This window comes from Paenibacillus sp. sgz302164 (assembly GCF_056120505.1).
In genome coordinates this window covers 173015-230685 of sequence record NZ_JBVYOL010000003.1, presented here as the reverse complement: position 1 = coordinate 230685, position 57671 = coordinate 173015, and the positions used below count along the sequence as shown (strand labels likewise).

The following is a 57671-nucleotide window of genomic DNA, read 5'->3' as shown; positions in this document are numbered from 1 at the left end:
TGCGGGAAGTTCCCGTCTCGCTGAACGGCAGCCACCAGCTGACGAACGCCGCTGTCGCGCTGATGACGCTGGAAGTATTAAGGCAGTATTATGCAGTTATCGTAGAGGATGAGGATCTGTACAAAGGCCTTCAGGAAACCCGTTGGCCCGGCAGGCTGGAGATGGTTTCGAGCCATCCGCGCGTTTTGCTGGACGGGGCGCACAATCCGGAGGGAGCCGAGACGCTGGCGGCGGCGCTGCGCGGCGTATATCGCTATAAGAAGCTTCATTTTATGATCGGAATGCTTTCGACGAAGAATCATACAGGCTATCTGAGGCATATACTACCATTGGTGGATACTCTCATCCTTACCGAACCAGATTTTCATAAAAAAGGGGACGCCTCCATGCTCGCGGAACTGGCTCAAGAGCTGCTGCGCGAGATGAACCGCAAAGTGGATATCGTTGTGGAACGCGAATGGAAGCGGGCTTTGAAAACCCTGACTAGCAGAACCGAGCAGGATGATCTGGCGGTCGTATCCGGCACGCTGTATTTAATCTCCGATGTTCGTTCTTGGATTACCAATCAAACCGATTCTGAAAAAGGATGGTGAGAACGGCGTGAGTCAAGCTGAACACGTACATTTTATCGGCATCGGCGGATACGGAATGAGTGCCATTGCCAAGGTCATGCTTGAAATGGGATACCGCATATCGGGTTCTGATTTGGCCGAGCAGGATCTTACGGAAAAGCTGAAAGCCAAAGGGGCTCAAGTATTCATCGGTCATGAGGCGCAAAATGTGTCGGGTGCCGATTTGGTCGTTTATTCTACGGCGCTCGGCAAAGACAACGTAGAAATGCAGGCGGCAGAAGAGCTGAAAATTCCGATCATACATCGTTCGCAAATGCTCGCAAGGCTGATGAACGAGCGCAAAGGGATCGCCGTTGCGGGCGCGCACGGCAAGACGACAACGTCATCCATGATTGCGCTTGTCATGGAAACTACTGGACTTGACCCGACCTATATTATAGGCGGAGAGATTATGAATGTGGGCAGCAACGCGAAGGCGGGGAAAGGCGAGTTCGTCGTGGCGGAAGCCGATGAAAGCGATGGCACTTTCCTGCAGTATCACCCGACTTTGGCGCTTGTCAATAATATTGAAGCGGACCATTTGGAAAATTACAACGGCGACTTTGAAAATTTGAAAAATGCCTATGCGCAATTTCTCAGTCAAGTGAGACCGGGCGGCAAAGCCGTCGTCTGCAAGGACGACAAATTTGTGAGGGAAATGATCCCGCAAATTCAAAGCGAGGTTATTACCTACGGCATCCACTCCGACGCCGACTATACCGCTTCGGACATCACTTTGGGAGACCGCAAGGTGACTTTTACAGTCAATCACCACGGCCAGGAATTGGGCCAGCTTGCTTTGTCCGTTCCCGGTAAGCATAACGTGTACAACGCGCTGGCGACGCTGATTACTTGTCTGGAAGCAGGGCTCTCCTTTCCGCAGATCGCCGAGGCGATTCAGGAATTCCGCGGCGCCAAACGGAGATTTCAGGTGCTGGGAGAAGTGCAGGACATTCTGGTCATCGACGATTACGCGCATCATCCTACGGAAATTCAAGCGACGATCAGCGCGGCCAAAGCGACCGGCAAACGGATTGTCGCCGTTTTTCAGCCGCAGCGGTATACGCGAACCTATTATTTATTCGAGCAGTTCAGCCGCTCATTTGAAGATGCTGATGAGGTGATTATCACCGATATCTACTCACCAGCCGGCGAAAAGCGGATTGAAGGCGTCGATTCCGCAAAGCTGGTGGAACTCATTCGAAGCAACAGCAACCCTAACGTTCAGCATATTCCGACGAGGGATGAAGTGCTCGAATATTTGATCGGCCACGTTCGCCAGGGTGACCTCGTATTGACAATGGGCGCAGGAGACATTTGGAAAGCTGCCGACGGCTTGGCCAAAGTACTGCGCAGCAAGTACGAACCCAAATCATAACCATCCGAAATCGCCGCAGGCTCCAGCGCTTGCGGCGATTTTTCGTTTTGCCGCCACACAAGACGGCGCAGCCTGACAGCCCGCGAAGCAGCGAGAAAGCGGCGCGAGAGGCTGCGAGAGCGGCTTGGCAGAGCGGCGAGAGAGCGGCGAGAGAAGCGACGTGCGGAGCAGCGGGAGAGCGGTGCGCGGAGCGGCGAGAGAAGCGGCGTGAGAGGCTGCGAGAGAAGCGGTGTGCGGAGCGGCGAGAGAGCGGTGCGCGGAGCGGCGAGAGAAGCGGCGTGCGAGGCCGCGAGAGAAGCGGTGTGCGGAGCGGCGAGAGAGCGGTGCGCGGAGCGGCGAGAGAAGCGACGTGCGAGGCTGCGAGAGAAGCGGTGTGCGGAGCGGCGAGAGAGTGGCGCGCGGCGCGGCGAGAGAAGCGACGTGCGGAGCGGCGAGAGAGTGGCGCGCGGCGCGGCGAGAGAAGCGACGTGCGAGGCTGCGAGAGAAGCGGTGTGCGGAGCGGCGAGAGAGTGGCGTGCGGAGTAGCGAGAGAAGCGGCGTGCGAGGCTGCAGGATGTGCGGCACGTCAAAACCTGCAAAAGTGCAGTTTTTTTCGGTGGAAACGGTTCGTTTTAGGAAAAAGCCTGCGATTATGCAGGAATTTTCGGTCAAGATGGGCTAGAGCGGGAGTTTGGGCGGAAAAACCTGCAGAATTGCAGGAATTTGTCGAGACAAGCGCATCAGGGAGCAAAAAGATGTATTTTTGCAGGCTTTCCGTGCGTTAGCGCAAGCGTGCGGTTTATCAGCAGCCAGGCTTTTTGCAGGCTTTCCGCGCGTTGCCAAGTAGGTGCGTTAGCGCAAGCGTGCGGTTTATCAGCAGCCGGGCTTTTTGCAGACTTTCCGCGCGTTGCCAAGTAGATGCGTCAGCGCAAGTGTGCGAGTTCATCGACACCCCCTACACATCAACTTGCGCTGTAATGCCGGTGTGTGTTGGATGGCGCGTTTTTTTGGCGTGCTCCTTTTTCTGCTGCTTGTGGAATCGGGAGGCTTTTGATTAAGATTCTTCGCTTTTTGTGGCGTTTTTTTATCATATTTCTATTCTCTCAAACATAATCTAGTAGCAGAAGATTGGGACAAGGAGAGAATGGGATATGAATAAAGCAAGAATAACATATCGCTTCGGTCAAAATGAACAGCAGGCTCAAAACGGAACGCCGCAGCCGCTTAAGGAAAACAGGGACAAAAAAGTAATCCCCCTCTATGAAGAGGAGTTTGAAGTTATAGATTCATCCATGCCCGAAACCGCGGAACCCGTCTCGCACACGGATAAAGCGGAACGGCAGCAGGCGGAAAGTTTTTTTGAAACGCATGCTCTGAACGCATTAACGACGGATCTCGGCAACTGGGGCAGCCCGCTTGAAACGGAGAGCGACCGGGTGGAGCGGCTGATCCGCGAATCCCAAAAGGACCGGCTGAACGAGGAGGGCGAAGCTTCACAGCGTCCTGCGGGAAATGCGGACGATTGGTCCTCTTGGACAAGAAGAGAGCCGTGGATCGAGCAGGAGATGGGCACCAGGTACGCCAAGTCGTCAGGGGCGCCGTGGATCAGGATTGCCACGTCCGTTGCAGGGGCTGTCGTTACGGGTGTGGCTTTCGGATTTTTTGTGCTTTCGATGTTTTCGAACTCGGGGAATACGGGGAACACGGGGGCGGAAAATCCGGTCAAGCAGGCCTCCATCGCTTCCCCAAGCGCTCCGGCCGCGTCGCAGAGCAAACCCGCCGCAACCGCTTCAAACACGGATGCGGCCAAGACAAACGCTGCCGGAGGAGCGGCGGCCGTTCCGGCATCGGCGGGAATTGCCGTCACGCCCGTGCAAATTCCGGCCAAATCCTACGCCTTTTTGCAAAACGGCGTATTCAGCACCAAACAAAGCGCCGGAGCGGCGCAGGACAGCTTGAAAAAGAAAGGCCTCGCTTCCGCTTTGGACGAAAGCGACAAGATTACCGTCTTCGCCGGATTTGCGCTGAACCGCGACGATGCCCTTGCCTTAAGCCAGCAGCTGCAGGCGCAGGACAAACAGGTGGAAGTGTACGTTAAAAATATGGATCTCCCGGCCGTGACCGGCATTCGCTGGAGCGGCTCCAAGCCGGAAGCGGCGGTTTCATTCCTTACCGAGGGCGACAAGCTGATCCGGATGATCAGCGGCCTGACTGTCGTGCATCTGGAAGAAGCGAAGCCGACCGCTTTAAGCGATACGTCCGTGCAGGCGGTCCGCACAAGCCATCAAGCATTGACCGCATTGTCGGCCTCGATGAACGAAGGTCTTGACGACCAAGTCAAAGCCATCGTACAAAAGATGACGACTGCGCTGAACAGCTCGGTCCAATCGATGGAGGAATACAAAAAAACGCCTTCAACGGCAATGCTTTGGCAGGCGCAGTCGTCGATGATGCAGTACATTATCGCGCAAAAAGCGCTGCTGAGGGAAGTCTCGGTTTCCTGAAGCAAAAAAAGGCACCCCGAACCGGTCATTTCCGGCTGCGGGGCGCCTTTTTGCGTTTAAAGTTCTTTACAGTGCTTAAAGCGCGTTGGTCGACCGACCGCCGTCATGCAGCGCAACACCGCGCGCAGTCGCTCTTCTTCGAAAGACCTCGATAGAGGTTTATCTCATTTGGCTGCTTTGTTGCTGACGTAACGGTCCATCATCGCGGCCATTTCGGCCCGGGAAATGGACTGGTCGGGTCTGAATTCCGTATCGGTTACGCCGTCGATAATACCTTGCTTTTTCAACGAGTAGATCGCACCGGCGCTCCATAGATCAGCGGGAACATCGGCGAAGGCGGAAACTCTTGTGTCCGCTTTGCCGCCTGCTGCGGGTTTACCGGCTTGAAGCAGCCTTTGGAAAAGGACGGCGACTTCTCCCCGCGTAATGGGCTTGTCCGGCCGGATCGTACCGTCCGCATAGCCTTGCAGCAGGTTCAGATTTTGCGCTTTTGCAAACACGGGGCTAGCCCAATGTTTGGCAGGCAGATCTTTATAAACGGCGCTGCTTATCCCGCCACCACTACCGGCACCGCCGGAAGCCGGCTTGCAGCCGTATACGGCGCTTGTAACGGTACTGCTTCCGGCGCAAGCCGTCTGCATGCCGCCGAAATTGAACGCCCGGTCCATCACGGTCAAAAATTCCGCTCTCGTCAACGCGCGCTGCGGTTCGAAGCGGTTGCCGATGCCCTCGATCAGCCCTTTATTTTTCATTCGCAAAATCGCTTCTCTTGCCCAATGGTTCAGCGTGTCGGTAAATAAAGGCGGCGCATACGCTTCAATGCCTTTTTCGATTCCTTTGGCCATTGCAGTGCGCACGGAATCGGTGGACAACAGCGCTGCATCAGAGGCGTTGCTCAAAAAAGCGGTCTCTACCAAAATGCTGGGAATCGCCCCCATGCGAGTCACGTACACCGCGCTCGGTACGAGACCGAGATTGGCGGTGCCCGCCGCGTTAACCAGGGAATCGAGCACATGCTGCGCCAGATCCTTGCTGTAGGGCGTCAGAGCTGTCATGCTCTCGCTGGCCGGATAGTCATCTTGCGGGAAATCTTTGTCATAGTAAAGCACCATGGACCCGTTTACTTTCGAACTGTTGGTCGAGTTGGCATGAACCGAGACGAACAAGTCCGCTTGTTGCTTGCCTGTAAACTCTACTCTTTCGGCCAGCGACAAGTACCGGTCGTCCGTGCGGGTCATGGCCACTTCATACCCGCTGCGCAGCAGTTCATCACGCAGCTTCAGGGCGATATCCAGAGTCACGGCTTTTTCCTGCAGCCCATTGCCGGTGGCTCCGGAATCGTATCCGCCGTGTCCGGGATCGACGACAACTTTGTAAGCGAAGGCTTGATAAGGAAACGAAATCGATAATAAGCCAGACAAGACCAGGAGTTTTTTACGTAAATTCATTGTGCGGCAGTCCCTCCACTCCTTATCTTACTAGGATCAGCTCTCTGTGTAAAAAGGTAAGATACGGCACCGGGTTCATCGTTTTCGTTGATCATTTGAAGAACTTGCAAGTATAATAGGCATGTACATACCGGAGAGGATGCTGGCGATGAAAAAAAACATCTTGACGCTCATCATATTTTTAATCATCGGACTGGTCACTGGAGTTATTGTCGGCCAACTGCTCACGCCGGTATCGGCGTTGTCGTTCCTGACCAATACGGTGCCAATCAGCTGGGAGCCTAAAGCCGATTTGCAAGTTGTGAAATATGAGCTGCACCTTCTGGTGAAACTAAATTTATGCAGCATACTCGGGTTGGCGGGCGGGTTTTACCTGTTCCGCAAACTGTAGCAAGAGCATGGAGTCTGTCCGATGAACTCATGTAGATGCGAAACGACGAATTTCATGCGGCGTGAGCGGTATATATGCGCAGTCATTCATTTACCGGGCAAGCACAAAAGCAGCTCCGCTCTCCGGACTCCAGGGCCATTTTACTGAATACATTGTGATAGGAGATGTTTTATTTTGAAAGCAACGAGTCATCCCACTCTCATTCTTGCGTCTTCTTCGCCGCGCAGGCAGGAGCTGATCCAAACGCTCGGACTCCCTTATATTATTCGGGTCAGCGATGCGGATGAGTCCGTAGACCCCGGAACAACGCCCGCGAAGATGGTGGAAGTACTCTCTTTGCGCAAGGCGTCGACTGTGCGGGAAATGCTGCAAGCGGAGGAGCGGCAAGGCGTAATCGTCGGTTCGGATACGGTTGTGGCGTTCGGGGGCGAGGTTCTGGGCAAGCCCGTTGACGAGCAGGACGCGTTTCGCATGCTCAAAGCTTTGCAAGGCGCGACTCACGAAGTGTACAGCGGAGTGGCCTGTCTGGACGCGCAGTCGGGCGAGCACGCCGTGGCCCATCGGGTTACGCATGTGCGAATGAAGCCGCTCACGGACGAGCAAATCCGGAGATACATCGCGACAGGCGAGCCGAAAGACAAAGCGGGTTCTTACGGGATCCAAGGCTTGGGAGCGACGATTGTCGATTCGATTGACGGGGACTATTTTAACGTTGTCGGATTGCCGCTATCGCTGCTCAGCGATCTGCTCGCTCATTTTGACATTCGGGTGCTGTGATGCATCTCGGATTGACTGGATAATCTGTAACGGTTACAATGACAGTATACGACATCACTTCATTTTGTATCGGGAGGGAAGCTGTCATGAACAGCGAATTTACGATAGCCGTGCACAGCCTCGTTTTGCTGGCTCATTTGCCTGACCGTATGGCAACCAGCGAAGAGATTGCAGCGAATGTTTCCACGCACTCCGCTCGAATTCGCAAAGTAATGGGCTGCCTCCGCAAAGCGGGATATGTCGGGACGAAGGAAGGGATCGGCGGCGGGTTTATTTTGAAACGCGACCCGAACGAAGTCACGCTGGGTGAGATTTACCGGCTGACGAGCCACGGTTCGCTCAAGCCGAGCTGGTGCTCGGGGGATGAGAGTAAGTCCTGCATGATTTCCTCCAAGATGGATAAGCTGATGGGATATGTGTTTGCGGATGCGGAGAAGCAGATGGAAGCTTGTTTCGAAAAACACACGATCGGCAGCATGCTCGAACGTTTGCACGAATTTGATTGCTCAAAACCGAATCAATCGCAACAATTATCCTAGAAGCCCTCGGATTATTACAATCCGGGGGTTTTATTTTTTGCGTACGCCCTTTTATTCCCTTTACATGTCGAATAAGTCTATGCTGGCATCAAAAGGTGTCGAGCGGTTGAGAGGGTGGTATAATGAATGGGATGCAGCGCAGTGACATAATCTAGAAGATGGAAGAGGGGAATTCATGGGAGCAATCAACTTGACTTTGCGGGAAGTGCCGCTGGGGGAAAGGCCCAGAGAGCGAATGCTGCAGCATGGGGCGGAGGCGCTCAGCAATGCGGAGCTGCTGGCGATTTTGCTGAGAACGGGCACATACTCGGAGTCGGCCGTCGGGCTCGCGCAGCGGATTTTGAGCGAGTGCGGCGGGCTGCGCAGCCTGGTGGATATGAGCAGGGAGCAGCTGACGCAGATCAAAGGAATCGGCGACGCGAAGGCGCTGCAAATTCAGGCAGGTATTGAGCTTGGCCGCAGGCTGGCCCGAAGCAAGCTGTCCGATACCGTGACGATCCGCTCACCGAAGGATGTCGCCGATTTGCTCAGCGAAGAGCTGCGCTACTTGCAAAAAGAGCATTTTGTTTGCTTGTTTCTCAACACGAAGAACCATGTGATCGCCCAGGAGACGTTGTCTATGGGCAGCCTCAACGCTTCCATCGTGCATCCGCGCGAAGTGTTTCGCGCCGCGATCAAGCGCGGCTGCGCATCGATTGTTTGCGTACATAACCATCCGAGCGGGGATCCGACGCCGAGCCCGGAAGATATCGGGATTACGCAGCGGCTTATGGAGGCCGGCTCGATTATCGGCATCGAAGTGCTCGATCATATCATTATCGGAGACCAAAGATTCGTAAGTTTGAAGGAAGAAGGCTATATGTAATATAATAATAATTATGCTCATTGTCAGACACAACAGGAAAGGAGTAACAACCATGTTCGGTGGTTTTACAAAAGATTTGGGGATTGATTTAGGCACGGCGAATACTTTGGTTTATGTAAAAGGCAGAGGAATTATCGTGAGGGAGCCTTCCGTGGTGGCCTTGCGTACGGATACAAAAACGATAGAAGCTGTCGGAGACGCAGCGAAAAAAATGATCGGCCGCACGCCGGGGAACATCCGTGCGATCCGTCCGATGAAAGACGGCGTCATCGCCGATTTCGATACGACTTCGACGATGATCCGCTACTTTCTGAGGCAGGCGCAGAAGCAGCGCTGGCTTTTCCAGCGCCATCCGAACGTGATGGTGTGCGTGCCTTCGGGCATTACGGCCGTTGAGAAGCGGGCCGTTGAGGATGCGACCAAGCAGGCCGGGGCGCGGGACGCTTACACGATCGAGGAGCCTTTCGCTGCGGCGATCGGGGCGGACCTGCCGGTATGGGAACCGACGGGCAGCATGGTTGTCGACATCGGCGGAGGAACGACGGAGGTGGCGGTAATCTCGCTCGGCGGCATCGTGACGAGCCGTTCGATCCGCATTGCCGGCGATGAAATGGACGATGCCATCATCCAATATATTAAGCGGACTTATAATTTGATGATCGGGGAGCGCACGTCGGAGCTGCTGAAGATGGAAATCGGCTCGGCGCTGCAGATGGAACAGCCGGAATCGATCGAAATCCGCGGCCGCGATCTTGTATCGGGACTGCCGAAGACGCTCAGCGTTTCCTCCGACGAGATTACGGATGCGCTTCAGGACACGGTGGGGGCGATCGTCGACGCCGTCAAGGTAACGCTTGAAAAATGCCCGCCGGAGCTGTCGGCCGATATTATGGACCGCGGCATTGTGCTCACGGGCGGCGGCGGCTTGCTGCGCAATCTTGACCGTCTGCTCGCCAGAGAGACAGGCATGCCGGTGCTCGTCGCGGAAAATCCGCTTGATTGCGTAGCTATCGGTACAGGCCGGGCACTCGAAAATATTCATTTGTTTAAAACAAGGTCAGGGCCGACCTCCAAGTACAGAAAATAAAACAAGCGGAAAGCATCCGTTAAAAAGCCTAGAAGGTGTTCGAATTGTTTAAATTTATGGGGAACAAGAGGCTGATCTTCCTGATGTTCGGCCTGATCTGCTTTTTTATTTTGATGGGACTTACGCTCGGCAACCGGGCGCCCATGACGTGGCCGGAAAAGTTCGTCAAAGATTCGGTTTCATGGACGCAAGGTCTCTTCTACAAGCCCGCTGCCGCTATAGCGGGTTTCTTTGAGGACATTCGCCAGCTGCGAATCATTTACGAGGAAAACAAGACGCTCAAGCTGACGTTGACCCAATATGCGCGGGATACGCAGCGTCTTAACGAGTTGGAAACGAAAAATAAGGAGCTGATGGAAGCTCTCGGCTTTACGGAGCGTCAGCGCCAATCCAACAATTACACTTACCGCATTGCCGAGGTCGTCACGGCCTCTACGGATCCCTACAACAGCGCGACTACGATTAATCTGGGAGATTCGGACGGCATCAAGGAGAATATGGCCGTTATGACGGTAGACGGTCTCGTCGGCAGAGTCAGCAAAGTGTTCGGCTTTCATTCCAATGTGCAGCTATTGAAAGAGATTAGCGATACGGACAATAACTCCAAGGCGATCGCCGTTACGATTAAGGGTAACGATGAAGTTTTCGGCATGATCGAGTCTTACGACAACAAAACGGACGAACTGGTTATGAACAAGGTCGATCAGGGCGATCAGATCAAAGTCGGCGATACGGTCATGACTTCAGGGCTCGGGCAAGTATTTCCCAAAGGGATTGAAGTAGGTACGATCGCTTCTATCGGGCCCGGGGAATTCGGGATTACACAGAAAGTTATGGTGAAGCCGAAAGCTTCATTCAGCCATATCCGCGAAGTGTTTGTCGTCGAAGTTCCCGAAGTGAAGTAAGGGGGAGGCAGCATGTTTACGCGGCACTTGCTTTGGATCGTACTATTCGGCTTGTTCATTCTCCAGGGCTCCATCGTACCGCTGCTGATCCCTTCATCGTGGCAGGGACAAGTATTTGTGGCGCCTCATCTTACTCTAGTGTTCGTTATGTTTATCGGACTTTTCCATCATCGCCACTCCGCGCTGGTTTACGGATTAGTGTTCGGTCTTTTGCAGGACTTCAATTATTACGTTTCGATGCTGGGCATTTATTCCTTCGGGATGGGCCTGACCGCTTACCTGGTAGGTCTCGTCCAGAGAAGGCAGCCCAATCTGATTTTTTACAATTTGCTTATTACGGGAGTAGGTCTGCTTCTCTTCGAATTGATCAACTACGGAATCAACCGGTTGTTCAAATTGGCCGACATCGATTTCGAGTTCGCCCTTACCCACTATATGCTCCCCAGCGTCCTGTTTAATTTGCTGTTAGCCCTGATTTTCTATGTCCCTATGCGCAAGCTGCTGGAATCCATGATTGCTCCGCCGAGCGGGACAGATGATTAATAATGTCACGGTGAGGCAGGAAATTCCAGAACGCGAACCGAAATGTATAGGTTGGGGGGTCGGAACGCGCTTATGACTGCAATCAAACATCATGTGACGATAAAAGGGGTCAAAGACGGCCTTGTTTTTCTGCTAAGCGATGCTTGCGAATGGGAGGTCCTGCTCAAGGAGCTCCAGCACAAGCTGGAAAAGACTCACCAGCAAATATTGACGGGTCCGATCATTCACGTACATGTCAAATTGGGAAATCGCGAAACGACGGAAGAACAAAAAGATGAAATTCGTTCGATTATACGGCAAAAAGGAAATTTGCTTATCCAATCGATAGATAGCGATCTGCCGATCCAGCAGGAAACGGAACCGCCGGCAGCTTCGATCAAAATGTTAAACGGCATGGTCCGTTCCGGTCAAATCCTCGAGCACGACGGCAATTTGCTCTTTCTCGGGGATGTCAATCCTGGCGGAACGATTGTGTGCACAGGAAATATTTACATTATGGGTTCCCTCCGCGGAATGGCGCATGCCGGCGTGGATGGAAACGAAAAAGCGATCATCGCCGCTTCCCACATGCGCCCGACACAGCTCAGAATCGCCGGCATTATTAGCCGTCCGCCCGACGAATGGGGAATCGAGGAAGCTTTTATGGAATTTGCCTACATCAAGGACGGCAAGATGGAAATCGATAAGCTGCACCAAATTCATCGGGTATGGCCGGATCTGATTTCAGGGTAACAACTTTTACGCGGAAAATTGATTGTGGGAGTGAGAATATATGGGAGAGGCAATCGTAGTCACTTCGGGGAAAGGCGGCGTCGGCAAAACGACGACTTCGGCTAATTTGGGCACGGCGCTGGCGCTTCAAGGCAAAAAAGTTTGCATGGTCGACACCGATATCGGGCTTCGCAATCTGGACGTAGTGATGGGGCTGGAGAACCGGATTATTTACGATCTGGTCGACGTTGTGGAAGGCCGATGCCGGCTGCCGCAGGCGCTGATCAAGGACAAGCGGTTCGATGAGCTGTATTTGCTGCCCGCCGCTCAGACCAAAGACAAGCATGCCGTATCGCCGGAGGACGTCAAGGCCATCGTTCTGGACCTGAAGAAAGATTTCGATTTTGTCATTATCGATTGTCCCGCAGGCATTGAGCAAGGCTTCAAAAACGCGGTAGCCGGAGCGGATAAAGCTATCGTCGTAACGACGCCTGAAAATGCCGCCGTCCGCGACGCAGACCGCATTATCGGGCTGCTGGAGAACGAAAAGATTTCGTCGCCCAAGCTGGTCATTAACCGCATCCGCCCGAACATGGTGAAAAAAGGCGAAATGCTGGATATCGACGAAATATGCTCGGTGCTGGCGATCGATCTGCTCGGCATCGTGCCCGACGACGAGCATGTGATCAAAGCCGCCAACTCCGGTGAACCTACTGTCATGAATCCGACATCGCGCGCAGCGATCGCTTACCGCAATATTGCCAGACGCATTCTGGGAGATACCGTTCCGCTGATGCCGCTTGACGACAAGACAGGGTTCCTGAAGCGAATGAAAAAGTTTATCGGGATAGGATGATCCTCCTTGCTTGCCAAACTGAAAAAATTTGATATTTGGATTGTTTTAATATTGCTCGTGTTCATGGTTATGAGCACGATGTTAATATACAGCGCCTCGAACGATAAAATTTCAATCGGCATTCCCAAAATTCTTGGCTTGTATGCCGTAGGCTTGCTTTCGTTTTTGGCCATCAGCCTGTTCGATTACCGCGTGCTCGTTAGAATAGCGCCGTATTTGTACGGCATCGGCGTGTTTTCGCTCATTCTCGTATACTTTTTCGGCATCGAAATCAATGGCGCCAAGGGCTGGTTCAAGCTGCCTGGCAATATGACTTTTCAGCCTGCCGAGCTCGTCAAGCTGATTCTGATTATTGCCGTTACTGCGCTGTTGGCCAGACGCGGCGGGGACGCTCTTGAAATAAAAAGAGATGTGATCCCGGTCGGATTTCTCGTTTTTTTGCCTTTCGTCCTCGTTTTGATTCAACCCGATCTGGGGAATGCAATTATTTTCGTCATTATTTTGACCGGCATGCTGTGGATCGGTAATATTAAATATACGCATGTGCTGATCGGTCTCGCCATTATCGTTGGCATGGGATTTCTGCTGTTTACTTTGTACACCCATTATCACGATAAGCTTTACACGCTCTTGGAACAATTTCATTTCAGCCACTGGATGAACCGGATCGACACGTACTTGTATCCGACCGAAGTAACCCAAGACAACAGCTACCAGGTGCGCAATGCGATCAGAGCGATCGGTTCCGGCGGCATGACGGGGGAGGGCTATATGCTGGGAAGCTCGGTGCACAGCAACTTTATTCCTTTCGCCTATTCGGATTCGATCTTTGTTGTCGTCGGCGAGGAGTTCGGCTTCCGGGGCGCGGCCATGCTGCTGCTGCTGTACTTTTTGCTGATTTACCGGATGATTCTCATTTCCATTCAAAGCACGAACCGGAGCGGAGCCTACATCGTTGTCGGCGTAGTATCCATGTTCGTTTTCCAAATATTCGAAAATGTCGGGATGATGATTGGCATCATGCCGTTAACCGGTATCACGCTTCCTTTTATAAGCTATGGCGGGACATCGCTGGTGATCAACATGCTTTCACTCGGCATGGTGATGAGCGTCAAGCTGCATCAGGACCGGGAACCGGAATTGTTTTAACATAAAGCCCTCGATAAAGCCTGAACGCTCCCCTACTAGGGAACTGAAGGGCTTTTTCTTTTGCGCGGCCTCATAATCCCGTTCCTCTGTTCATAGGTTGTACTAAGGAGTCTGACGGGACAATTCCGTAGCGGGTATGCACAAAAGCAGCTCCGCCCGCCAGACTCCTATGGCAAGCTTTCGAATAGGAAAGGGGTACTTCCATGGAAGTCAAAAATAAAGTGAAGCAGCGCCGCCAGCAGCGGCTTCGCAGCTTGCAGGAAACGACGGAGGCGAACTACGGCCGGGAACACAGGATGCAGCCATCGCGCACCGGCGGGCCGCAGCGCCCTAACCCGGAGCCTCCGCCTTATCCGGACCCGGAATGGAAGCGGCGGATGGAGGATCCGGAGTACGCATGGAGGCACAAATTCAAAATGGACCCCGCCTTGAGCGGCAGGGATTACGCAGAGGAAGACAGCGGCCTGTTTGCTCCGCCTTCCAGCCGCTCCATTGCGGTGAAGCTGATCGTAAGCGGGATCATTTTTGCCGCGATATGGGGCATGTTTCAACTGCAGCAGCCATGGGCGGCGCAAGGGAGGCAGTTCGTCACTGCATCGCTGACGGAGTCGTATGATTTTGCCGCGCTGTCGGCCTGGTATGAAGAGCGTTTGGGCGGCTATCCTTCGTTCATTCCAAGCTTCCGCGGCAGCGCCCAGGAAGAGGCGGTCAAAGTCAACGCGTCGAAGCGGACGCTGTTTGCGCCGGCCCGCGGGAGCATAGTTGCTCCGTACGACGGCACTACCCGTCTGGGGGTAACGCTCCGTACGCAGGATGCCGCTCCCGTATATGCGCTCGACACCGGACAAATCATATTTGCCGGGGTCAAAGAAGATACGGGCCTCACGATCATCATCCGCCATCCCGGGGGGCTGCAATCGCTCTACGGCTCCATCGGCGAGGCTCACGTCGAGGTCAATGACTGGGTCAAGGGCGGTGAGGCGGTTGGCAAAACATCGAAGGCGGATCCGTCCAAGGGAACGTTATATTTCGCCCTTACGAAGGACGGGCATCCTGTCAATCCGGCGGATGTGATTTCGTTTGATTAAATTTGCCGGTATCACATACCGCTTTCATCCGTTGTTTACGCTCGTATTGCTCTCCTCGGCAGTTACCGGATTTTTGCTGGAGGCCCTTACTTTGTTCGGCATCGTTCTGATCCACGAACTCGGTCATTTGGCGGCTGCGAGCGGCTTTGGCTGGCGCGTTAAGGAGGTGCAGCTGCTGCCCTTTGGCGGAGTGGTTATCGTGGACGAGCTCGGCACGCCTCCTGCCCGAGAGGAGCTTATTGTCGCATTGGCAGGCCCCTTGCAGCATGTGTGGATGATTTTGCTGGCGCTGCTGTTCAAAAGTTTCGGAATCGGTTCCGCCGTCTGGTGGAATTATTTTATAGAGGCGAATCTGATGATCGGCTTGTTTAATCTGCTGCCTGTGCTGCCCCTGGACGGCGGGAAGGTGATGCAGTGCATGCTCGGTTACATCATGTCCTACCACAATACGATCCTTTATTCCACATGGATCAGCATCGTGCTCAGCCTGGGGATTATCGGCGTATCCGCGGCTCAGCTTGTACACGGGCAATTGCATCTGAATTTGCTCGTCATCGGCATTTTTTTGCTGGTCTCGAACTGGATGTCGTACCGCCGGCTTCCGTACCATTTTATCCGGTTTCTGGTGGGGCGGGGCAGCCGCATCGGGTTGCTGCTGAACAAGGGGACGTTGGCACAGCCGATCGTCGTGACGCGGCAAAGAACGATGGCGGATACGCTGAAATTGTTTATGCGGGAAAAATACCATTTGATCTATGTCATCAATGAAAAAGGGCGCATCCAGGCGGTGCTGCCTGAACAGCAGCTTGTGAACAGTTATTTGGACGGCAAAAAACCGGGGAGTGCAGTTTCCGAGCTTTTCATGTAAAATAACTGTTGAGGTGAAAGCATGAAGCAGCTCATTATCCATTGCGCACCCGAACTCACCCAAGCGGCATTGCTGGAAGAAGGCCGTCTGGCAGAGTACGACACGCAGTATCCGCTTGACTCCCAAAGGGCGGGCAGCATTTATATGGGCCGCATCGTCAATGTGCTTCCAGGCATGCAGGCTGCATTTGTAGATATCGGTCTGTCGAAGAACGCATTCTTGTATATAGATGATCTGCTCCCCGTCCACTTGGACAAACAGCCCAAAACGAAGCCTTCCATTACCGAACTCGCAACCGCCGGACAAACCTTCATGGTGCAAGTGACGAAAGATCCACAGGGGACCAAAGGGGCCAGAGTGACGACCCATATCTCGATTCCCGGACGATGGATCGTGTATATGCCCGATGCCGATTATATTGCCATTTCCCGCAAAATCGACACGGACGCGGAACGCCAGCGCCTGAAACAGCTTGCCGAAGGGATGCTGATCCCCGGCGAGGGCGTCATAGTCCGCACCGGAGCCGTCGGCCAAAGCGAAGAGGACATCCGCGGCGATCTGCAAAATCTCCGGGATCTATGGAACGCCGTCTCCGCCAAGGCCGGAGAGGTCCACGCTCCCGCGCAGCTTTACCAGGATCTGGACCTGCTGCCTCGGCTTGCCCGGGACGTGATAGGCGACGATGTCAAGGAAGTGTGGATTAACGAGCACAAAACGTATGAAGAAATGAAGCAGCTGCTTCGCAGGCAAAATTCCGCATGGCGGGGGCGCGTAGCCTTTTATGACAGAAAGGTCCCCTTGTTCGACCAGTTTGGCGTGACCGAGGAGCTGAACCGCGGGTTCCGGCGCAAAATCTGGCTGCCGAGCGGCGGATACCTCGTCATCGATCAGACGGAGGCTTTGACGGTCGTCGACGTCAACACGGGACGCTACACCGGATCGGTCAATTTGGAGCAGACGGTATTCGATATCAACCGGGAAGCTGCGAGCGAAATTCCCCGATTGCTCCGGCTGCGCAACATTCGCGGCATTATTATCGTAGATTTTATCGATATGAATTCGGAAGTCAACCGCATGGCGGTGATGGACATTATGACGCAGGAAGTGCGCAAGGACCGTTCCAAAACCGTTATCGTCGGATGGACGAAGCTGGGTTTGCTGGAAATGACCCGGAAGCGCAAATAATTCGTTGCACGATGAGCTGCACATGTGCTATAATGTTCAAAGTGTGTTGTTTTAGGGCATGCTGTAACCGCTCGAGTCGGGTCGAAGCACGATGAAAGGCAGCTGCTTTTCCGTCACCTGGACAAGGCGAGTCTGAGACATGAGGAGGTAAAGTGAAATGTACGCAATTATTGAAACAGGCGGCAAACAGTACAAAGTTCAAGAAGGCGATGTGCTTTACATCGAGAAATTGAACGCGGCTGAAGGTGAAGTGGTTTCTTTTGACCGTGTCCTTGCGGTATCCAAAGAAGACGGTCTGGTTGTAGGTGCACCATTGGTTTCCGGAGCTGCAGTATCCGCGAAAGTGGAAAAACACGGCAAAGGCGCAAAAATCATCGTGTATAAATACAAACCGAAAAAGAACTACCATAAAAAACAAGGCCATCGTCAACCGTACACGAAAGTGGTTGTTGAGAAAATTCAAGCTTAAGAGGCTGTCCTATGATCTATGTGACCATAGAACGGACATCGCAAGCTTCCCCTCAGATCGCATCTTTCGTGGTGGAAGGCCATGCTGAGTATGACGTGCCCGGCAAAGACCTGGTCTGTGCCGCAGTATCGGCGGTAACGTTCGGTACTTACAATTCCATAGAAGCGCTGACCGGAGTTATTCCGATTCACGAGATGGAGCACGGACTGCTGGATGTAACCATTCCGGACATTCCCGAATCCGATCTGGCGAAGCGGGACCAGATTCAGCTGATCTTGGAATCGATGGTCGTCATGTTAAGAACGATTGAGCAAAATTACGGTGACTATATAACGATTGAAACAACCTATCGCAAAGGAGGATGACACCATGTTGCAATTAAATCTTCAGTTTTTCGCTTCCAAAAAGGGAGTGGGCTCGACCAAGAACGGTCGTGACAGCATCGCAAAACGCCTTGGCGTGAAGCGTGCGGACGGCCAGACGGTAACTGCGGGCAGCATTCTTGTTCGTCAACGCGGAACGAAAATTCACCCGGGCAACAACGTGGGAATCGGTTCGGACGATACGCTGTTTGCTTTAGTGCAAGGCGTTGTGAAGTTCGAGCGCTGGGGGCGCGATCGCAAAAAAGTGAGCGTATACCCGGTTGATGCGGCTCCTGTAGCTGCTGCTGTAGAAGTGTAATAACGATCCCCGGCGAGCGATAAGTTCGCTGGGGATTTTTATTTGCATGAAGAACGGCAGGACGGGAATGGTGAACTTTTCCAGCTGACATGATATACTGGAGGAACGGTTACAAAGCGGTTGAGAACGGAGCGAAGCGGCATGAATCGAGCAAGCAGCGCGCAGATCTACTTGATGGCACTAACGTTCATCGGATTAACGGGTTTATTGCTGCTGGAGCCATGGATAATCCGGGGAGCCCTATTGTTGATAACGGTTATTTGCGGGTACGCGGCCTTCAGGCTGGAATCCAGCAGATTGCAGGAAAGAGCGTTCGGCGAGCGCTTGGCTCAGGAACGGCAGTATCAAGCCAACGTGCTGCAAATCGTCAACCGGCTGCGGCATGATTGGATGAATGATATTCAAATATTGTTCGGCTACATTCAATTGAAGAAATTTGATAATTTAGGGCCGTACATGGAAAAAATAAAGACGAGCATGCAGCAGGAAAGCAATTTGTCGAAGCTGGGCATACCCGCTCTTATTACATATTTAATGATGTTTCGCGTTCAGTCCAAATCGCTGCAGCTTGAAGTCGGTCTCGATCAGGAAGTAAATTTGCAGCAGCTTCCCCTTCGCGGCAGTCTGATCGAGGAATTGGTCCCGAGAACGGTGGAGCTGTTAAGGCAATACGCTGCCACAGGTGCGGACGAGACCGGCGTCATCAGTTTGGAATTTGACGTTCAGGAAGATCATTTACTGCTTGATTTCGTGTATCAAGGGCCGTACGACGCTGAAGGGTTGAAGCAGGCTATCGATGCGCAGCTGCAGCGCACGTCGGCCGAATATTCAATCGTGCAGCAGGAATTGCAAGAGGAAGAAGCGGTCATCGCTTTGCGGCTGCCGTTTCGTAAATGAGGTGTAGCGATGTTTGTTGATAAGGCAAAAGTATTCGTAAAAGGTGGCGACGGCGGCGACGGTCTCGTCGCGTTCAGGCGTGAAAAATATGTGCCGGAAGGCGGGCCGGCCGGCGGCGACGGGGGCAATGGCGGCGACGTCATTTTTCGCGTCGACGAGGGGCTTCGCACGCTGATGGATTTCCGCTATCAGAAGCATTTTAAGGCGGCCCGCGGAGAGAAGGGACGCAACAAAGCGCAGCATGGCGCGAACGCCGACGACATGATTGTGCGCGTCCCGCCCGGCACGGTCGTCGTTGACGACGATACGCAGGAGATCATTGCCGACCTGACCCGTCACGGGCAGGAAGTGGTTGTAGCGCGCGGAGGCCGGGGGGGCCGGGGCAACATGCGCTTCGCGACGGCGCACAACACGGCGCCCGAGATCGCCGAGAACGGCGAGGATGGCGTCGAGCGCTGGGTTGTGCTGGAGCTGAAGGTGATGGCCGACGTAGGCCTCGTAGGCTTTCCCAGCGTCGGCAAATCCACGCTGCTCTCGGTCGTATCGGCCGCGAAGCCGAAGATCGCGGCCTATCATTTTACGACCCTCACCCCGAACCTCGGGGTCGTGGATGTGGGCGATGGCCGCAGCTTCGTGATGGCGGACCTGCCGGGGTTGATCGAAGGAGCCCACGAGGGCGTGGGGCTCGGTCACGAGTTCCTGCGTCACGTAGAGCGGACGCGGGTGATCGTGCACGTCGTCGACATGGCGGCGAGCGACGGCCGGGATCCTTATGAAGATTTCCTCAAAATCAATGAGGAAATCAAGCTGTACAATGCGAAGCTGGAGCACCGCCCGCAAATCGTCGTGGCTAACAAGATGGACATGCCGGAGGCGGAGGACAATCTTGTGTTGTTCAAGGAGCAGCTTGCCGAAGACGGCCGGGAAGCGAAGATTTATCCGATCTCGGCGATAGCGCGCGGCGGCGTGCAGGAGCTGCTGTACAAAATCGCCGATGTCCTGGAGAGCATTCCGGACGTGCCGGAAGTGGAAGAAATCGCCGAGGTCGAGGAGCGCAAGGTGTACCGCTTCGAGAAACGGGACGAGCAGGATTTTACGATTCGCCGGGACAACGACGTGTTCGTGGTGGAAAGCCCGTCGATCGAGCGCTTGATCAAGCGAACGAACTTCAGCACGCATGACGGTGTCATGCGGTTTGCCCGGATTTTGCGCAATATGGGGATCGATAAGGAATTGCGCAGCCGCGGGGCGGTAGACGGTCAGACGATCCGAATCGCCGATTTTGAATTTGAATTTGTGGAGAAAGAATAACATAGGATGCTCACTCTTTCGAGGGTGAGTGTTTTTTTGTTTAAAAATGATAAATATATGTAAATAAACTTGACATTATGGTTGAAAAATAATAACATTTTATTAAATGTGTTATTTTTATGTAAAAATAATTGACATTATTTTTGTTCATAAATCGTAGTAAGGAAGCAGGGGAGGAGGAGGGTTTTGGTTGAAGGAATGGATACAAGCGATCGGCGGGGGACGAACGGATGTGCGTGATCTTACCTATGACGAAGCGATGCAGGCTGCGCATCAGATGGCCAGAGGAGATTCCACCGATGCGCAATGTGCCGCTTTCCTGATGGCGCTCCGCATGAAGGGCGAAGCCAGCGATGAACTGACCGCTTTTATCGATGTATTTCGCAGCTATTCGCTGGCCCATCATACGTTCGCCGACTCGCTCATTTGTGCGGGGCCATCCGAAGGCAGACAGTTATTCCCAGTCACATTGCCCGTCAGCCTGCTGCTTGCCTCGGTCGGTTTTCCCCAGGTGCTGCAAGGCGGCGATGCGCTTCCTCCCAAGCAGGGGACTTCGCTGAAAGAAATGCTGGAAGACTTTGGCGTTGCGCTTGAGCTTCCGATTGAGGCGTGGGAGACGATTTTTTTTCGGCTGCATATGGGATTTATGTGGACTGATCGGCTCTGCCCTCCTATCGGCAGGCTGAAGCCTGTACGCGAACAGTTGGGGCTGCGGACGATTTTGAACACGGTGGAGAAAGTTATGAATCCGATGCGCGCGGCCAACATGGTGATTGGCGTTCAGCCGGGCACCGCCATGGAACCCTTAATTCCGATCTCAATTCGTTCGGGATTTCAAAACGTATACATCATTCGAGGGATAGAAGGCTCGGAGGATTTGCCGATTTATCAAAAGAGCACGATCCGTATCGTGACTCCGTGGGGCGACGAATCCCGCCTGGTGGAGCCGCAGAAGTTCGGTTTTCACAGCGACCCGCTCGTTCCGATCGGAAAGGAAGAGCAGATGTCGCTGGTGCAGCGCATCATTGCCGGCGACGATGCGCCGGAGCTGAAGCGGGAGCGGGACCATACGATTTTTAACGCCGGCTTGCGGCTGATGTGGTTTGATAAAGTAGGAAGCTATGAGGAAGGATTCCAACTGGCGGAAAATTTGCTGCAAAGGAAAGAGGCGCAAAAGGTGATGCGCCGCTGGATCGAGCACAGCAACCGTTACCGGGAGCAGCAGAAGCAGATGCAGATGCGCGACGGCGGCGATCCCGATCCTTCCGAGCGAACCGGATAAAAGGCCGCCGCTTAAGCTGCCGGAAGCGCGCGGACCTGCCGCTCAGGCGACTATTTGCCGAAGGCGGCGGAGCCGTTCGTTGGGTGGCTGTGATGTGCTGTGCACCCGAAGCACCTCAAATTTTAGTGAGCGGTTTTACCCCAACGACCTATTGGTACGCTCCATTACGTTTTGAACGAAAGATTGCAATTTGCCTATGAATAACTTTGCTGCCTGCCCCATAAACTTGTCCTTCCGATGTATGATGCAGATATCCTGACTTGGTGTAGGATTGAGCAGTGTTACCGCTGCAATGTTATCGCGGTTCAGATAATCGAGCAGCATTCGTGGAAGAATGGAGGCTCCTATCCCTTGTTCGACTAAGGACAGAAGCGTCGATAACGTAGAGGTTACAATCGGATTTTCTATTGAAATTCCTTTTTCTTGGCAGCAAGTATGGATGACCCTCGTAATCTGGTGCTCAGGACCGAACATCACCATCTTAAGCTGCTGCAACTGCTCAAAGGGAATCGACTTTGCCTTCGCAACGGGGTGATCCGATTGGATGGCTAAAGCAAACTCCTCGTGGAACAAAGGGATGATAGAAATTCGATCATCCGGATTCGGAGGCACTATGGTAACTCCAAGATCTCTTGTACCGTCGACAATCTGTTCATACACATCCACAGTCTCCGTAACACTTATGGAGAGCTTGGGGTATGCAAGGTGGAAATCGATCAACAGTGCATCAAAAAGCAAGTCCCCATCGCCTGGTAGAATCCCGATATCCAGCCTGCCGCTTTCCATTCGCTTAAGATCCGTTATCGCCCCTTTTATGTAGTCGATGCGCCCGAAAATGATATGACATTGCTCCAAAAAAATCTTACCCGCATCCGTTAGAGCGATCCGTTTGCCCATGCGATCGAATAGAGGAAGCCCGAGCTCGTTCTCCAGAAACTTAATCTGCTGGCTCAGATTCGATTGCGTGGTGCAGAGGTTCTCGGCCGCCCTTGAGAAAAGCATCTCCTTACATACGGCAGCAAAATATTCAAGCTGTCTAAGTTCCATCCCCAGTACCCCTTCCTATGGCAATCTCCCCCTTACTATTATAGCTAACAATCCGATATATCCCAATATTTTCTATCCAATCATTACTAAAACCGATCAATTGCATCGGAATCTCGTGATTGTTGCTTCGAGTGAGAAAGGCTACACTTTAGATGTGAAAGCGAAACACATACAACAATTTAATTTATCGGGAGGCGTTTCAATAATGGCACAATCGATCATTAATACGGGAAAAGTTCTGCGTCAGATCGTTATCGGACAGCTTCAAGGCGTTTCGGAGGCTCAGATCGGCATTCAACCAGAAGGCTTCAATAATACAATTCGCTGGAATATCGGTCACATGATTTATTGGATGGATAAATACTCCGCGCTTTCCCTTGGATATCCGTCCGCGATTCCGTCACAGTATGAAACACTATTTGGCTCCGGGACGAAACCTTCGAATTGGACGGCAGCCCCTCCGTCGAAAGAAGAGCTGACACAATTGTTAGCGGCACAACTTTCCCGTCTCTCCGAGCTGAAGCCCGAATTGCTGGACCAGAAATTGCAATCCCCCTTTGAAATGGGCCCATTCCAATTCATTACCGCCGGCGAATTATTCAACTTCGCTCTGATGCATGAAGCCATTCACCTCGGGGTTATTACCAGCCAGCTCAAATTGATACAATAGAGGGTATGCATAACGATTCAGCGTCTGCGCCGCGCTGATTGATCTCGTCACTATATCGTGGTTCACGACACAAAATAGGTTTGTACGAACAAAGAAAAGACCTTGATCGGCAAGTTGGCCGATCAAGGTTATTTTATTATTTCGCGATCGTATAAACTAATGGAATCCGGGGGGGTGAACCCCGATAGTTCTTAAAGTTCTAGAAGTTCTAGAACTCTACGATCTGCACGACTCGAGAAAGGGGTTCCTGCCGGATGCGTATGATAAATCAGCAATGCATTTTTATTAATTGGTTCAGGCACGCTGTTTGAAGTACAGCTAATTTTTATCTTGATCATCTAGCCTGGCGATGTTTACGATCTCTCTTATGAAAGGTGTTACAGCATGACAATTTTCCAAATCATCCTCATCCAACAAAGCCCAATAATAAACAGTATTTTTATGAATACTAATATCTTGAAGGATATGATACCTGATGGAACTAGCCCAACTCTCCTCATCCTTTCCTTCTGTTATAGCATCATTATATGATGAAATAATAATAATCATTAAAGCAAACTTTTCGTCTATATCTAATTCAACTTTTTCATAAGCCAATAAGAATTCGGCTACTCTCGAGGAATCTGAAACTTCGTACTCCCAATCTTGTGAGAATTCACTGGGAGCAGGTAGATTGATTTTCTTTATAAGACCTTCAATAGCACTTTTAGTAACATACTTAGGAGATATATATCCCATTTTTGATTTCTCCTTCTTAAATTATTTTCTTACACCTAAAGGATTGGCGCTACTATATGGGAAAGCAGTTCTAACCCCACCATTTTACTATTTCTCGCCCTCCAAAAAAAGAAACCTTTAAGTGATCTGTTACACGAAACGAAATTGCATTACATAGGGGATAATTGACAATCTCACTTGTATGTACCGTCTTTTGAGGAAAATATTAATTGGGGCGGATGAGGTTAAGTTCTTTCGGGAAATTCCACTCGATTCATTCGGCACTAGTGAGGGGTAAAAGAAAGACCTCAGGTACAAGATAACTGATGTTCCTCAAACTTAAAAGGACCATCAGGGCAAATTTCCTTGACGGTTTTTCTTACTATCTCACGATCGTAAAGAAGAATGTAGTTCCTATTTACTGCAAATATTTTTAATTTGAGTTTCTACTGGATACTTTCCCGATCCTTGGTAACACCCTTTCCACAAAGTTCTCTTCCCAAAATTGTTTTTGTTCTAAACCACCTATATTAATTCCCGTAAATTGGGGATCTATAAATAAATCCTGCCCGTTTATTAATTTGATATGTAAAACATCACATATCAGCGCATTTTCCAAATCCTCTAAGTTAAAAAAAACTATACTGTCCACGCGATTTTCTGCTAAAGGATTGGTAAAAATAAATTCACCAATCTTAGCTCTGCAAGGAATCACATCTTCAATATCATTCTCATATCTAAGAGAATCCAGAATTGTAATACGGAGCTTCCCGTAACCGTCTATTGTCTCAAACTGGATGAATTGACCACCAAACTCCAAATATAAAAAATTTGTATTAGAAATGAATTCAGCAATTCCATTTTCCTCTATGTGTACAACACCAGTTAAATGAATCTCATCTATATTATTACTTATGAGTTCTTTAATCTCCTTCAACACCTCCTAGACCTCCATTTTTATGGAATAAACATTATATTCAAATCCATCGCCTTACCTTGTTCAAGTAGTGTAACCCATTCACCATCTGGTTTTGTTACTACTGTCAAACCTTTTCCTCTTACCAAAAATCTTTGTTACAATTAGGACAACAAACATATCCCTCTCCAATTGCGCTTCCATTAGTTTTGAGTATTGGTTAATTGATTCAAATTCAATATACTTCTCGCCTACGTCCTTACTAATCGACAAATGCATCATCCCTACATAAAATAATATCTACTTTCCTATCGCCCATCAGGCAGTGTAAAAATAACATCCAGCGGATCTCTCCCGCTAAAAAGTGTTTGATACAGGTTTAGGACTCTTAATGATTGCAGATCTATGGCTTCATCATGGATGAGCTTACCCAGTTCTTCAAATATAGCTCCTTCTCTCTTATCGATGATATTTTGTTTAACTAGCCTTAGAGAACTGCCTTCTCGACTAAACGGCCAATCGACAAGCGCTCCTTCATAATCATATACAAAATCAATGGAGCTTACCCTTTGGTATTTACTTACGAGAGGATGCAGAATAACCAAAAGTTGCGCAAAAATATAAGTACGCTCCCTGACCTTTTGCGCATCCTTCACTTCGGCTTGAAGCGTGGATGATTCAGGAGGCAAATCTCCCAATGAATGAATGTTTATATATGTCAACAATGAAATAGCTTGTTGTTTGTCTTTAAACATAGCGATCCTGACGAATATTTCATTACTGCTGATCCCCGATTCAATAAACCCTCTCAAACATCTGGCCGCATTTTCCAGCGTAGTAGCATACTGTGCCAATAGAGGAATGTACTCACTAAAAAGCTTTTCTATCATGCTCTTCTCAGCATTACCGTAAGTCGCTTCCACAATGGTCTCAATCACTAACGTCTTATTATACTTTTCATTTATTTTCGGCAACACTTCTTCTAAAAGGTGACTGGTAAATTCTACATCATAAAAATCTAATAAGGTTGAATAATCCTTCAAGCCGCGTAAGAAGGCCATAAATGTTTCAAATTCCGGAGAACCTTCATTACTATGAGTTAAATATTTAAATAAAGAGTTTATTTTTTGTACTTTATCCTCCATAAAAATCTCCTTTTAGTTGATATATTTTAATATTGAGAAATCGCCATCTTATCGGGTGTTAGTCTATTTGGTACAGTAATGCCCTGCTTTCCAAGTAAACTAGTTACATTAGAAACTAAAATGTCCATCTGAATACGGGCTGATGAGGGTTAAAGCCGCCTAATTAAATAGGTAATGAGTGAGGTAAAAAAGAGACCTTTAGGATTATTACCCCCAAGGTCTAATAATGACTTTTAATATTAACTATACTTTATAATTCGATAAACTGAAACTGACGTCTCCAAATAAATTATTTAATCTAGGCAAAACCTCGTCTTCAAAAAAACCTTGCACTTCCTCAACAATTTCAAGGTGAAAATCAGATTCTGCCTCGTAATAAATAATCGCACAGGAGTAGTCTTCAAAATTACTATTTTTCGTATGCAAAAGGCATTTAAAAAAACCTCTGTTAGATTAATTGCTTCAACAATTTCATCCACGTCCTGAACAGCATACCACTTTACCTTAGCAAGCGGATTCGATTTAAGTTTATCCGTGTCCATGTCATACCAAGAATTATTCGTAAAAATCACTTTTTCTCTAATAAAATTGAGGATTTTGGGATTCTCCTCCGTTAAAACGGCTTCATAAATATTAGTCTTAATATTCTCGATAATGTGCTCGGGAATAACAAGTTCTCCTGAGACAAATTTATTAAAGATATCTCCTTCTGTTTCATTACCAATAAAGTAATTTTGTAATATGTTTGAAATCCGCGATATCAGATTAGCTTTAGTACTTTCATGATGAAATAATAAATTATCATTTAAAAATAAATCATAAAAATGTTCTTTATCATTTTCTATCATATTTTCATCCCAAAAATAGGGATCAGCACTAAAGAACTCAAAGAGTAATTGTTTGGAATCTTTGGTAACGAACTGGGTGATTATTTTAGCTATTTCCCTTTTACTTAAGTCACCAATTTTGCTTAAAGTATATCTTCCAGTTTGTTTCCTTATCTCTATTGCTTTCATGACTCACCTCGATTATTTGTCATTAAACCACCAGTGGATATTACCTTCAGCATTTTCTATATGAATATGGTCTGGATGGATATTTTTGCTTCTATAGCTATCCCTTTGACCTTTTTCAAATCTTCCGATATATTCAACTGAAGTATAAGCATTACCCGCACCCCCGGAGCGAAGCAACTCCCCATATTATCCCCCACAACGGGGCCGTCGAGTTTTCCTGCTCTTCCGACCAGATTCGTGCTGGTTAACGCCTTCTGGAAGCCTTTAAACGTGCTGACCCATGGGATGATGTCGAGTAGGAAGCTGCCGCCTTGCGTCAGGTACGACGTGTCGCCGTCGCGGCTAAGGCCGAAAGGATCGACGTACGAAACGGGGTTTCCGTTTACGTATGCATAACGGTTCAGCGTCTGCGCCGCGCTGATTGTTCCCGTTATTACATCGCGGTTCACGAAACGGCGGATTTCCGTATTGTAGTAGCGCGCCCTCAAATAATAAAGGCCGTTCGGGTCGGTCATTACGCCATTGCGCCCGTTGTAACGGAACGGATTCGGCGTAGTGCCCTCCTCGGAAAGCGGTTCGCCGTACGGCGCGTACGTGTACTTGTCAGTAACTTGACCGTTGATGTCGGTCAACGCAATCGTGCTGCCCCGCCGGTCGTAGTGGTAGGTCCGATAATCGCCCGAGCTATTTTCCTGGCCGATCAAGCCGAGACCGTAGACGTAGTAGGCTTGGGTATTACCGTTTGCGTCTTTTCCATCAAAATCTGCGAAAGCATGGCGTTCGGATTGACGACATATTTGGTTGTAACACCGTTCACTGTCATGCCGACGCGCACGCTCTCTCGCTGTTATAAGCGTAGCTGACTCTGCCTGCAGAGATCAAGCGGTTTCTTGTATCGTAATGATGTCCCTGCATTGCTGACTTCCGTTCTTATCATACGTGCAGGTGGGGTATCGTCGGATTATAGAAACCCGCCTTTATGCCATCATAGAGATAGGAGGTAAAGTGGTTCGGCTCGGGATAGCTCTCAAAAAAGAAGCCTTGGATGGCATTAAACCCTCCAAGGCGATACGCATTAGATTCCCCAAATTGTTTTTAGGTAATTATGCTCTTCTGCTTCAAAACAAATACCGAATTTACCTTCATTTTGAATAATAATTATGTCTTGTTCTTCAAAAAAGTCAATAATTTCCAAAAACAACTTTGAAAACTCTTCATAAGTGATAATAATTGCCCCCGACTCAGCATCTCGATAATGTAATAGTATTACCTTTTCTTCTTTTAGATGCCAAGTTAATTCGAGGATTTTCTTTAATTCATCAATTACTTCATTGAGGTTATTTAGCTGCTTTGGTTTGCCATTACTAACTATTTTGTACGCCATTGCTCTGAAAATTGCTGTGTCATCATGGTTCAGAAATTGATCATCCGATAAGGCTATGCCTGTTTTCTCAATAAATTTATGAACTACCACTGCTCTAGACTGTTTCATTTTGTTCAGAGACATAAGCCTTTCTCGTTTTTCTTTCCTATCTTCCATTTCCTCTGAATCCTCCAAAATCTTCTGGATAATGACCTTGTGTTCCTGGTATCCGTCTATATCTCTCATCTGGCTTAAATAAATCTTGGCCGGAATATTTCTGTTCTGCACCATGAAAATGCGGCCCTCTACCAAATGGATCATTCCGATGCTCAATGATGTATCTTTTCTTGCCATCAACATCGTATTCCTATACTCTTCGATCATTAGCCGGGTTTTTGTAGTCTTTTACCTGCCCCTGCTTCGTAGGAGTTGCTGAAGAAGGTTTACCAGAGTCGCGTTTAGCTTGATTAAACGCTTGTTTTCTAGTAACTTCACCCGCACCCCCGGAACGAAGCATACTCCCCAAGTTATCCATGGCAACGTGGCCGTCGAGTTTTCCTGCTCTTCTGACCAAAACCTTCCAGCTTCTGCTCAGCGGTTATAACGCCCTTGGTGAGATACTTGCCGCCGACTTTCAGGTCGGGGATAGGGATGATGCCGAGCGTGGCTCCGATGCCTTCGCTCCAGCGGTCCGCAGCAGACAGCTGTTGACCGGTGATCAGATTCGTGTCGGTGAACGCCTGCTGGAACCCTTTAACCGTGCCGACCCATGGAATGATGTCGAGCAGGAAGCTTCCGCTTTCGCCAGGTACGACGTATCGCCGTCGCGGCTGAGGCCGAATGGATCGACGTACGAAGTAGGGTTTCCGTTTACGTATGCATAACGGTTCAGCGACTGCGCGCCCTCATGTAGTAAAGGCCGTTCGGGTCGGTCATCACGCCATCGCGTCCGTTGTAACGGAACGGATTCGGCGTAGTGCTTTCCTCAGAAAGCGGTTCGCCGTACGGCGCGTACGTGTACTTGTCAGTGAACTTGACCGTTGATGTCGGTCAGTGCTATCGTGCTGCCCCTGCGGTCGTAGTGGTAGGCTCGATAGTCGCCCGAGCTATTTTCCCGGCCGATCAAGCCGAGACCGTAGACGTAGTAGGCTTAGGTATTGCCGTTTGCGTCTTTTTCCATCAAAATCTACGAAAGCATGGCGTTCGGATTGACGACATATTTGGTCGTAACGCCGTTCACTGTCTGCCGACGCGGATGTTCTCGCAGTTATAAGCGTAGCTGACTCCGCCTGCAGAGATCAAGCGGTTTCTTGCGTCGTATTGGTATCCCTCTATTTTTGGTGACTGCTACGTGTAGGCGCGTGAAGTAACTGGGGTTTTGAAGCGGTAGGGAAGGAGAACGGCAATACAAATAGGGTACACAATTCAAGCATAAAGCTGTACGTACATTGATATTCATAGAAATTTGGTGCAGTTATAACAAATGTTAACTTTATTTGTATTCGATAAATGGATTCATTCGGTACTGGTGGAATAAAAAATAGACCTTGAGGATTGCCGCTCTCAAGGTCAACGTTACTATGGTTTGATGAATTTTCTCTTTTCTTTAGACCAGACTTTGATAATAACCCCATCGTTTCTAACTAACTGATAGTTCTCCCATTCTTTTATAATATACTTCCAAAGATTATGTTGAAGAATTTCTTCTTCAGATAAATCTATTGCATGCCAATCTACTTCAATTTTTAAGACTTTTTCGGTATTAATATCCTCGTACTTTTCATACTCATTGAGGCATTCCGAACATCTAAAATGAATATTACTGCTAACACTATTTCTTTTAACCTCAATCCATCCTTGATTACATGTATCGCACCAGTCAACTTTATGTTTATATTTATCCACTAGCTAACATGCAACTCCTTTAAATAATTTAATGTTATAATACTTCATTTTGGGAACACAGTAATTATTTCGTTATCGTAAGCGTTATTTACAACAATTCTGACTTTGTTCAGAGTACTTCCATCGCCTAATTGTCCGCCCGCAATTCCTGCATTATTTTTAATCAACCAGAAATCAGGTGCTCTTGTCCCCATTTGATGCACCCTTCCTTTTCGATTGTAGTATCGCTGCACGGCGGCTAGCCTAAGCGTTTCTTTACCTGTTCTATATCAACTGGTCGTCACCAGACTGTCTTTCTGCTATAACCATCGTTTCAAATGGCCAAATAGTTGCAGAGGATTTTTAAAGCATCTTTGCTGTACGCACACGATTTTGGCAGAAAGTTGATACGGGGCTGATGAGGATTAAGTTCTTTCGAGACTTGCCGCCCGATTCATTCGGCACTGGGTGGGGAAAAGAAAGACCTTGAGGAATTCCGCCCCCAAGGTCTTAGATTTTATAGACTCTTTTCTTTTTCAAAATCATATATCATTCGGGATTCGGTTGCCCCGTCAAAAATCAAGACTACATAGTAGACATTTTGTGTAGTCTATTGTCCGTCTTTCATTTTTATTTTTTCCCAACCCCCCCCACTCGTTTTTTCGTATGTTATAAAACCATTATTCGAATAATTATCTATAATTATCTTAGTAACATCTGACTTATTACATCCCTTTTTTACATCAATCTGATCATGTAGAAATAAAATAAATAGGGAAGTTGAATCATCGGCATTCGATAAATATAAACCTAATAGTTCATTGTATTTAGCACTAAAAAACAAACATAATTGCTCTACTTTGAATAGTATATTTTCTTTGCGTTCAATCAATCCATCATAACTAGCAAATAAATTGAAATCATCCAAATCAAAAATTCTATTCGGTGAAATTAACGGATTCATGCCTCTTATAAATATACCTATTACCTCACCATTATTCTTTTCAAGGAAAATAACATGGTCTAATCTTTCATTATCTTCCTCATCGTGTAAATAAATAATATTCGAAATTTCTTTATGTTGAAAAAAATAATCAAACTTTTTTGTAAACGATAAAATATAATTATTCATGGTCACCCTCACTTTTTAATCAAATCTAAATCTGATTGCAACTTACTTGATAAACGACCGCCTTTTTTATTTAAGAAGGTCAATATTTCGTTTGTATCTCGATTAACAAGAACAACTGCATCTCCCTTAACATAAGCATCTACAGATTCGATTGTATTCCATGAAAAAGGCTTTGAATTAGCGAGATTTTGTGGTTCTACAATTGATGAAACGAAATTTTTCATTCCTTCTTTATCGCCTTTTTTAACTGGAGTGCCTAAATCTCTTGAAGTTTCATAGATATCTTGAGCATGTTTTTTCAGTTTTGTATCGAAATTCGCACTAAAAGTACAATTCGTATTATGAACCCAAATACCAAGGTCACTTACAAAGTACGTATGGAACTCATCGACCGTCATATTGTAGACCGTTACCTGCTTGTGTTCCAGTTCAATGCTGTCTATCTTGAGTGTATTCCCGTCACTCTGAACAAGCAAGTCACTGGGCTTGAGGTCTTTAACGAACGTCCATCCTTTGTCCTTCACATAGAACGGATGGTTGAAGGTCGCTTCAATAGTCTGACCGCCCACATGAATTTGGTAAATCTCATCCGTTTCGTGGTTAAAAGTAGCCGTAACCTCTTTATAAGCTACCTCACCAGTCTCTTCATTCTTGGAAAGAACCTTATCTCCGACTTCAATGTCTTCAATGTTTTTCTCCCCTTCGTCTGTTTGAACCTTGGTTCCGGCTGTAAAGCAGTTACATTCTATGAGTCGCTTGACAGGATTACCGGCAACAGGACCGTCGAGTTTCCCTGCTCTTCTGACCAAAAGCCCTTCCAGCTTCTGCTCAGCGGCTATAACACCCTTGGTGAGATACTTGCCGCCGACTTTCAGGCCGGGGATAGGGAGGATGCCGAGCGTGGCTCCGATGCCTTCGCTCCAGCGGTCCGCAGCAGATAGCTGCTGGCCGGTGATCAGATTCGTGCCGGTGAATGCCTGCTGGAAGCCTTTCACCGTGCCGACCCATGGAATGATGTCGAGCAGGAAGCTGCCGCCTTGCGCCAGGTACGACGTATCGCCGTCGCGGCTGAGGCCGAAAGGATCGACGTACGAAACAGGGTTTCCGTTTACGTATGCATAACGGTTCAGCGATTGCGCCGCGCTGATCGTTCCCGTTACTACATCGCGGTTCACGAAACGGCGGATTTCCGGGTTGTAGTAGCGCGCCCTCATGTAGTAAAGGCCGTTCGGGTCGGTCATCACGCCGTCGCGCCCGTTGTAGCGGAACGGATTCGGCGTAGTGCCCTCCTCGGAAAGCAGTTCGCCGTACGGTGCGTACGTGTACTTGTCAGTGACTTGACCGCTAATGTCGGTCAGTGCTATTGTGCTGCCCCTGCGGTCGTAGTGGTAGGCCCGATAATCGCCCGAGCTATTTTCCCGGCCGATCAAGCCGAGACCGTAGACATAGTAGGCTTGGGTATTGCCGTTTGCGTCTTTTTCCATCAAGATCTGCGAAAGCATGGCGTTCGGGTTGACGACATATTTGGTCGTAACGCCGTTCACTGTCATGCCGACGCGGATGTTCTCGCTGTTATAAGCGTAGCTGACTCCGCCTGCAGAGATCAAGCGATTTCTAGCGTCGTACTGGTACCCCTGAAGCTGGCCGCCAAGCGGGCCTGTAATCATGTTCCCATCCTGATCGTAGGCGGCATTCATGCCGTTAAAGGTAGCCAGCCTATTGTCGGCCGAATAAGTCATAGTGCCGTAAGCGATAGGCATTTTTGTTGCACCGTAGGTGCTGGAAGTCACGGTCGGCGCATTGTTCTTCTCAGTCAGAACGTTGCCTGTCTCATCATACGTGTACGCATACCGGCTGATCCATTCTCCGCTTGCCGCTTGGTCCGTCAAACCGGTCAATTGGCCGTTCGCGTCATAGGTTCTCGTCTCGACCGATCCGTCAGGACGGGTTGTGGTCGTAAGCCGCCCAACGGCATCGTAGCCGTACGCGGTTTTGCGGCCCGCCCAATCTGTCACTTCTTTGAGCCTGTTCACGGCGTCATACGCGTAGGTTACTTTTTTGCCGTCCGGATAGGTCAGTACCGTTAAGTTGCCGTTCGCGTCATATTCATAGCGAAGCGTGTTGCCGTCGGCATCGGTATAGGTCGATACTCTGCCCAGCGCATCGTAGGTGCGCAAGAGCGCGGCTCCTTTTTCGTCGGTGACTGCCGTTATGCTGCCGTTCTTATCATACGTATAGGTGACAGAGCCTGCCGGGTCGGTGAAACCCGCGAGTCTTCCTGCGTCGTCGTATTGATAGGAGGTGTTCTGGCCGCGTCCGTTCGTTTCCTGCTGCAAGCGTCCATTCGCATCGTACAAATAGCGGATCGCCGCGCCTGCTGCGTTAGTCTCGCTCAAGAGGCGTCCGGCCCGATCATACGTGTAAGCCGTTTCGTTACGGTTCGGGTCATAGTAGGAGGCGAGTTGGCCGGCAGCATCGTAAGTCTGACCGCTGATACCGTTCTTGGCATCGGTCGCCTGTGTGATTCGGTTCATTTTGTCATACGCGTATTTTGTTTGGCGTCCTTTGGCGTCCGTTATTTGCGTTAGACGATTCAACGAATCGTATTGTTGGGTGAGCTTGTGATTGAGCGTATCCGTGATCGAAGCCGGGTTGCCCATGGCATCATAATCAACGGCGTACACCCGATTCCCGAGCGCATCGAAGGCAGCAACAGTTCTGTCAACGGCATCGTATTCGTAACGGATCGTTTGGCCGAGTGCGTTGGTGATCTGGGTCAGCCGTCCTTTGGGATCGTAGCCGTACGTCGTCGAGTTGCCGCGCGCATCGGTTTCCTTAACGAGCCTGTCTTCCGCATCGTAGAAAAAGCGTGTTGTATACCCAAGCGCATTGGTAATGCTGGCCAGATTGTCATTCGCATCGTAATCGTACGTCGTCGAGTTGCCCAATGCGTCGGTTTCGGCAAGCAGATTGCCTCTCGGGTCATAGGAATACGAAACCTGATTGCCCAGCGGGTCTGTGGATGTCAGGATCTGATCCTTGTTGTTGTAGGTCAAGGACAGCTTTTTGCCGTCGTTGCCCGCCAAGCTTATGACGCGTCCCGCCGCATCGTAACCATAGTGCACGGCATTGCCCTCAGCGTTGGATACAGATTCCAGGACACCGCCCGCATAGCTAAAGGTCATTGTTCTTCCCGCGCCGTCTGTCGCGCTCAGCAGCAAGCCGTTGGCGTCATACGTATAACGAGTCGTACTGCCGTCCGGAGTCGTCAGGCCGGTCAGATTGTTGGCCGCATCATACGTGCTGAGAAGCTGATCTCCTGCAATGTTCGTCACGCTGACCTGATTGTTGTTCGCATCATACGCCATTGCAACCGTCTTGCCGGATGAGTCCGTCGCACTTGTCATATTTCCTGCGGCATCGTAAGCAAACGTATTGCTTTGGCCGAGCGCATCCGTAACGGAAGTCCGGTTTCCGTTCGCATTGTACGTGTAAGTCGTGCTTGCTCCCAGCTCATCCTGAACTTCGATCAAACGATTGCCGTTATGTTTCAAAATCCGCTTGTTACCCGTGCGGTCGGTTATCGTGGTGGTCAGGGTGCCGCCGTTTTCTTCGTACTTGAACGTTGTCGGCGCATGGTCGGCTACGGCGTCCTGTTGAGCGATTATGCGGCCTCGGCTATCGTACGTATTGGCGAAACGGAGCGTTCCCTGCTCGGTGCCTATCAAAATGCGTCCCGATGCATCATACGTATATTCGCTCGTACTTCCGTTTGCATCCGTAATCCCGGTCAAGCGATTATTCTTGTCATAAGTTAACCGCACCTGTCTGGACATGTTGTCCTGGACCGAAGCCAGCAAGCCGTTCGCCCCATACGCGAAGGTCAGGCTTTTACCCGATAGCGGTTCGTTTGCGGAAGCCAATTTCTCTGCCTGGTTGTAAGCAAAAAGCAGTCCGATTCCATTCTTGTTTTGCAGTTTGGTCAGTTTGCCTGCCGAAGAGAACTCATAGCTGGTTCCTTCTTTCCGCTCCAGCAGGTAGGAGCCGTCTGCTTTTTTAACAAGTTTGTCCTGCTTGGTTGCTTCGTCCGAAGACGTATAGCTGCCGCTGCCTGTGCTTATAAAATCGTTGTGGCGGTTCGCATTCCAGTAAACCTGAACGCCGCCTTGTCCTGTGTCTTTCAGGCTGATCTCATAGAGATGTCCCCAGCCAGGTCCAACGTCGCCTTTATTAAGCAGCAAAGAGTAATATTGGAGCTGGAACGGCACCTCTACGGCACCGTGAACCGTCAGCAAAGTCCGGCTGATCCATTGCGCGCCAGTCGAAGTATCGACCGGATCGGCATGCATCGATTGGACATCGTAGCTTGCAGGATCAAGCTTGCTGATATCCGCTGCAGTTCCGGCATCCGGCGCATCCTCGAACAGGAAGGAGTCGAAAGGTCCGAACACATCGTAAGCGGCGGAACCAGTGTTGGTAATTCTGAGCTTCTGCCCGGCTGCAATCGTCAACGAGCCTTGACCCTGCTGAGGCGTTCCCCCATCGGAGCCGGCATAGCTGAATGATCCGCCAAGTGTCAACAATTGCGGGCCGCCGGCCTTGTTGGTCACCAGGATGCTTTTGCCGGAGGCGAGAGTTTTCGCCAGCAGCGCCGGAGCCACCCGATCCGTGACGGTAAAAGCGTTTTTGGCACCCGTTACAGTAATCGTGCCGCTGCTGCGGTTGGTAATGACGATGCGCCCGGAGCTCGGGACGGTCATATCGCCGGGGGCCGCTTTTTGCCTATATTCCGCGGCAATGCCCGCACTGTCGCTAATCACAACATCTACGGAGCCGGTCACATTCAGCGGCATGTCCAGTGAAGCGTTATTTTGCGCTTCCATGCTCTGTCCGGGAGCCAGAGAACGGGTAAACACGCTCGCCGCCGTACCGTCATCCATCACGACCTTATCGAACGGAGCCGCAATTTCCAGTGGTTTGGCATCCGCATTGACAACCACAAGGCGATAATAAGATCTTAGCAAAATAATGCCGGCAGGATGCTTGGTTCCTGTGCCTGCAGTTTTGCCCAGAGAGTCGAATAGCGTGTAATCGAACGCGCCGTCGAGTTGCGGCCAATAAGCGGATGACGAGGTGTTAAGAACCGATGCCGTTTGAGCGGGATTCAAGGTCTTGATCATCAAAGCGGGATCGGTACGGTCCGTGACTGTAAATGCATCGAACGAACCTTTCACAGTAAGAGTCCCCGTCCCGCGATTCGTAATAACGATCCGATCGCCTGCGCTGACGCTATTGCTTCCCGTGCCCGTCAGTTTGTCTAAGCCCCGCACTTGTCCTGCGCTTCCGTAGGAGGCATAGTCGTAAACGCCGCCGCTGTTCCTCACTGAAAAGCCCATTTTCGTGTGATTGGCGGCCTGAAGCGTTTGACCGCTTGCCAGATTCTTTACAAACGTAACCGGCGTTTGGCGGCTTTTGGCCTGGAATATGTCAAAAGCGCCCGATACTTCCGCGATTGCCGTTCCCGAGTTCGTGACCGCCAGTCGCTTCCCCGGATTCAGCTGCTTGAAATTTGAAGTGACATCCGGAAGGTAATAGTCAGGCTCCCCGGAGGCATCGTAAGTTGCGTAATCATACGTCCCTTTTATATGGAGCTCAGCGAGGGGAGTCGTACTTGTATTTGCTGCCTCCATGCTTTGTCCGGGAGACAAGCTCTGGATAAACAAAGCCGGGTTCTGACGATCCGTTACTGTAAATGCATCATAAGGACCTGCAACCTGAACGGTTCCGCTGTCGGCATTCGTGACAACCGTCCGCTCGCCGGTGCTAATGCTCAATATTCCGGGAATTCGCATTCGGCTTGAAGTATCCAGATCGCCGCTCTTCTTGTAGTTGGCGAGATCATACTTGCCGGATATCCGGATTGGAAATGCGGAGTCGGATGTATTGAGCGTCTGAAGCGTAGATCCGGGAGCAAGATTTTTGATAAAGGAGACCGGGGTTGCCCGATTATGAACGGTAAAAGCGTCATAGGGACCCCATACTTCCAATGCGGCGCTGTCCATATTCATAACGGCAAGGCGCTTGGCTGACGATACCAGCACAATTCCTGCGATGTTGTCGCCTCTGTAGGACTCCAGCTTGTCGGTGCTTGCATATATGGCGTTATCGTACACTCCGGTGATATGGACATAATAGGAGAGCGAGGATACATTGATCGCTTCCATGCTTTGCTGCGGCGCCAGCGTCTTGACGAACAAGGCCGGGTTCGCCCGCGGGGCGACCTGAAATGCATCGTAAGGCCCGTAAAACTCCATGAAGCCAGCCCCTGCATTCGTAACCGCGAGCCGTTTGGACGCGTCCGCCGATATGGAACCGCCCGATACATTCCGCCCGAAACTGCCCACATCGTCCGTGCTGCCGTATTTGGCAAAATCAAAATTGCCTGTCGCGTAAAGGGCGATCGAACGGGCTGTCCGGTTGGTAACATCCAGACTGGAGCCTGGAGACATATTGCGGATGAATAAGGCCGGGTTCGTCCGGTTGCTTACTTGAAACGCGTCAAAAGGCCCGGTTACCGTCAAAGCGCCGCTTCCCGGATTGGTAACGGCCATGCGATGGGAGGCCGGCACCAGACTCGAGCGGACATCTTGTCCTCTTTTATACTCCGCAACCGTGCCATCGTCCGTGTATTCGGCAAAGTCAAAGGCGCCGCTCAGGGATAAATAAAAGTTAGTCGCAGAGGTATTTACGGCATCCATGCTTTGTCCGGCAGACAGAATCTTTGTAAAAGAAACCGGATTGCTCCGCCCGGCAAACGAAATTGCATCGTAAGGCGCCGCAACATCGAATACGCTGCTGCCTGAATTGGTTATTGCCAATTTCTTGGAAGCGGGAAGAGGGACCCCTGTCTGCGCTCCTTGGCGGGTATAGGAGTAAATGTCTCCCGGCACATGATAAAGCGCATAATCATACGTTCCTCCGACCGCAACCGTAACGCTTCCTGCGGTTCGATTCACAGCTTCCAGGCTTTCGCCCAATGATAAAGTTTTGATGTACAAAGCCGGATTCGTGCGATTGTCTACTTGAAATCCGTCATAGGGCCCGGCGACCTCCATCGCGGAAGTTCCCCTATTCGTCACATCCAGACGATCGGCTGACGAAATGGCGTTGGTTGCCGTTTTTTGATTTCTTCCATAACTGATGACTTTTCCCGTTGCGTCGTATTCGGCGTAATCATAGGTGCCGTTTAATGTAAGGGTGAAAAGCCTGGGTGTCTTATTTGTCGCCTGCATGCTTTGTCCGACGGACAACGTTTTGACGAAGGAAGTCGGATTGGTCCGGTCGGCAAATACAAACCCGTCGTACGGTCCCGATACGTTAATGATCTTCGTATCCGAATTCGTAATCGAGAGCCGCTCCGATTTAGTGACGGCCTGACTGGTCGCTGCGCGTTTGCGCCCATAAGCGGATATGCTGCCGTCCGGCTCATAATTGGCATAGTCGAACACACCGCTCATAGACAAGCTGAAACTTCTGCTGCTGGTATTCGTAGCCTCCATGCTTTGTCCGGGAGACAATGTCTTGTAAAAGACGGCCGGGTTTACCCGATACGTTATCGTCCATAAGCCGTTAGCTCCGTAGACGTCAATCGTCTTGGTATCCCGATTCGTGATCGCGATTCTGTTCATGGACAAGAGCGCCTTCGCCCCTTTGGGGCTTCCCTTGGCAAAAGAGGACAAATCGCCGTTCTCGTCATACTTTGCGTAATCGTGAACCCCGTCGATCGTGATCGACTTGCTTCCGCTGCCGGTGTAAGTGGCATCGATGCTTTCTCCCGGCGACAGGAACCTGTGCACTAGGGCAGGGGTGGATACATAGCTGATGTCAAAATTAAAAGCGCTGGAAAGGGTTAGCGTCGAATTGGACGTATTGGTAATGACGAGCCTCTCCGTATGGATAATGCCGTATGAGGAGGCGGCAGTTTTTTTACCGTATGTACCCAGCCCGCCGTCCGAATTATACTCCGCATATTCATGCGCTCCGCTTACTTTGATTCCTACCGCTAACACACTGATTGCAGAGTTAGGCGTCAATTCCGCCGTAGCGCCGGGACTCAGATTGTACGAGTAATTATCGGCGGCGCTTGCCGTTGCCGCCCCAATGGACATCATCAGCAGCATGAAAAGGAGCGAGACAATCAAACGCTGTTTAATCACGGTTTACCTCCAGCCTGAAGCAAGCGAATTCCGCTGACGGCTACATCCGCTGACGAGCCTTCGGAGCCCAGACGTATGGTGAACTGAATTTTCGCTGTAACGGCATCAGAAGGAGCGATCGCACCAATCGACAGTGCTTGTCCAATCTTCCCCTGCGCAACATAAGTCGTGTTCGACTCACCAACCGGCTGACCGGAATCGTTTGAAAATTGAACGGTAACTTGAATGCTTGCATCATTCAGGGACAACGCATCTATTTCCCCCTGAAGCTGGTAGTAGGTATTTCCTGTTACGGTTGCCGTTTGGGAGATGGATACCTCACCCGCGGCATCGGCAGAGGCTTTGATGCGCACTCCGTCCCCGTATACGGAATTTGCGACCGTTTCGTACTCGGCCGATACCCCCGGCGTGGAATAAGTTTCCCATCCAAATGCGGCGCCGACAGCGGCCATCGGTTGTGAAATCGCCATAGCACGAGGAGCCTGCACTTGCCGGACACTCGTTATATTTCCGGAAGCATCATAACTGTACGTTACCCGTTCCCCTGAGTCCATCGTTGCGGAAATCAACCGATTCAGCTCGTCATACTCATATTCATCGGCCCAAGCGGAAGCTGGGTAACACAATAAACAAGCAAACAAAAGCACGCGAAAAACGTGGAGCAATTTCATAGTTCACCTCTCCAAAATGGTTAGTATTGGTAATGATTTAAAGCCTTTGCGGTCCTCCTCTACCTAAAAAGTATCTATATAAACCTATTTCCCCCGGAATATAGAATCCGGACGAAATAAGAGAGAAAATCCGTATATTGGAGCAGCGTATCCTTTGTTAAGAAGTGCCGGGCCAGGAATTTGTCCGACGAAACGTTTTGTGTGTATGATCCGTCGGACAGGCTCCCGGAAGAGCAGAGTGGACGCCTAATCCGGTGTGCGTCCGGTCTTTCCCATCCCGCGCGGCACCGTGCGTGCCTCTCCCGCGCACCTTGGTGCGAGAGGGAGTGCCTAATCCGATGTGCGTCCGGTCTTCCCCGATAAGCGCTGCGCCTTGCTTGTATCTCCTGCGCACACTCCCCTGCGCCTCTTCCCCCGCACAGTTTGCGGCGCTGCTCAGCGAGAGGGGGCTCCCGTGCTCGCATCCCGCAAAAACCTGCAAAAGTGCAGGTTTTTTGCGTAAAGGTGGTTCATTTTGGCGAAAAGCCTGCGATAGTGCAGGAATTTTCACTGAAAATGAACCTGAGCCCCTGCAGTCGGCGAAAAGCCTGCACAATTGCAGAAAAATTTCGTTGCCGGCCGCTTCAACGAGCAAAAAACTGCACTTTTGCAGGCTTTCTTCGCTCGCACCGCGCACAGCTCCCAGCGCGCGGTGTTTCGATGCGCAGCCAGGCAGATTTGTTCGATCAACTCTGGGGTGCGAGTTACCGGACAGCCTGCTACTGCACTAAGGTTAGAGTTTCATAGATATGGGCAAAAAATGAAATAAAACCGATTATACCAGTAAATAACAATACAAAATATGAATAATTTGTGAATATCATTCAACTAAAATGGACGGGATATGTAAAGGCAACCAAATTCCTCGATCTCGGTTTTCCTCCAATCAACTTCACTGGCTCTTTCAATTGGAATATATTACAGCTAAAGTATTTCAACTGGGTATGTTACCATGTAATAGAGAGTTTGATGCTAGGAGTCTGGCGGGCGGAGTTGCTTAAGTGCCGTGTCGGGGTGAATCATGACTTCATCTATGCCGCTAACACTGCATAGAATCCGTCATTTCGCATAAAAATACCTTCAACTGAATTCATCGGCCAGACTACTAGAATGCCAGTTTTGTTGTTGTCGTTTATGCATCGCTTTTGCAGCAAAGACCGTTTGAAAACACCATAGAACCGCTTGCGAAGAAAATTTTTCTTCGAAAAACGAACTTGGGAGGCTTTCATCATGAAAAAACAACTTTTGACCTTTGCGCTTGTTCCGGCTATTGCGTTTGGAGCCGTTTCGATTCCGCTGCCTCAGCAGGCTCATGCATCGACTGCAGGACAAATTGTAAGCAGCGTCAGCTTCAGACAAAGTCCTGACGTGAATTCCACCCGTATCCGGTATTTGAAGTCGGGCGAGAAGGTTACGATTATGGAAAAGGTTAATAATTGGTGGTACAAGGTTCAGGATCAGAACGGACGCGTCGGTTATATCAGCACCAATTCGAAATACATACAGACCTCGGGTTCTGTGGTGACGGCGGGGTCCGGCGCGAGTTCGGGCTCTAGTTCCAGCTCAGGCACCGGCACCGGCTCTAGTTCTAGCTCAGGCACTGGCACCGGCTCAGGCTCTAGTTCCAGCTCGGGCTCAAGCTCCAACTCAAGCCCCAGCACAGCTTCAAGCCCCAGCAGCGCATCCGCCAGCGCCAAAGCGCAAAAAGTGATTGCAGCCGGCGAAAAGTATCTCGGCACTCCTTATGAATTCGGCTCCAGCCGTTCCAATACGAGTACGTTTGACTGCTCCGATTTTGTGCGCCAGGCGTTTATCGACGGTATCGGCTTGACGCTGCCAAGCGATTCCCGGGGCCAAGGCAGCTACGTGAAAGCAAAAGGGAACATAAAGACGAACTGGCGCGATTTGCAGCCGGGGGATCTGATGTTTTTCATGGATTATAAAGGGACGAGCGCTTCGAGCTATTCCGGGATCGATAAATCCACGGCAAGGATTTCGCATGTCGGCATATATTTGGGCGACGGCAAAATTTTGCATACGTATTCCGTTGCGAGCGGCGGAGTGAGGATCGATTCGATTGCGGGCAAGCACTGGGAATACCGGTTCCTCTTCGGCGGCAGCGCAATGTAACGAAAACAAAAAGGACAGGCCTCGATAAGATCGGGGACCTGTCCTTTTTATTTGCGCTTCATATTTGTACCGGATCCAGCAGCGGCTTCCAGTGTACGGTAGGTTCAGCGGTTTCTCCGTCAAGGCCGGCAGAGCCGATCCACGGAAAAGGCGTATTTCCTTCGGCAAAATAGTGCTCGAGCAGACAGCGGAAAATAAAGGGCATGGGACGCTGGAGAACTTCCTCCCGCGGTATCCAGAACAGTTCTCCTTCCTGCGTAATAATCCGCGGGCTTACGTCAGTATGGCCTACGTAGAAGAACTGCTGGCGGATTTCCTGTCCGTTCAGGCGAACCAGCACGTACTGCAGATGCAGGTCATCGATTTCGTCGAATTCAATGCCGGTTTCTTCATAAATCTCGCGCAAGCAAGCGGCTTGCGGATCGTTGATTTCCGCAGGCTCCAAATGTCCGCCGACAGCGGCCCACAGCCCCGGGGATAGCGTCCGGGTTAAGGAGCGTTTCATCATCAACAGCTCGTTACGACTATTCCAGAGGAGCGCCGTAGATATCATTCTTAATGTGATCACAAGCAGGGCCTCCTTTATAATAAAACGGCAGGATTTGAAAAGTATTTTCAATTCAGCTTACCATATGGAAGAGGGGGCCAGCAACGGACAAGGAATACCAATCATTTTGCCTATTGCTTCACGTGCTGCAATTCGATATAATGTCCACTAGAAGGGAACATCAGTCTTTCTAGAGAGGACGATTCATTTGACGCCGGAAAGCAAGGAACTATTCGATCCGATGAAGCCAACCGGGCGGGAACGGTACTATTTAATCCGGGAAGATATTTTGCCCGAAGGTGTGCTCAAGACTGTACAGGCGAAAGAATTGCTCGCTCGCGGAGAAGTGAAGACGATTCACGACGCCGTCGAGCAGGTAGGCCTCAGCCGCAGCGCTTTTTACAAATATAAGGATGGTATCCATGCTTTGAGCAAGCTGGAGCGGGAGCGCATCATTACGATTTCTATGGATTTGGAGCACCGCTCGGGAATTTTATCGAGGGTGCTTGCGCTTATTGCTCATTTGGAGGGCAATGTGCTGACGATCCATCAGACGATCCCTCTTCAGGGCATGGCGAACGTGGTCATTTCCGTCGAAACTTCTTCGATGGGCGAAGACACGAATCGGCTGCTTGACCGGCTTCAGGCTCAGGAAGGTGTCAGGCGCGCTGTTATCATCGGTCAGGGCAGTTAAAGACAGAAGAAATTACTCGGGAGGTATTTGGAATGAAACCGATCAAAGTAGGTTTGCTTGGACTGGGCACTGTAGGGACAGGCGTAGTCCGCATTGTTGAAGGCCATCAGGAGGATTTGCTGCGTCAAACGGGCTCTCCGATTGAAATTGCGAAAATTCTCGTGCAAAATAAAAGCAAAAGCCGCAGCATTCCGGTCGATCCGGACAAGCTGACGGAAAACGCCTGGGATGTTATTAACGATCCCGAAATCGACATTATCGTAGAAGTCATGGGCGGCGTAAGCTCGACGAAAGAGCACATTTTAACGGCGCTGGACAACGGCAAGCATATCGTAACCGCGAACAAAGATTTGATGGCGATGCACGGCGCCGATATACTGGCCAAAGCGGCCGACAAGGGCTGTGACGTACTCTACGAAGCGAGCGTTGCCGGAGGAATACCGATTATCCGCACGCTGGTGGAAGGCTTCTCGTCCGACCGCATCACCAAAATCATGGGGATCGTGAACGGGACGACCAACTATATTTTAACGAAAATGAGCCAGGAAGGCGCCGCTTACGGTGATGTCCTGAAAGAAGCTCAACAGCTCGGTTACGCCGAGGCGGACCCGACTTCCGACGTGGAAGGTCTGGACGCCGCGCGCAAAATGACGATTTTGTCGACGCTTGGCTTCCATGCGAATGTCGCTTTGAGCGACGTTGAAGTGAAAGGCATCTCGCAGGTCAGCAAAGAGGACATTCTTTACGGGAAAAAGCTCGGTTACGAAGTGAAGCTGCTCGGCATTGCCGAAAATCACGACGGCCATATTTCGGTCAGCGTACAGCCGACGATGGTGAAAAGCTCCCATCCGCTTGCTTCTGTAAACGGCGTTTTCAATGCCGTGTACGTGTACGGCGAGGCTGTCGGCGAGACAATGTTTTACGGTCCGGGTGCAGGCGAACTGCCGACAGCGACTTCGGTCGTAGCCGATTTGGTGGCGGTCGTGCGGAATTTGAAGCTTGGCGTGAACGGGCGCACAGTTCCAGGGCCGTACAAAGAGAAGAAGCTGAAAACCGACGAACAGATCGCATCGAAAAACTTTATCCTGCTCCATGTGGAGGATAAAGCCGGTGTGCTTGCGCAAATCACGCAAATTTTCGCCCAGCACGAAGTGAGCCTTGAGTCCGTGTTCCAGCATCCGAACGTGAGCAATCCGAAGGCGGAAATTATCATTATTACGCATGACGCCAATCAGGCAAGCATGAAAAATGTATTGAAGCAGTTTGAATCCATGGACGTCATTCATTCCATCAAAAGCGTGTACCGCGTAGAGGGGTGAATGTTCGTGAACAAGCAAAAAGTGCGGGTTAAGGTGCCGGCGAGCACGGCGAACCTGGGCCCGGGATTCGACTCGCTCGGAATGGCTTTGAATTTGTATGCCTGGATCGATATGGCGATCGCGGAAAAGACGTCTTTTCAGTTGATCGGAGATCAGATGGCGGGCGTCCCGACAGATAAAACGAACTTGATTTACGAAGTGGCGCAAATGGTGTTCAAGCAGGCCGGCGTCTCTCATCCGGAGCTGGAAATTGCGATGTACAGCGATATTCCGCTGACGCGCGGCCTCGGCAGCAGCGCGTCGGCTATCGTCGGCGCGCTTGCCGGCGCCAATGCGCTGATTGGGAACAAGCTCTCAAGCGACGAGCTGTTCCAGATCGCAACCCGCCTGGAGAAGCACCCCGACAATGTGGGGGCGAGTTTGTTCGGCGGGATTGTGGTCGCTTTTTGGGACGGGCAGCGGGCCGAATATATTCGGCTGGAGCCCGATGCGAATTTGGAAGTGCTGGTAGCCATACCGGCGTTCCAGCTTGCCACCGAGAAGGCGAGAAGCATCATGCCGCAGCAGGTTGCGATGCAGGATGCGGTGTTCAACCTCAGCCATTCCTCGCTGCTGGTTGCCGCGCTCAGCACCGGCAACCTGGAAATGATCCGGCACGCCATGAAAGATGCGCTGCATCAGCCATACCGCGCGCCGCTGATTCCCGGCATGACGACGATTTTGGAGCAGGCCGACCGGCACGGCGCGCTGGGCGCAGCGCTGAGCGGCGCGGGCCCAACGATTCTCACGCTGGTCGATGCCCGCAGCGGGCGCAAACAGGAACTGGAGACGTTTTTGAAACAGACGCTGAAAGCCGAAGGTATTGAAGCCGAGACGCTCTGGCTGAAGCCGAGCCGCGAAGGCGTAACCGCCACATTCACGGCTGCCGGCGAACCCGAGCTGCAGGAGTTGATTCATAAGGAGGTAAGATCGTGAAAAAAATCGCCCTCCTGGGGCCGAACACGTTTTCGGAGGAAGCCACCCGCCATTTTCTCGGATCGAAAGAATTCGAATACGTGCCTTTCAAGCTCATTTCCGATGTATTTATGGCGACGGCGGCGGGCGAAACGGATTTGGCCGTCATCCCCATCGAGAACACGCTGGAAGGTTCCGTGCATATGCATGTGGACTGGCTCGTTCACGAAGTGGAACTGCCGATTCGCGCGGAGTATGTGTTTCCGATCGACATGAATTTAATCGGCTATCCGCTGCCTGGGGAGACGCCTGATTCTTCGAATCCGTACGCGCATATCCGCAAGGTGATGTCGCATCATGTGGTGCCTGCGCAGTGCCGAAACTTTCTCAAAACTTATTTGAGCGGGGCCGAATTCGAAATTGTCAGCAGTACGGCCGAAGGGGTCCGGCTCGCAGCTTCGGCACATGATCCGCACGTTGCCGCAATCGGTCCGGCTGTGGCCGCAGTCAATTATGACATTCCTATCCTGCAGCGGGAAATTCAGGACCACAAAAACAACAAGACACGCTTCCTGCTTGTCGGTTCGGAGGCTCCGGAGCTCAAGGCGTCGGAGCGAATGAAGACGACGATTCTGGTTACGCTGCCCGAAGACTACCCGGGGGCTCTGCACCAGGTGCTGTCGGCGTTTGCCTGGAGGCGGATCAATCTCTCCAAGATTGAGTCCAGACCGACGAAGAAACAGCTGGGCAGTTACTATTTTTACATCGATATCGAAGGCTCTATGGATTCCGTGCTGCTGCCCGGCGCCATTCAGGAGCTGGAGGCGATCGGCTGCCAGGTGCGTTTATTAGGGAGTTACCCCAGCTATTCTTTTGAAACCTATATTCCGGAGGTGTAAGTTTCATCATGGCGCAATGGATTTATTTGGACGGTAATTTTGTAAGCAAGGAAGATGCAAAAGTATCTGTGTATGACCATGGCTTTTTGTACGGTGACGGCATTTTCGAGGGAATCCGCATTTACAATGGGAATATTTTCAAATGCAAAGAGCATCTGGACCGACTTTACGATTCCGCAAAATCCATCATGTTGAACATACCGCTCACCTATAGCGAAATGCAGGATGCGCTGACCGAGACGGTTCGCCGCAATGGGCTTCGCGCCGGATACATACGGCTTGTCGTATCGCGCGGCACCGGCGACCTTGGCCTCGATCCCCGCCGTTCCCCGAAAGCAAGCGTGCTTATTATCGTGGAACAGCTTTCGATTTATCCGCAGGAAGCTTACGAGTACGGTTTGAAAACCGTGTCCGTATCTACCAGACGCAATGTGCCGGACGCTTTGAATCCGAAAATCAAATCTTTGAATTACTTGAACAACATTTTGGTGAAAATTCAAGCCAACCTGGCCGGTGTGGGGGAAGCGATTATGCTGAACTCGCAGGGGTATGTAGCGGAAGGATCGTCGGACAACATTTTCATCGTCAAACGCGGCATCGTGTATACTCCGCCTTGCTATTGCGGCGCTTTGGAGGGAATTACGCGGGCGGCGATCATGGAATTGTGCGTCAAGTCGGGAATTCCGCTCAAGGAGGAGCCTTTTACGCTGCATGACGTGTATGTGGCGGACGAAGTTTTCTTCACGGGCACGGCGGCTGAGGTTATCCCTGTGCGCGAAGTCGACGCCCGCATTATCGGCGAAGGGAAGGCAGGACCGATCACGACTGCGCTGCTTCAACAATTCCGCGGCATTGTAGAAATTGACGGCGTCAAAGTGCTGGATTAACTTTTTTTCACGATTGTCATATTCGCATCCCTTTCGTACGTAAAATCGTGCGAGAGGGATTTTTTTTGTCCGAAAGAAGGTCAAAAGCCTAGACATGTGCATAAACTGTAATGTCATTGTGAAGAGCAGCCGGAAAGGAATCATTGAAGATCAAGCTCTCGATGCAAGTCTTCTAAGAAAACTTTAAGGAGGTAGTGGACTTGAAAATCCATATTGTCAAAAAAGGCGATACCCTGTACGAGCTGGCAAACAAATATCATGTCGAGCTGGATCAGATCATCGCGTTGAATCCGCAAATTACAGATCCGGACAAAATCGACGTAGGGATGAAAGTGAAAATTCCGTCCAAACCGCAGCCGATCCAGCCGCATGTCGAACATGTGTATAAGCACGTCGTGCAGCAGGGAGATACGCTTTGGAAGCTTGGAAAAGCTTGGGATGTGCCGCTGAACGACATGATCAACGCCAATCCGCAGCTCAAAAACCCGAATGTCCTTATGACGGGAGAAACCGTGTTCATTCCGAAGATGGCGCACCATCATGGGGGACATCACCACGGGGAGCACCATCATTCAGGGGGGTACTCCGGCAAGCCGAGCACCAAGCCGAACACCGAACCGATCAACAAGCCGAGCACGAAGCCAAGCACCGAACCGATCGCCAAGCCCAGCACTGAACCGATTAACAAACCGAGCACGAAACCAAGCACCGAGCCTATTGTTCAGCCGCAGGTCAACAAGCTTCCCGAGGCGAAGCTGCCTATCAACCAGCTGCCGATTTATCAGCCGCCTATCAATCAGCAGCCGGTGGCCCAGGCTCCGATCAAACAGGAGGTTGCACCTCAGCTGCCGGTAAAAGAGAGTCCGCTAAAAGTGAGCCCGGCAGCCAAAGAGCCGGTTATCCAGCCCACCGAAAGCAAAACCAAAACCGAAGCCGCCCAGAAACAATTGGCTTCCGAAAATTATCCGATGACTTCTACCAAAGAAGGTCCGCTGCACACGGAGAGCGAGCTCGGCCTGCACGAACCTTATACGCCATCGGTTCATCCATTCCATCAGTACCATATCGAGGCCACGGAAGTGTTTGCCAATCCCGGTTCCGCAGCTGTGGAAGCTTCGGGCTACCCGGATTCGTCCGAATATCCGCAAGCGCCTGAATACGAAGCGCCGGTCATGCAGTGGGAAGGCACTCATCACGCGCCATGGGGCGGAGCGCACGAAGCGCCGTGGGAAGGCGCTCATCCGGCGCCGTGGATCGGGGCGCACCATATGCCATGGGAAGGAGCGCAGGCAGCGCCATGGAGCGGAGGCCAGCAAGCGCCATGGGAAGGAGAGCAGGCAGCACCATGGAGCGGAGGGCAGCAAGCGCCATGGGAAGGGGCTCAGGCGGCGCCATGGAGCGGAGGGCAGCAAGCGCCATGGGAAGGAGAGCAGGCAGCACCATGGAGCGGAGGGCAGCAAGCGCCATGGAGCGGAGGCCAGCAAGCGCCATGGGAAGGGGCCCAAGAATCCCCATGCGCAGGCGGCGTACCCCAAGCACCATGGGAGGCAGTGCAGCCGGCGTCGTGGGAAGGAACGCAGGGAGCGCCATGGACTGACGGGCATCAGGCTCCTTGGGGCGCTTTTCCTTCGCAGGTGCATGCCGCGCAGCTTCCTGTCAGCCATGGAGGCTGCGGCTGCGGGGAAGGGCAGCCTGGAGCAGAGCCCTGGCAGGCTTATCCGGCGGCAGCACCGTCCTACCATCCGACGGCGGCCATGCCGATTGCCGCTCCTTACGATATGTACCCGGCGGAGGGCTTTCCTTACGGCGGCGAAGACAATTTGCATCCGCACATGCACCCACATATGCACCCGCATATGCATCCGCACGGCGTAATGCCTGCTTACGGTATGCCTTACCATGCTCCGTATGAGAGTCCGTATGAGGCGCCTTACGAGACGCCTTATGAGGCTCCGATTCTTCCGCAAGTTCATACGCATGTATTACCGGAAGAAAAAGGCATGGAGGACACCGTCGAATTGGATTACCGGTCAAGCAAAAGAAGCGGCAAAACGGGAAAATCCGGCTCCGGCGCAGCCAGCATGAGAAAAGCCAAAACGTCCGGCATCCGATCCGTTCAAACGTTTTTGAAAAAACAGCAGCGGCGAGCGGAAAAGCCGGAGTCCAAACCTAACTTGCCCTGGATTAACGTATAGCAGGCACTAGACTCTCGTCCTTGATGGACGGGGGTTTTCCGTGCTTTTACCGGCATCAAAAAAAAGCAGGATACGGCGGCAAGAGCCGCTATACCTGCTTTTTTCATTATTTTGCTCAGGCGAGCATCCCGATCGTGAAAAATACCATAAGTCCGACAACGAAATTCATGCCCCACTTTTTACGCAGAAGCTCGCGCCCGCGGTGCAATCTTGTTTTGACGGTCGTCACCGGAAGATTGAGCTTTTCGCTAATTTCCTGCAAGGAAAGTTCTTCCAAATAATAGAGTATAATGATGCTTTTGTATTTGTCGGCCAGCTTGTTAATGGACCTGTGAACGTGCTCCTGAATTTCCGTCTGCAGGACGGCGTGCTCCGGAGACTGGTCTTGGCTCGCCAGCTTGCTGTAATAGCTGTAGTCGTCATCCTGATCATTCAGTTCGGCATCGAGGGATTGAACGGGCTTTTTCTTGCGCAGCAGGTCGATGCACACATTTTTGCCAATCCGGTAAATCCAGGTGGAAAACTTTTGGCTTTCGTCGTAATGATTCAAATTCAAATATACCCGGATAAAAGTCTCCTGTACGATATCCTCGGAATCAGGTTTGTTGTGCAGCATACGATAAGCAAGCTTTTGAATTTTGGTACGGTACAATTCCACCAATTCTACAAAAGCGTTTCTATCGCCGGTCCGCGATAATTGTATTAGTTGAAGTTCTGCCACATTCATGCTGTTCCCCTCCTCAGCTCTTTTCCAATATATATCGATTTCATTCAGTTTGTATGAAAAAAGTTTACCTACATCTGACTATATCATTTCTACGGCTACAGTCAAATATCTGTTAACGCAAACGGCCTGATTTCCGATATTTTGGGAATAGTTAGGATAATTTTCCTTCAAAGATGTCGGGAACGAGACCGTTGTCCCGCTCTTTCTTACTATGGTAAATGATGTATAGCCCCCGATGCAAATGGAAACAATACCAGAAAAACGAGAATGAAGGGGATTTGGGTGAATGTACAAAGCTTCTTAAAACATTTGAAACGCAAGCTGCGCTGGAAACGAGGCTGGATCGCTCTGGGAATGCTGATCGCGCTCTGCACGGCCGGATATATGATCCATGCCGCATGGCTGTGGCCGGAAGCGGGCGGCGGCGCCGTGGCGCGCATGACTTTGGCGCCGGCGAATCAGGAAGAAGAGGACGCCAAACTTAAGGAAGCGATCGCGAAGCTGAGAGGAATTACGGACAGCAGGGAAACGTATTTGCTCAAATCCTACGTCTGCGGGGAAGAACTGCAGAAGCTCGGCTTGCGCACATCGGATCAACTGGTGACGGAATTAATGAAGAACCCGAACTGGACGCTCAGCTTGAATGCGAAAGGAGAAGTGACGTTCACCGAGCAGATCGACGATCTGTCTCCCGAATGCAAGCAGAAAGCGGTTTTCAGTGTCGACGAAAGCGGCAATCTGTCCCTGTTTCAGGGAACGCCGAGCAAGGAGAACGTCATCAGGACCTTTTTTCAGCTGAACATCCGCCAACTGGAGAGCAGTCTTCCGCAGGAAACAGTCAAGCAGCTGCACGACGGAATCCGGATTACAGACATGGAGGAATACAACAGCGTGCTGTCGACTTTCAGCGATTATGCGGTGGAGGAAAGCGAGAGAGCGATGTTCAATCAATAACGGACGAGTAGACGAGGTAGGCAAGGGCGCATCGGCCCGAGTCTATCTCTTTTTTTTGTTATCTGCTATAATGGGGAATGATACATATGTTCGCTTTTTTGGGATGGGAGAGACAATATTGTGCGCATTCTGGGTATCGATCCGGGGATCGCAATCGTAGGTTTCGGATTTATCGATAAAATCGGCAGCAAGCTCGTCCCGGTGCAGTACGGCTCCATTCAGACGGAAGCCCACACGGACCCTGCGCTCAGGCTCAAGGATGTCTATGATGCGACGAGGCAGCTGATCGAGAAATACAAGCCGGATGCAATGGCGATTGAGAAATTGTTTTTTAACCGCAACGTGACGACGGCGTTTACAGTCGGACAGGCGCGGGGCGTCATGATTCTCGCAGGCGTTCAGGCGGAGCTGGCAATCGCGGAATATACGCCGCTTCAGGTCAAACAGGCTGTGGTCGGATACGGCAAGGCGGAAAAGCATCAAGTGCAGGAAATGGTCAAAATGTTTCTGAAGCTCCAGGCTGTCCCTAAGCCGGACGATGTTGCGGATGCGTTGGCCGTCGCCATCTGCCATGCTCATTCTTCCACCATGCAGACGATGATAAATAATAAGGTCGTGAAACGATGATCGATTTTTTAAGAGGAAAAATAGCGCATCGCGAAAGCGATTATGCGGTCGTTGACGTGCATGGCGTCGGCTACCGGGTATTTTGCCCGAATCCGTACGCGCTGCCGCACAAAGACGGCGAGGACGTCACATTGTACACCCACTATCATGTGCGCGAAGATGCCCATCTGTTATTCGGCTTTACTTCCCGCGAAGAGCAGTCGTTGTTCCGTCTGCTGCTTGAGGTTACAGGGATCGGCCCGAAAGTCGCGCTGGGCATACTGGCCGGCGGCGGCAGGCCGGAAACCGTCATTGCGGCGATCAGCCAGGAAAATCTGGCGTTTTTGACGAAGCTGCCGGGCATCGGCAAGAAGACGGCGCAGCGGATTATTCTCGATTTGAAAGATAAGCTCGGCCAGGTTTCGCTTTCCGACAGCCTGGAGACATCCATCGGCCTCGGATTGCCGCATAATCAGGGTTCCGGCGAAGGCGGGGGCTCCTGGTCGGAAGCGAAGGAAGCGCTTATGGCCCTGGGCTATACGGAAGGGGAGACGGACCGGGCATGGGCAAAAATCAAGCCGAAAGCGAAAGAGTCGGATTCCGTGGACGTCATAATGAAGCTTGCGCTGCAAGCGTTGTATACGATGTAAAGGCGGAACAACCGCTCTATTCTGGATTGAAAAATAGTAGGAGGATACCCCGTGGATAATGACCGGATCATTTCCGCTCATTTGATGATGGAGGATCAGGCGATCGAATACAGTTTGCGCCCCCGGTACCTGGCGGAATACATCGGCCAGAAGCAGGCCAAGGAGAACTTGAAGATTTACATCGAAGCGGCCAAAATGCGCAAAGAAGCGCTCGACCACGTGCTGCTGTACGGACCTCCCGGGCTCGGCAAAACGACGCTGTCCAACATTATCGCCAATGAGCTTGGCGTCAATATTCGAACGACCTCCGGCCCCGCTATCGAGCGGCCGGGGGATCTTGCGGCCATCCTGACGAATTTGCAGGAGGGCGACGTACTGTTCATCGACGAGATCCACCGCCTCCACCGCACGGTGGAGGAAGTGCTGTATCCGGCGATGGAGGATTATGCCCTTGACATTATTATCGGCAAGGGGCCGAGCGCGCGCTCGGTGCGTCTGGACTTGCCGGCGTTTACGCTGGTCGGCGCGACGACGCGCGTAGGCCTGCTGTCTGCGCCGCTGCGCGACCGCTTCGGCGTCGTCAGCAGGCTGGAATTTTATACGGTGGAGGAGCTCACCTACATCGTCAGCCGCACCGCCGACATCCTGCAGGTGCAGATCGTCGGCGAAGCCGCGCGCGAGATCGGCATGCGCTCGCGCGGCACGCCGCGCATCGCCAACCGCTTGCTCAAGCGGGTACGCGATTTCGCGCAGGTGAAGGGCGACGGCATCATCACGCTCGACATCGCGCGTACGGCCCTGAAGCTCATCCAGGTGGACGACCTGGGCCTCGATGAGATCGACCACAAAATGCTGCGGGCGATCATCCAAAACTTCCAGGGCGGCCCTGTCGGCCTGGAGACGATCGCAGCGACGATCGGAGAAGAGGGGCAGACGATCGAAGACGTCTACGAGCCGTATTTGCTGCAGATCGGCTTCCTGCAGCGCACCCCGCGCGGCCGCACCGTAACGCCGCTGGCGTACTCGCACATGGGGCTGCCGATGCCGGAACAGCGATAGCTGCACGCGGGAGCCGGCGGCAAGAGCCCACGGCGAAAGTCTGCGCTCATTTGCCGCTAAACACAGCGCAAACATTTTGTCAAGCGGCTTGGCAGACGGTAACGCGAGGAGAAAGACAAGAGCAAACCAAACAAGATAAGAACAAACAAGGCAAGATAGAGCCATACAAGACAAGGCACAACAAAAGTAACAAGACAAGACAAGACCAAACAAGGCAAGATAAGACCGAAAAAGACAAGACAAGAGCAACAAGATAAGAGCAACAAGATAAGAGCAACAAAACAAGATAAGAGCAACAAAACAAGATAAGAGCAACAAGTCAAGATAAAGCCAAACAAGGCAAGACTGTGCAAAACCCATGCAAAATCATGCAGAACAAATACAAACCCATGCGGAGACATGCGCATGAAATAAATGGATAAAAATCCAAATAAAACAAGATAAAGCCAACATAACAAGAAAGAACGAACGAATTTTAGAAAAAACCTGCGAAAATACAGTTTTTTTCATCCGAAACGGTTCATTTTCGGAAAAAGCCTGCAATTGTGCAGGAATTTCTTTTCAAAACGGCTTGTGCCCCAGGTATTGTCGTGAAAACCTGCACATTTGCAGGAATTTCGTTACAATCGTGTGAAAGAACAAAAAAGCCTGCACTTTTGCAGGCTTTTTACTTATTGCCAAGTAGATGCACCAGCTACAGCCTGCGAATGCATGCAACAGTCGCCCGTTCGCCAGCTCACTATGTATCTGCCAAGTAGATGCACCAGCTACAGCCTGCGAATGCATGCAACAGTCGCCCGTTCGCCAGCTCACTATGTATCTGCCAAGTAGATGCACCAGCTACAGCATGCGAGCACATCCAACAGTCGCCCGTTCGTCGGCTCACTATGTATCTGCCAAGTAGATGTGCCAGTTTCAGCATTCGAATGCATCCAACAGTCGCACATTCACCGGCTCTCTACGTACCCGGCAAGTAGATGCATCAGCTCAAGCATACGAGTACATCCAACAGTCGCCCGTTCGCCGGCTCACTATGTATCTGCCAAGTAGATGCACCAGCTACAGCCTGAGAATCCATCCAACAGTCGCCCGTTCCCCGGCTTTCTACGTATTACCAGCCCGGCGATGACTTCCGAGATATGTGAAGGACAAAGCTTGCTAGGGGTCTGTCCGACGGAGTTACTTTTGTGCAAACCCAAACAATCATGACAAGCAAATACTGTCGCTCACGCTGCATCATAACTATCATTTCACATACACATACCTTCTACTAAATTCTTCGGACAGACTCCTGGCAGATCGTTTCGTAATTCGTCCTCTTTCTGCTCGTAGCCTGTCCAGTAGACCATCGAATCCGCAGCGGGAATCTCCGGCAATGAAACATTTACCTGCTACTGAGTTCATCGGACAGACTCCTCAAGGCCTTGCACAATGCTACTAAATTCTTCGGACAGAACCTCGAGGCGTTGCACAATAATGCCCGTCCCTCGCATGAAGATGCGGAAACGGGCATTTTTTTGCCGTCTACAAAACTTCTGCGCCTTCATAGAGTCTAACTTACTAGAATACGAGCGAAAGAAAGGAACATTTGTCGAATGAAGTGGGGAAAAGCACTATTCCGTCCAACGATGATTGCGATTGCTTCAACGGTGCTGACCGTAGGGACAGCTCCTGTTTTTCAAAATACGGCCGCGGCGGCCGGTGTAAACCATCTGGATACGATCCGCGTTGCGCTGTTCATTGATGCGGCTAAGTACAGAGTGCTTGAGCCGGTCGTTACTTTGTCGGCCGATAGCGGATTGGAAATCGGAATCCGCAGCGGCGGCGGAACGCACACTTGGGTTGCGCTGCCCAATCAGGCGGAAATTCGCGCTTCCTTGGATCAGTACAGCGTGAAAATGCTGGAAACGCCCGATTTTGCCGCGGCTGGCGCGCTGCAAGCGAAATTGCTGGCGATGAAGGAGGACGCTTACACCCTCAGCAGGTCAAAACAAGGGAAAACCGTTTTTCAGGTTTTCCTCGGCAGCTACGCCTCCAAAGAAGAGGCTGAAGGAGCCAAGCTGAAGGCGCTGAAAGATGCTGGCGTCGGGGCATTGACGCAGGCTGGGCAGCCTGAGCTCACCGGCCCGCTGCATCTGAGCGCCGGGACGTACCCTACGGAAGCGGCGGCTCTTGGGCAGGCGGCCGCCTATTGGCAGGCGGGGCTCACTGCGGACCTTGCCCTGCAGGAAGATGCAGCGGGCAAGGTCCAGTATGGTGTCTGGCTGGGCGGCGAAGCGACGGCTGAGCAGTTGGAGGCCGTGAAGCAGCAAGCGCTTCAAGCCGTGCCGGGCGTTCCGCTCCAGAACGCGAATACGAATGCCGCGTATTTGCTCCGCAGATCGGACGTGACGGTTGCCTCGTCCGGCGCGCAAGCGGTACCTCATTTTGCAGCCGGTGCAGGAGGGCAAAAAACGCTGATTCATCCCAAAGAAGCGGGAATCACCGTCAAAGAGCGGGCAGGCCGAAGCTACCGCGGAGATATGGAGCTGAGCGCCTACCATGACAAGCTGGCCGTGATTAACGAGCTGCCGCTCGAACAGTACCTGTACTCCGTCGTCGGCACGGAGCTGAATTCGAGCTGGCCGGCCGAAGCTTTGAAGGGGCAGGCTGTAGCTGCGCGTACATTTGCAATCAAGCAGGGCGCCAAGTACGAGATCGCCCAAGTGAGCGATTCCACAATGGATCAGGCTTATTATGGCATGGATCGCGAGTTTCCCGGAGCTCTGCAGGCTGTCGATGCGACCAAGGATGAGGTGCTTGTCGACGACAAGCACAACCTTATCACTCCTGTATTTTCATCCAATGCTGGGGGAATGACGGCGGACCCTTCGGAAGTATGGGGCAACCCCGTTCCATATTTGCGCAGCGTGCCGAGTCCTGACGACGGGGCGGCCAGCGGCAAAGCGGTGTGGTATCGGGTGAAGCTGGCAAGCGGTAAAACCGGATACGTGCACTCGAAGTATTTGAAGGATACGGGGCAAAAAAATGCGGAAGGCGCAGCTGTCTACGAAGCAACCGAATCGGCTGTCAATGTAAGATTAGCTCCGTATGTAGACAATACGGCCAATCCTTCGATCGATCAGCTTGACACCAAGGAAAAAGTGGCGGTCGTGGGCCGGCAGACGGAATCCAACGCCTATTCCTGGGTGCGCGGACCGTATGACGCGGAGACACTCAAAAGCAAACTGGCGGCTGTGGGAGTTGCGATCGACGGTCCCCTCCAGTCTTTGGAAATTTCCAAGCGCGGGCCTTCCGGGCGGGTGACCGAGCTGAAGGCGAACGGCCAAGTAGTAAAAGTGGCTTATCCCGATGCGCTCAGAAACGCTTTGGGCGGACTTCCGAGCACGCGGTTTGAAATTGGATTACCGGGAAGTTATACTGGTAATACTTCAATTGTTCCTCCGGCCGTTCCATCGGCCCGGACCCCGTCTTCGGCAAGCGTATCGATAGCCGGAGCGAGCAGTACGGACAATGGCGGCGACAAAGCTTCAAGCTCTATTTTTGTGCTTTCGGGCGGACAGACGAAGCCTGCCGAGGTGAGCAAGTCCGATATTATCGCAATCGGGGCATCGGGGCAAGCGGCGCCGGCACCTTCCGCTGGAGCGGGCCAACCGGCGGCGAATGGATCCTTTTCCACATCGGGACCTGTGAAAGGCAGCCAATTTATG

Annotated in this window: 54 protein-coding genes and 1 other annotated feature (2 of these 55 running past the window's edge); of the genes, 36 read left to right on the top strand and 18 right to left on the bottom strand. The window is 51.2% G+C overall.

Features of this window, described 5'->3' with window-relative positions:
- From AC0LWT_RS06640 to AC0LWT_RS06630, 3 genes are all read left to right on the top strand, one after another.
- Positions 1-593, top strand: the 3' end of a protein-coding gene (locus AC0LWT_RS06640) for a bifunctional folylpolyglutamate synthase/dihydrofolate synthase (RefSeq protein ID WP_474680440.1). It extends 793 nt beyond the left edge of the window; 593 of the gene's 1386 nt are visible here — the last part of the coding sequence; its start codon lies beyond the left edge, outside the window; the stop codon is at positions 591-593.
- Positions 594-600: 7 nt separating this feature from the next.
- A complete protein-coding gene (gene murC / locus AC0LWT_RS06635; protein ID WP_474680439.1) occupies positions 601-1989 on the top strand; it encodes a UDP-N-acetylmuramate--L-alanine ligase in 1389 nt (462 codons plus the stop codon).
- Positions 1990-3119: 1130 nt separating this feature from the next.
- Positions 3120-4472 carry a hypothetical protein gene (locus AC0LWT_RS06630; protein ID WP_474680438.1) on the top strand — a complete coding sequence of 451 codons (1353 nt, stop codon included), beginning with the start codon at positions 3120-3122 and terminating at the stop codon, positions 4470-4472.
- A gap of 164 nt (positions 4473-4636) precedes the next feature.
- On the opposite strand, the gene AC0LWT_RS06625 is transcribed toward AC0LWT_RS06630, so the two are convergent.
- On the bottom strand, positions 4637-5920 hold the full coding sequence (locus AC0LWT_RS06625) for an N-acetylmuramoyl-L-alanine amidase (protein ID WP_474680437.1): 1284 nt from the start codon (positions 5918-5920) through the stop codon (positions 4637-4639).
- 148 nt (positions 5921-6068) lie between these two features.
- On the opposite strand from AC0LWT_RS06625, the gene AC0LWT_RS06620 reads away from it, so the two are divergent.
- The 19 genes from AC0LWT_RS06620 to AC0LWT_RS06530 all read left to right on the top strand — a co-directional run bounded on the left by AC0LWT_RS06620 (position 6069) and on the right by AC0LWT_RS06530 (position 21524).
- Positions 6069-6311 carry a DUF4321 domain-containing protein gene (locus AC0LWT_RS06620; RefSeq protein ID WP_474680436.1) on the top strand — a complete coding sequence of 81 codons (243 nt, stop codon included), beginning with the start codon at positions 6069-6071 and terminating at the stop codon, positions 6309-6311.
- 174 nt (positions 6312-6485) lie between these two features.
- Positions 6486-7088 carry a Maf family protein gene (locus AC0LWT_RS06615; RefSeq protein ID WP_474680435.1) on the top strand — a complete coding sequence of 201 codons (603 nt, stop codon included), beginning with the start codon at positions 6486-6488 and terminating at the stop codon, positions 7086-7088.
- 86 nt (positions 7089-7174) lie between these two features.
- A complete protein-coding gene (locus AC0LWT_RS06610; protein WP_474680434.1) occupies positions 7175-7627 on the top strand; it encodes an RrF2 family transcriptional regulator in 453 nt (150 codons plus the stop codon).
- A 175-nt stretch (positions 7628-7802) separates the two neighbouring features.
- Complete coding sequence (radC, locus tag AC0LWT_RS06605) at positions 7803-8492, top strand: RadC family protein (protein WP_474680433.1); 690 nt, start codon at positions 7803-7805, stop codon at positions 8490-8492.
- Between the two features lie 52 nt (positions 8493-8544).
- Positions 8545-9579 carry a rod shape-determining protein gene (locus AC0LWT_RS06600; protein WP_474680432.1) on the top strand — a complete coding sequence of 345 codons (1035 nt, stop codon included), beginning with the start codon at positions 8545-8547 and terminating at the stop codon, positions 9577-9579.
- A 35-nt stretch (positions 9580-9614) separates the two neighbouring features.
- A complete protein-coding gene (gene mreC / locus AC0LWT_RS06595) occupies positions 9615-10484 on the top strand; it encodes a rod shape-determining protein MreC (protein ID WP_474680431.1) in 870 nt (289 codons plus the stop codon).
- 12 nt (positions 10485-10496) lie between these two features.
- Positions 10497-11027 (top strand): rod shape-determining protein MreD, encoded by a 531-nt coding sequence (gene mreD / locus AC0LWT_RS06590; RefSeq protein ID WP_474680430.1) that lies wholly within the window; start codon positions 10497-10499, stop codon positions 11025-11027.
- A 72-nt stretch (positions 11028-11099) separates the two neighbouring features.
- Positions 11100-11759: a septum site-determining protein MinC gene (minC, locus tag AC0LWT_RS06585; protein ID WP_474680429.1), complete on the top strand. Its 660-nt coding sequence runs from the start codon at positions 11100-11102 to the stop codon at positions 11757-11759.
- Positions 11760-11799: 40 nt separating this feature from the next.
- Positions 11800-12594: a septum site-determining protein MinD gene (minD, locus tag AC0LWT_RS06580; protein ID WP_474680428.1), complete on the top strand. Its 795-nt coding sequence runs from the start codon at positions 11800-11802 to the stop codon at positions 12592-12594.
- Positions 12595-12600: 6 nt separating this feature from the next.
- A complete protein-coding gene (locus AC0LWT_RS06575; RefSeq protein WP_474680427.1) occupies positions 12601-13743 on the top strand; it encodes an FtsW/RodA/SpoVE family cell cycle protein in 1143 nt (380 codons plus the stop codon).
- 203 nt (positions 13744-13946) lie between these two features.
- On the top strand, positions 13947-14831 hold the full coding sequence (locus tag AC0LWT_RS06570; protein WP_474680426.1) for a peptidoglycan DD-metalloendopeptidase family protein: 885 nt from the start codon (positions 13947-13949) through the stop codon (positions 14829-14831).
- On the top strand, positions 14824-15699 hold the full coding sequence (locus AC0LWT_RS06565) for a M50 family metallopeptidase (RefSeq protein ID WP_474680425.1): 876 nt from the start codon (positions 14824-14826) through the stop codon (positions 15697-15699). Before AC0LWT_RS06570 ends, AC0LWT_RS06565 begins: the two co-directional genes overlap by 8 nt.
- Positions 15700-15720: 21 nt before the next feature.
- The gene (locus tag AC0LWT_RS06560; protein WP_474680424.1) at positions 15721-16884 is read left to right on the top strand and encodes an Rne/Rng family ribonuclease; all 1164 of its coding nucleotides are present in this window, start codon (positions 15721-15723) and stop codon (positions 16882-16884) included.
- Positions 16885-16939: 55 nt separating this feature from the next.
- Positions 16940-17028 (top strand) — a sequence feature (ribosomal protein L21 leader region).
- Between the two features lie 13 nt (positions 17029-17041).
- Entirely contained in the window at positions 17042-17353 is a 312-nt protein-coding gene (gene rplU, locus AC0LWT_RS06555; RefSeq protein ID WP_474680423.1) for a 50S ribosomal protein L21, read from the top strand.
- Positions 17354-17364: 11 nt separating this feature from the next.
- The gene (locus AC0LWT_RS06550; protein ID WP_474680422.1) at positions 17365-17718 is read left to right on the top strand and encodes a ribosomal-processing cysteine protease Prp; all 354 of its coding nucleotides are present in this window, start codon (positions 17365-17367) and stop codon (positions 17716-17718) included.
- A gap of 4 nt (positions 17719-17722) precedes the next feature.
- Positions 17723-18034 carry a 50S ribosomal protein L27 gene (gene rpmA / locus AC0LWT_RS06545; RefSeq protein WP_474680421.1) on the top strand — a complete coding sequence of 104 codons (312 nt, stop codon included), beginning with the start codon at positions 17723-17725 and terminating at the stop codon, positions 18032-18034.
- Positions 18035-18175: 141 nt separating this feature from the next.
- Positions 18176-18931: a Spo0B domain-containing protein gene (locus tag AC0LWT_RS06540; RefSeq protein WP_474680420.1), complete on the top strand. Its 756-nt coding sequence runs from the start codon at positions 18176-18178 to the stop codon at positions 18929-18931.
- A 9-nt stretch (positions 18932-18940) separates the two neighbouring features.
- Positions 18941-20242 (top strand): GTPase ObgE, encoded by a 1302-nt coding sequence (gene obgE / locus AC0LWT_RS06535; RefSeq protein ID WP_474680419.1) that lies wholly within the window; start codon positions 18941-18943, stop codon positions 20240-20242.
- 190 nt (positions 20243-20432) lie between these two features.
- Positions 20433-21524 carry an anthranilate phosphoribosyltransferase gene (locus AC0LWT_RS06530; protein ID WP_474680418.1) on the top strand — a complete coding sequence of 364 codons (1092 nt, stop codon included), beginning with the start codon at positions 20433-20435 and terminating at the stop codon, positions 21522-21524.
- A 135-nt stretch (positions 21525-21659) separates the two neighbouring features.
- On the opposite strand, the gene AC0LWT_RS06525 is transcribed toward AC0LWT_RS06530, so the two are convergent.
- Positions 21660-22571, bottom strand: coding sequence for a LysR family transcriptional regulator (locus AC0LWT_RS06525; RefSeq protein ID WP_474680417.1), 912 nt, complete (start codon positions 22569-22571; stop codon positions 21660-21662).
- Positions 22572-22776: 205 nt separating this feature from the next.
- Here AC0LWT_RS06525 and AC0LWT_RS06520 point away from each other — a divergent pair, with 205 nt between their 5' ends.
- On the top strand, positions 22777-23241 hold the full coding sequence (locus tag AC0LWT_RS06520; RefSeq protein WP_474680416.1) for a DinB family protein: 465 nt from the start codon (positions 22777-22779) through the stop codon (positions 23239-23241).
- 318 nt (positions 23242-23559) lie between these two features.
- On the opposite strand, the gene AC0LWT_RS06515 is transcribed toward AC0LWT_RS06520, so the two are convergent.
- From AC0LWT_RS06515 to AC0LWT_RS06475, 9 genes are all read right to left on the bottom strand, one after another.
- On the bottom strand, positions 23560-23979 hold the full coding sequence (locus AC0LWT_RS06515) for a hypothetical protein (protein WP_474680415.1): 420 nt from the start codon (positions 23977-23979) through the stop codon (positions 23560-23562).
- A gap of 412 nt (positions 23980-24391) precedes the next feature.
- The gene (locus AC0LWT_RS06510; RefSeq protein WP_474680414.1) at positions 24392-24898 is read right to left on the bottom strand and encodes a hypothetical protein; all 507 of its coding nucleotides are present in this window, start codon (positions 24896-24898) and stop codon (positions 24392-24394) included.
- A 284-nt stretch (positions 24899-25182) separates the two neighbouring features.
- Complete coding sequence (locus AC0LWT_RS06505) at positions 25183-26019, bottom strand: hypothetical protein (protein ID WP_474680413.1); 837 nt, start codon at positions 26017-26019, stop codon at positions 25183-25185.
- A gap of 293 nt (positions 26020-26312) precedes the next feature.
- On the bottom strand, positions 26313-27035 hold the full coding sequence (locus AC0LWT_RS06500) for a hypothetical protein (RefSeq protein WP_474680412.1): 723 nt from the start codon (positions 27033-27035) through the stop codon (positions 26313-26315).
- Between the two features lie 56 nt (positions 27036-27091).
- Positions 27092-27739 (bottom strand): RHS repeat-associated core domain-containing protein, encoded by a 648-nt coding sequence (locus AC0LWT_RS06495; RefSeq protein WP_474680411.1) that lies wholly within the window; start codon positions 27737-27739, stop codon positions 27092-27094.
- Positions 27736-27858 (bottom strand): hypothetical protein, encoded by a 123-nt coding sequence (locus AC0LWT_RS06490; protein ID WP_474680410.1) that lies wholly within the window; start codon positions 27856-27858, stop codon positions 27736-27738. Before AC0LWT_RS06490 ends, AC0LWT_RS06495 begins: the two co-directional genes overlap by 4 nt.
- A 252-nt stretch (positions 27859-28110) precedes the next feature.
- Positions 28111-28527, bottom strand: a complete 417-nt coding sequence (locus AC0LWT_RS06485) for a YxiF family protein (RefSeq protein ID WP_474680700.1) — start codon at positions 28525-28527, stop codon at positions 28111-28113.
- 37 nt (positions 28528-28564) lie between these two features.
- Complete coding sequence (locus AC0LWT_RS06480) at positions 28565-28732, bottom strand: hypothetical protein (RefSeq protein ID WP_474680699.1); 168 nt, start codon at positions 28730-28732, stop codon at positions 28565-28567.
- Between the two features lie 193 nt (positions 28733-28925).
- Positions 28926-29174 carry a pre-toxin TG domain-containing protein gene (locus AC0LWT_RS06475; RefSeq protein ID WP_474680698.1) on the bottom strand — a complete coding sequence of 83 codons (249 nt, stop codon included), beginning with the start codon at positions 29172-29174 and terminating at the stop codon, positions 28926-28928.
- Here AC0LWT_RS06475 and AC0LWT_RS06470 point away from each other — a divergent pair.
- Complete coding sequence (locus AC0LWT_RS06470; protein WP_474680409.1) at positions 29106-29282, top strand: hypothetical protein; 177 nt, start codon at positions 29106-29108, stop codon at positions 29280-29282. The genes AC0LWT_RS06475 and AC0LWT_RS06470 overlap by 69 nt on opposite strands.
- A gap of 694 nt (positions 29283-29976) precedes the next feature.
- On the opposite strand, the gene AC0LWT_RS06465 is transcribed toward AC0LWT_RS06470, so the two are convergent.
- The 5 genes from AC0LWT_RS06465 to AC0LWT_RS06445 all read right to left on the bottom strand — a co-directional run bounded on the left by AC0LWT_RS06465 (position 29977) and on the right by AC0LWT_RS06445 (position 40301).
- Positions 29977-30303, bottom strand: a complete 327-nt coding sequence (locus AC0LWT_RS06465; RefSeq protein ID WP_474680408.1) for a hypothetical protein — start codon at positions 30301-30303, stop codon at positions 29977-29979.
- Between the two features lie 44 nt (positions 30304-30347).
- Positions 30348-30497: a hypothetical protein gene (locus AC0LWT_RS06460; protein WP_474680407.1), complete on the bottom strand. Its 150-nt coding sequence runs from the start codon at positions 30495-30497 to the stop codon at positions 30348-30350.
- A 395-nt stretch (positions 30498-30892) separates the two neighbouring features.
- Positions 30893-31414, bottom strand: coding sequence for a hypothetical protein (locus tag AC0LWT_RS06455; RefSeq protein ID WP_474680406.1), 522 nt, complete (start codon positions 31412-31414; stop codon positions 30893-30895).
- Positions 31415-31422: 8 nt separating this feature from the next.
- Positions 31423-39630 carry a polymorphic toxin-type HINT domain-containing protein gene (locus tag AC0LWT_RS06450; RefSeq protein WP_474680405.1) on the bottom strand — a complete coding sequence of 2736 codons (8208 nt, stop codon included), beginning with the start codon at positions 39628-39630 and terminating at the stop codon, positions 31423-31425.
- Positions 39627-40301 carry an RHS repeat domain-containing protein gene (locus AC0LWT_RS06445; protein WP_474680404.1) on the bottom strand — a complete coding sequence of 225 codons (675 nt, stop codon included), beginning with the start codon at positions 40299-40301 and terminating at the stop codon, positions 39627-39629. Before AC0LWT_RS06445 ends, AC0LWT_RS06450 begins: the two co-directional genes overlap by 4 nt.
- Before the next feature lie 1269 nt (positions 40302-41570).
- Here AC0LWT_RS06445 and AC0LWT_RS06440 point away from each other — a divergent pair.
- On the top strand, positions 41571-42470 hold the full coding sequence (locus tag AC0LWT_RS06440; RefSeq protein ID WP_474680403.1) for a C40 family peptidase: 900 nt from the start codon (positions 41571-41573) through the stop codon (positions 42468-42470).
- Positions 42471-42528: 58 nt separating this feature from the next.
- On the opposite strand, the gene AC0LWT_RS06435 is transcribed toward AC0LWT_RS06440, so the two are convergent.
- Complete coding sequence (locus tag AC0LWT_RS06435; RefSeq protein ID WP_474680402.1) at positions 42529-43038, bottom strand: NUDIX hydrolase; 510 nt, start codon at positions 43036-43038, stop codon at positions 42529-42531.
- A gap of 220 nt (positions 43039-43258) precedes the next feature.
- Here AC0LWT_RS06435 and AC0LWT_RS06430 point away from each other — a divergent pair, with 220 nt between their 5' ends.
- The 6 genes from AC0LWT_RS06430 (at position 43259) to AC0LWT_RS06405 (ending at position 49965) form a co-directional block, all read left to right on the top strand.
- Positions 43259-43711, top strand: coding sequence for an ACT domain-containing protein (locus AC0LWT_RS06430; RefSeq protein WP_474680696.1), 453 nt, complete (start codon positions 43259-43261; stop codon positions 43709-43711).
- Between the two features lie 32 nt (positions 43712-43743).
- Positions 43744-45030 carry a homoserine dehydrogenase gene (locus AC0LWT_RS06425; RefSeq protein WP_474680401.1) on the top strand — a complete coding sequence of 429 codons (1287 nt, stop codon included), beginning with the start codon at positions 43744-43746 and terminating at the stop codon, positions 45028-45030.
- Positions 45031-46005 carry a homoserine kinase gene (gene thrB, locus AC0LWT_RS06420; protein WP_474680400.1) on the top strand — a complete coding sequence of 325 codons (975 nt, stop codon included), beginning with the start codon at positions 45031-45033 and terminating at the stop codon, positions 46003-46005.
- On the top strand, positions 46002-46883 hold the full coding sequence (gene pheA / locus AC0LWT_RS06415) for a prephenate dehydratase (protein ID WP_474680399.1): 882 nt from the start codon (positions 46002-46004) through the stop codon (positions 46881-46883). The genes thrB and pheA overlap by 4 nt, the downstream gene beginning before the upstream one ends.
- Before the next feature lie 8 nt (positions 46884-46891).
- Positions 46892-47770 (top strand): branched-chain-amino-acid transaminase, encoded by an 879-nt coding sequence (ilvE, locus tag AC0LWT_RS06410; protein WP_474680398.1) that lies wholly within the window; start codon positions 46892-46894, stop codon positions 47768-47770.
- Positions 47771-47970: 200 nt separating this feature from the next.
- The gene (locus AC0LWT_RS06405) at positions 47971-49965 is read left to right on the top strand and encodes a LysM peptidoglycan-binding domain-containing protein (RefSeq protein ID WP_474680397.1); all 1995 of its coding nucleotides are present in this window, start codon (positions 47971-47973) and stop codon (positions 49963-49965) included.
- Between the two features lie 115 nt (positions 49966-50080).
- Here the strand turns inward: AC0LWT_RS06405 and sigW are convergent, their stop codons facing one another.
- Positions 50081-50692 carry an RNA polymerase sigma factor SigW gene (sigW, locus tag AC0LWT_RS06400; protein ID WP_474680396.1) on the bottom strand — a complete coding sequence of 204 codons (612 nt, stop codon included), beginning with the start codon at positions 50690-50692 and terminating at the stop codon, positions 50081-50083.
- 282 nt (positions 50693-50974) lie between these two features.
- Here sigW and AC0LWT_RS06395 point away from each other — a divergent pair, with 282 nt between their 5' ends.
- The 5 genes from AC0LWT_RS06395 to AC0LWT_RS06375 all read left to right on the top strand — a co-directional run.
- Positions 50975-51646: a BofC C-terminal domain-containing protein gene (locus AC0LWT_RS06395; protein WP_474680395.1), complete on the top strand. Its 672-nt coding sequence runs from the start codon at positions 50975-50977 to the stop codon at positions 51644-51646.
- 120 nt (positions 51647-51766) lie between these two features.
- Positions 51767-52273 (top strand): crossover junction endodeoxyribonuclease RuvC, encoded by a 507-nt coding sequence (gene ruvC / locus AC0LWT_RS06390; protein ID WP_474680394.1) that lies wholly within the window; start codon positions 51767-51769, stop codon positions 52271-52273.
- The gene (ruvA, locus tag AC0LWT_RS06385; RefSeq protein ID WP_474680393.1) at positions 52270-52902 is read left to right on the top strand and encodes a Holliday junction branch migration protein RuvA; all 633 of its coding nucleotides are present in this window, start codon (positions 52270-52272) and stop codon (positions 52900-52902) included. Before ruvC ends, ruvA begins: the two co-directional genes overlap by 4 nt.
- An 84-nt stretch (positions 52903-52986) precedes the next feature.
- Positions 52987-53961, top strand: a complete 975-nt coding sequence (gene ruvB / locus AC0LWT_RS06380; protein ID WP_474680695.1) for a Holliday junction branch migration DNA helicase RuvB — start codon at positions 52987-52989, stop codon at positions 53959-53961.
- 1595 nt (positions 53962-55556) lie between these two features.
- On the top strand, positions 55557-57671 hold the 5' portion of the coding sequence (locus AC0LWT_RS06375) for a SpoIID/LytB domain-containing protein (RefSeq protein ID WP_474680392.1). 132 nt of this gene lie beyond the right edge of the window; the window shows 2115 of its 2247 coding nt (coding positions 1-2115); it begins with the start codon at positions 55557-55559; its stop codon lies off the right edge, out of view.

Bases quoted from the DNA above. Each gene is read 5' to 3' on its own strand.
- AC0LWT_RS06630 (WP_474680438.1), top strand. From the start codon at position 3,120: ATGAATAAAGCAAGAATAACATATCGCTTCGGTCAAAATGAACAGCAG.
- AC0LWT_RS06625 (WP_474680437.1), bottom strand. From the start codon at position 5,920: ATGAATTTACGTAAAAAACTCCTGGTCTTGTCTGGCTTATTATCGATT.
- AC0LWT_RS06620 (WP_474680436.1), top strand. From the start codon at position 6,069: ATGAAAAAAAACATCTTGACGCTCATCATATTTTTAATCATCGGACTG.
- AC0LWT_RS06610 (WP_474680434.1), top strand. From the start codon at position 7,175: ATGAACAGCGAATTTACGATAGCCGTGCACAGCCTCGTTTTGCTGGCT.
- radC (WP_474680433.1), top strand. From the start codon at position 7,803: ATGGGAGCAATCAACTTGACTTTGCGGGAAGTGCCGCTGGGGGAAAGG.
- AC0LWT_RS06600 (WP_474680432.1), top strand. From the start codon at position 8,545: ATGTTCGGTGGTTTTACAAAAGATTTGGGGATTGATTTAGGCACGGCG.
- mreD (WP_474680430.1), top strand. From the start codon at position 10,497: ATGTTTACGCGGCACTTGCTTTGGATCGTACTATTCGGCTTGTTCATT.
- minC (WP_474680429.1), top strand. From the start codon at position 11,100: ATGACTGCAATCAAACATCATGTGACGATAAAAGGGGTCAAAGACGGC.
- minD (WP_474680428.1), top strand. From the start codon at position 11,800: ATGGGAGAGGCAATCGTAGTCACTTCGGGGAAAGGCGGCGTCGGCAAA.
- AC0LWT_RS06570 (WP_474680426.1), top strand. From the start codon at position 13,947: ATGGAAGTCAAAAATAAAGTGAAGCAGCGCCGCCAGCAGCGGCTTCGC.
- AC0LWT_RS06560 (WP_474680424.1), top strand. From the start codon at position 15,721: ATGAAGCAGCTCATTATCCATTGCGCACCCGAACTCACCCAAGCGGCA.
- rplU (WP_474680423.1), top strand. From the start codon at position 17,042: ATGTACGCAATTATTGAAACAGGCGGCAAACAGTACAAAGTTCAAGAA.
- AC0LWT_RS06550 (WP_474680422.1), top strand. From the start codon at position 17,365: ATGATCTATGTGACCATAGAACGGACATCGCAAGCTTCCCCTCAGATC.
- rpmA (WP_474680421.1), top strand. From the start codon at position 17,723: ATGTTGCAATTAAATCTTCAGTTTTTCGCTTCCAAAAAGGGAGTGGGC.
- AC0LWT_RS06540 (WP_474680420.1), top strand. From the start codon at position 18,176: ATGAATCGAGCAAGCAGCGCGCAGATCTACTTGATGGCACTAACGTTC.
- obgE (WP_474680419.1), top strand. From the start codon at position 18,941: ATGTTTGTTGATAAGGCAAAAGTATTCGTAAAAGGTGGCGACGGCGGC.
- AC0LWT_RS06525 (WP_474680417.1), bottom strand. From the start codon at position 22,571: ATGGAACTTAGACAGCTTGAATATTTTGCTGCCGTATGTAAGGAGATG.
- AC0LWT_RS06520 (WP_474680416.1), top strand. From the start codon at position 22,777: ATGGCACAATCGATCATTAATACGGGAAAAGTTCTGCGTCAGATCGTT.
- AC0LWT_RS06515 (WP_474680415.1), bottom strand. From the start codon at position 23,979: ATGGGATATATATCTCCTAAGTATGTTACTAAAAGTGCTATTGAAGGT.
- AC0LWT_RS06505 (WP_474680413.1), bottom strand. From the start codon at position 26,019: ATGGAGGATAAAGTACAAAAAATAAACTCTTTATTTAAATATTTAACT.
- AC0LWT_RS06500 (WP_474680412.1), bottom strand. From the start codon at position 27,035: ATGAAAGCAATAGAGATAAGGAAACAAACTGGAAGATATACTTTAAGC.
- AC0LWT_RS06490 (WP_474680410.1), bottom strand. From the start codon at position 27,858: ATGACAGTGAACGGTGTTACAACCAAATATGTCGTCAATCCGAACGCC.
- AC0LWT_RS06485 (WP_474680700.1), bottom strand. From the start codon at position 28,527: ATGAAACAGTCTAGAGCAGTGGTAGTTCATAAATTTATTGAGAAAACA.
- AC0LWT_RS06460 (WP_474680407.1), bottom strand. From the start codon at position 30,497: ATGGGGACAAGAGCACCTGATTTCTGGTTGATTAAAAATAATGCAGGA.
- AC0LWT_RS06455 (WP_474680406.1), bottom strand. From the start codon at position 31,414: ATGAATAATTATATTTTATCGTTTACAAAAAAGTTTGATTATTTTTTT.
- AC0LWT_RS06445 (WP_474680404.1), bottom strand. From the start codon at position 40,301: ATGAAATTGCTCCACGTTTTTCGCGTGCTTTTGTTTGCTTGTTTATTG.
- AC0LWT_RS06440 (WP_474680403.1), top strand. From the start codon at position 41,571: ATGAAAAAACAACTTTTGACCTTTGCGCTTGTTCCGGCTATTGCGTTT.
- AC0LWT_RS06430 (WP_474680696.1), top strand. From the start codon at position 43,259: ATGAAGCCAACCGGGCGGGAACGGTACTATTTAATCCGGGAAGATATT.
- AC0LWT_RS06425 (WP_474680401.1), top strand. From the start codon at position 43,744: ATGAAACCGATCAAAGTAGGTTTGCTTGGACTGGGCACTGTAGGGACA.
- thrB (WP_474680400.1), top strand. From the start codon at position 45,031: ATGTTCGTGAACAAGCAAAAAGTGCGGGTTAAGGTGCCGGCGAGCACG.
- ilvE (WP_474680398.1), top strand. From the start codon at position 46,892: ATGGCGCAATGGATTTATTTGGACGGTAATTTTGTAAGCAAGGAAGAT.
- sigW (WP_474680396.1), bottom strand. From the start codon at position 50,692: ATGAATGTGGCAGAACTTCAACTAATACAATTATCGCGGACCGGCGAT.
- ruvA (WP_474680393.1), top strand. From the start codon at position 52,270: ATGATCGATTTTTTAAGAGGAAAAATAGCGCATCGCGAAAGCGATTAT.
- ruvB (WP_474680695.1), top strand. From the start codon at position 52,987: ATGATGGAGGATCAGGCGATCGAATACAGTTTGCGCCCCCGGTACCTG.